The 57,671-nt window shown below is 38.3% G+C and carries 55 protein-coding genes and 4 tRNA genes (1 of these 59 running past the window's edge); 26 read left to right on the top strand and 33 right to left on the bottom strand.

The annotated features are described in order from the left end of the window. On the top strand, nucleotides 1–1,092 hold the 3' portion of the coding sequence (locus tag B9T27_RS13945; RefSeq protein WP_086207418.1) for an acetyl/propionyl/methylcrotonyl-CoA carboxylase subunit alpha. Its footprint begins 849 nt before the window's first position; only the last 1,092 of its 1,941 coding nucleotides appear in the window; its start codon lies off the left edge, out of view; its stop codon occupies nucleotides 1,090–1,092. Nucleotides 1,093–1,152: 60 nt separating this feature from the next. Here the strand turns inward: B9T27_RS13945 and B9T27_RS13940 are convergent, their stop codons facing one another. The 9 genes from B9T27_RS13940 to rplM all read right to left on the bottom strand — a co-directional run bounded on the left by B9T27_RS13940 (nucleotide 1,153) and on the right by rplM (nucleotide 6,774). Beyond that, complete coding sequence (locus tag B9T27_RS13940) at nucleotides 1,153–1,569, bottom strand: roadblock/LC7 domain-containing protein (RefSeq protein WP_416224410.1); 417 nt, start codon at nucleotides 1,567–1,569, stop codon at nucleotides 1,153–1,155. 15 nt (nucleotides 1,570–1,584) lie between these two features. Then, nucleotides 1,585–2,118: a GTP-binding protein gene (locus B9T27_RS13935; protein WP_086207416.1), complete on the bottom strand. Its 534-nt coding sequence runs from the start codon at nucleotides 2,116–2,118 to the stop codon at nucleotides 1,585–1,587. A 12-nt stretch (nucleotides 2,119–2,130) separates the two neighbouring features. Then, complete coding sequence (locus B9T27_RS13930; protein ID WP_086207415.1) at nucleotides 2,131–3,078, bottom strand: hypothetical protein; 948 nt, start codon at nucleotides 3,076–3,078, stop codon at nucleotides 2,131–2,133. 62 nt (nucleotides 3,079–3,140) lie between these two features. Next, on the bottom strand, nucleotides 3,141–3,500 hold the full coding sequence (locus B9T27_RS13925) for a hypothetical protein (RefSeq protein ID WP_086207414.1): 360 nt from the start codon (nucleotides 3,498–3,500) through the stop codon (nucleotides 3,141–3,143). 303 nt (nucleotides 3,501–3,803) lie between these two features. Beyond that, nucleotides 3,804–4,466 carry a hypothetical protein gene (locus B9T27_RS13920; RefSeq protein ID WP_086207413.1) on the bottom strand — a complete coding sequence of 221 codons (663 nt, stop codon included), beginning with the start codon at nucleotides 4,464–4,466 and terminating at the stop codon, nucleotides 3,804–3,806. A gap of 16 nt (nucleotides 4,467–4,482) precedes the next feature. Continuing rightward, entirely contained in the window at nucleotides 4,483–4,917 is a 435-nt protein-coding gene (locus tag B9T27_RS13915; protein WP_086207412.1) for a ClpXP protease specificity-enhancing factor, read from the bottom strand. A 26-nt stretch (nucleotides 4,918–4,943) separates the two neighbouring features. Continuing rightward, the gene (locus tag B9T27_RS13910; protein ID WP_086207411.1) at nucleotides 4,944–5,597 is read right to left on the bottom strand and encodes a glutathione S-transferase N-terminal domain-containing protein; all 654 of its coding nucleotides are present in this window, start codon (nucleotides 5,595–5,597) and stop codon (nucleotides 4,944–4,946) included. A gap of 348 nt (nucleotides 5,598–5,945) precedes the next feature. Further along, nucleotides 5,946–6,332, bottom strand: a complete 387-nt coding sequence (rpsI, locus tag B9T27_RS13905; protein ID WP_086207410.1) for a 30S ribosomal protein S9 — start codon at nucleotides 6,330–6,332, stop codon at nucleotides 5,946–5,948. A gap of 13 nt (nucleotides 6,333–6,345) precedes the next feature. Further along, nucleotides 6,346–6,774 carry a 50S ribosomal protein L13 gene (gene rplM / locus B9T27_RS13900; RefSeq protein WP_086207409.1) on the bottom strand — a complete coding sequence of 143 codons (429 nt, stop codon included), beginning with the start codon at nucleotides 6,772–6,774 and terminating at the stop codon, nucleotides 6,346–6,348. An 875-nt stretch (nucleotides 6,775–7,649) separates the two neighbouring features. On the opposite strand from rplM, the gene pdxA reads away from it, so the two are divergent. From pdxA to B9T27_RS13885, 3 genes are read left to right on the top strand one after another with little or no spacing between them, the layout of a single operon-like run. After that, nucleotides 7,650–8,618 carry a 4-hydroxythreonine-4-phosphate dehydrogenase PdxA gene (gene pdxA / locus B9T27_RS13895; protein WP_086207408.1) on the top strand — a complete coding sequence of 323 codons (969 nt, stop codon included), beginning with the start codon at nucleotides 7,650–7,652 and terminating at the stop codon, nucleotides 8,616–8,618. 19 nt (nucleotides 8,619–8,637) lie between these two features. Continuing rightward, nucleotides 8,638–9,450 (top strand): 16S rRNA (adenine(1518)-N(6)/adenine(1519)-N(6))-dimethyltransferase RsmA, encoded by an 813-nt coding sequence (gene rsmA, locus B9T27_RS13890; protein WP_086207407.1) that lies wholly within the window; start codon nucleotides 8,638–8,640, stop codon nucleotides 9,448–9,450. Next, nucleotides 9,451–10,299: a symmetrical bis(5'-nucleosyl)-tetraphosphatase gene (locus tag B9T27_RS13885; RefSeq protein WP_086207406.1), complete on the top strand. Its 849-nt coding sequence runs from the start codon at nucleotides 9,451–9,453 to the stop codon at nucleotides 10,297–10,299. Nucleotides 10,300–10,470: 171 nt separating this feature from the next. Here the strand turns inward: B9T27_RS13885 and B9T27_RS13880 are convergent, their stop codons facing one another. From B9T27_RS13880 to hflX, 6 genes are all read right to left on the bottom strand, one after another. Beyond that, complete coding sequence (locus B9T27_RS13880) at nucleotides 10,471–10,920, bottom strand: DUF2147 domain-containing protein (RefSeq protein ID WP_086207405.1); 450 nt, start codon at nucleotides 10,918–10,920, stop codon at nucleotides 10,471–10,473. 190 nt (nucleotides 10,921–11,110) lie between these two features. Next, on the bottom strand, nucleotides 11,111–11,560 hold the full coding sequence (locus B9T27_RS13875; RefSeq protein ID WP_086207404.1) for a DUF2147 domain-containing protein: 450 nt from the start codon (nucleotides 11,558–11,560) through the stop codon (nucleotides 11,111–11,113). Between the two features lie 341 nt (nucleotides 11,561–11,901). Then, nucleotides 11,902–12,345 (bottom strand): DUF2147 domain-containing protein, encoded by a 444-nt coding sequence (locus tag B9T27_RS13870; protein ID WP_086207403.1) that lies wholly within the window; start codon nucleotides 12,343–12,345, stop codon nucleotides 11,902–11,904. 96 nt (nucleotides 12,346–12,441) lie between these two features. Beyond that, nucleotides 12,442–13,110, bottom strand: a complete 669-nt coding sequence (locus B9T27_RS13865) for an LrgB family protein (protein ID WP_086207402.1) — start codon at nucleotides 13,108–13,110, stop codon at nucleotides 12,442–12,444. Nucleotides 13,111–13,119: 9 nt separating this feature from the next. Continuing rightward, entirely contained in the window at nucleotides 13,120–13,491 is a 372-nt protein-coding gene (locus B9T27_RS13860) for a hypothetical protein (protein ID WP_086207401.1), read from the bottom strand. Between the two features lie 37 nt (nucleotides 13,492–13,528). Then, nucleotides 13,529–14,869, bottom strand: coding sequence for a ribosome rescue GTPase HflX (hflX, locus tag B9T27_RS13855; protein WP_086207400.1), 1,341 nt, complete (start codon nucleotides 14,867–14,869; stop codon nucleotides 13,529–13,531). Between the two features lie 390 nt (nucleotides 14,870–15,259). Between hflX and B9T27_RS13850 the strand changes: the two genes are divergently transcribed. Continuing rightward, entirely contained in the window at nucleotides 15,260–16,078 is an 819-nt protein-coding gene (locus B9T27_RS13850) for a lysophospholipid acyltransferase family protein (protein WP_086207399.1), read from the top strand. Nucleotides 16,079–16,137: 59 nt separating this feature from the next. Here B9T27_RS13850 and B9T27_RS13845 read toward each other — a convergent pair whose 3' ends face one another. Further along, nucleotides 16,138–17,766, bottom strand: coding sequence for a phospholipase D family protein (locus B9T27_RS13845; RefSeq protein ID WP_086207398.1), 1,629 nt, complete (start codon nucleotides 17,764–17,766; stop codon nucleotides 16,138–16,140). 96 nt (nucleotides 17,767–17,862) lie between these two features. Here B9T27_RS13845 and B9T27_RS13840 point away from each other — a divergent pair, with 96 nt between their 5' ends. Continuing rightward, nucleotides 17,863–18,873 carry a metallophosphoesterase gene (locus B9T27_RS13840; RefSeq protein ID WP_086207397.1) on the top strand — a complete coding sequence of 337 codons (1,011 nt, stop codon included), beginning with the start codon at nucleotides 17,863–17,865 and terminating at the stop codon, nucleotides 18,871–18,873. A 252-nt stretch (nucleotides 18,874–19,125) separates the two neighbouring features. Continuing rightward, nucleotides 19,126–19,470 carry a hypothetical protein gene (locus B9T27_RS13835; protein WP_086207396.1) on the top strand — a complete coding sequence of 115 codons (345 nt, stop codon included), beginning with the start codon at nucleotides 19,126–19,128 and terminating at the stop codon, nucleotides 19,468–19,470. Between the two features lie 78 nt (nucleotides 19,471–19,548). On the opposite strand, the gene B9T27_RS13830 is transcribed toward B9T27_RS13835, so the two are convergent. Beyond that, complete coding sequence (locus B9T27_RS13830) at nucleotides 19,549–20,859, bottom strand: MFS transporter (protein ID WP_086207395.1); 1,311 nt, start codon at nucleotides 20,857–20,859, stop codon at nucleotides 19,549–19,551. 140 nt (nucleotides 20,860–20,999) lie between these two features. Further along, a complete protein-coding gene (gene trhA / locus B9T27_RS13825; protein WP_086207394.1) occupies nucleotides 21,000–21,644 on the bottom strand; it encodes a PAQR family membrane homeostasis protein TrhA in 645 nt (214 codons plus the stop codon). Nucleotides 21,645–21,743: 99 nt separating this feature from the next. Between trhA and B9T27_RS13820 the strand changes: the two genes are divergently transcribed. Then, nucleotides 21,744–22,967 (top strand): class I SAM-dependent methyltransferase, encoded by a 1,224-nt coding sequence (locus tag B9T27_RS13820; RefSeq protein ID WP_086207393.1) that lies wholly within the window; start codon nucleotides 21,744–21,746, stop codon nucleotides 22,965–22,967. Nucleotides 22,968–23,021: 54 nt separating this feature from the next. Continuing rightward, nucleotides 23,022–23,450: a GNAT family N-acetyltransferase gene (locus tag B9T27_RS13815; RefSeq protein WP_086207392.1), complete on the top strand. Its 429-nt coding sequence runs from the start codon at nucleotides 23,022–23,024 to the stop codon at nucleotides 23,448–23,450. A 161-nt stretch (nucleotides 23,451–23,611) separates the two neighbouring features. On the opposite strand, the gene B9T27_RS13810 is transcribed toward B9T27_RS13815, so the two are convergent. From B9T27_RS13810 to B9T27_RS13790, 5 genes are all read right to left on the bottom strand, one after another. Further along, nucleotides 23,612–24,472 carry a patatin-like phospholipase family protein gene (locus B9T27_RS13810; RefSeq protein ID WP_086207391.1) on the bottom strand — a complete coding sequence of 287 codons (861 nt, stop codon included), beginning with the start codon at nucleotides 24,470–24,472 and terminating at the stop codon, nucleotides 23,612–23,614. A gap of 18 nt (nucleotides 24,473–24,490) precedes the next feature. Then, nucleotides 24,491–24,745, bottom strand: a complete 255-nt coding sequence (locus B9T27_RS13805) for a hypothetical protein (RefSeq protein WP_086207390.1) — start codon at nucleotides 24,743–24,745, stop codon at nucleotides 24,491–24,493. Between the two features lie 195 nt (nucleotides 24,746–24,940). After that, nucleotides 24,941–27,073, bottom strand: coding sequence for a 3-hydroxyacyl-CoA dehydrogenase NAD-binding domain-containing protein (locus B9T27_RS13800; RefSeq protein WP_086207389.1), 2,133 nt, complete (start codon nucleotides 27,071–27,073; stop codon nucleotides 24,941–24,943). A gap of 11 nt (nucleotides 27,074–27,084) precedes the next feature. Continuing rightward, a complete protein-coding gene (locus B9T27_RS13795) occupies nucleotides 27,085–28,290 on the bottom strand; it encodes an acetyl-CoA C-acetyltransferase (RefSeq protein WP_086207388.1) in 1,206 nt (401 codons plus the stop codon). Nucleotides 28,291–28,549: 259 nt separating this feature from the next. Next, nucleotides 28,550–29,560, bottom strand: coding sequence for an AraC family transcriptional regulator (locus B9T27_RS13790; RefSeq protein WP_086207387.1), 1,011 nt, complete (start codon nucleotides 29,558–29,560; stop codon nucleotides 28,550–28,552). Between the two features lie 210 nt (nucleotides 29,561–29,770). On the opposite strand from B9T27_RS13790, the gene B9T27_RS13785 reads away from it, so the two are divergent. The 4 genes from B9T27_RS13785 (at nucleotide 29,771) to B9T27_RS13770 (ending at nucleotide 36,196) form a co-directional block, all read left to right on the top strand. Beyond that, on the top strand, nucleotides 29,771–30,889 hold the full coding sequence (locus B9T27_RS13785) for a CaiB/BaiF CoA transferase family protein (RefSeq protein WP_213033023.1): 1,119 nt from the start codon (nucleotides 29,771–29,773) through the stop codon (nucleotides 30,887–30,889). Between the two features lie 128 nt (nucleotides 30,890–31,017). Continuing rightward, nucleotides 31,018–32,283, top strand: coding sequence for a carbohydrate porin (locus B9T27_RS13780; RefSeq protein WP_086207385.1), 1,266 nt, complete (start codon nucleotides 31,018–31,020; stop codon nucleotides 32,281–32,283). 168 nt (nucleotides 32,284–32,451) lie between these two features. Next, nucleotides 32,452–34,848 carry a glucose/quinate/shikimate family membrane-bound PQQ-dependent dehydrogenase gene (locus B9T27_RS13775; protein WP_086207384.1) on the top strand — a complete coding sequence of 799 codons (2,397 nt, stop codon included), beginning with the start codon at nucleotides 32,452–32,454 and terminating at the stop codon, nucleotides 34,846–34,848. Between the two features lie 352 nt (nucleotides 34,849–35,200). Next, complete coding sequence (locus tag B9T27_RS13770; protein ID WP_086207383.1) at nucleotides 35,201–36,196, top strand: DUF2804 domain-containing protein; 996 nt, start codon at nucleotides 35,201–35,203, stop codon at nucleotides 36,194–36,196. Between the two features lie 22 nt (nucleotides 36,197–36,218). On the opposite strand, the gene B9T27_RS13765 is transcribed toward B9T27_RS13770, so the two are convergent. The 3 genes from B9T27_RS13765 to B9T27_RS13755 all read right to left on the bottom strand — a co-directional run bounded on the left by B9T27_RS13765 (nucleotide 36,219) and on the right by B9T27_RS13755 (nucleotide 39,128). Then, complete coding sequence (locus tag B9T27_RS13765) at nucleotides 36,219–37,094, bottom strand: metal-dependent hydrolase (RefSeq protein WP_086207382.1); 876 nt, start codon at nucleotides 37,092–37,094, stop codon at nucleotides 36,219–36,221. A gap of 168 nt (nucleotides 37,095–37,262) precedes the next feature. After that, the gene (locus tag B9T27_RS13760) at nucleotides 37,263–38,138 is read right to left on the bottom strand and encodes a metal-dependent hydrolase (RefSeq protein WP_086207381.1); all 876 of its coding nucleotides are present in this window, start codon (nucleotides 38,136–38,138) and stop codon (nucleotides 37,263–37,265) included. A 114-nt stretch (nucleotides 38,139–38,252) separates the two neighbouring features. Then, a complete protein-coding gene (locus B9T27_RS13755) occupies nucleotides 38,253–39,128 on the bottom strand; it encodes a metal-dependent hydrolase (protein WP_086207380.1) in 876 nt (291 codons plus the stop codon). 142 nt (nucleotides 39,129–39,270) lie between these two features. Between B9T27_RS13755 and B9T27_RS13750 the strand changes: the two genes are divergently transcribed. Continuing rightward, the gene (locus B9T27_RS13750) at nucleotides 39,271–40,299 is read left to right on the top strand and encodes an AraC family transcriptional regulator (RefSeq protein WP_086207379.1); all 1,029 of its coding nucleotides are present in this window, start codon (nucleotides 39,271–39,273) and stop codon (nucleotides 40,297–40,299) included. 72 nt (nucleotides 40,300–40,371) lie between these two features. Here B9T27_RS13750 and B9T27_RS13745 read toward each other — a convergent pair whose 3' ends face one another. Further along, nucleotides 40,372–41,706, bottom strand: coding sequence for a Na+/H+ antiporter NhaC family protein (locus tag B9T27_RS13745; protein ID WP_086207378.1), 1,335 nt, complete (start codon nucleotides 41,704–41,706; stop codon nucleotides 40,372–40,374). Between the two features lie 362 nt (nucleotides 41,707–42,068). On the opposite strand from B9T27_RS13745, the gene trpA reads away from it, so the two are divergent. From trpA to B9T27_RS13725, 4 genes are read left to right on the top strand one after another with little or no spacing between them, the layout of a single operon-like run. Further along, entirely contained in the window at nucleotides 42,069–42,872 is an 804-nt protein-coding gene (gene trpA, locus B9T27_RS13740; protein WP_086207377.1) for a tryptophan synthase subunit alpha, read from the top strand. Next, a complete protein-coding gene (accD, locus tag B9T27_RS13735) occupies nucleotides 42,869–43,765 on the top strand; it encodes an acetyl-CoA carboxylase, carboxyltransferase subunit beta (RefSeq protein ID WP_086207376.1) in 897 nt (298 codons plus the stop codon). Before trpA ends, accD begins: the two co-directional genes overlap by 4 nt. Beyond that, nucleotides 43,762–45,048: a bifunctional tetrahydrofolate synthase/dihydrofolate synthase gene (gene folC / locus B9T27_RS13730; RefSeq protein ID WP_086207375.1), complete on the top strand. Its 1,287-nt coding sequence runs from the start codon at nucleotides 43,762–43,764 to the stop codon at nucleotides 45,046–45,048. Before accD ends, folC begins: the two co-directional genes overlap by 4 nt. After that, nucleotides 45,039–46,085 (top strand): SPOR domain-containing protein, encoded by a 1,047-nt coding sequence (locus B9T27_RS13725; RefSeq protein WP_086207374.1) that lies wholly within the window; start codon nucleotides 45,039–45,041, stop codon nucleotides 46,083–46,085. The genes folC and B9T27_RS13725 overlap by 10 nt, the downstream gene beginning before the upstream one ends. 18 nt (nucleotides 46,086–46,103) lie before the next feature. Here B9T27_RS13725 and B9T27_RS13720 read toward each other — a convergent pair whose 3' ends face one another. The 3 genes from B9T27_RS13720 to B9T27_RS13710 form a co-directional block, all read right to left on the bottom strand. After that, complete coding sequence (locus B9T27_RS13720; protein ID WP_086207373.1) at nucleotides 46,104–46,685, bottom strand: dual specificity protein phosphatase family protein; 582 nt, start codon at nucleotides 46,683–46,685, stop codon at nucleotides 46,104–46,106. Next, nucleotides 46,682–47,494 (bottom strand): MBL fold metallo-hydrolase, encoded by an 813-nt coding sequence (locus B9T27_RS13715; protein WP_086207372.1) that lies wholly within the window; start codon nucleotides 47,492–47,494, stop codon nucleotides 46,682–46,684. The genes B9T27_RS13720 and B9T27_RS13715 overlap by 4 nt, the downstream gene beginning before the upstream one ends. Nucleotides 47,495–47,654: 160 nt before the next feature. After that, nucleotides 47,655–48,296 (bottom strand): peroxiredoxin, encoded by a 642-nt coding sequence (locus tag B9T27_RS13710; RefSeq protein ID WP_086207371.1) that lies wholly within the window; start codon nucleotides 48,294–48,296, stop codon nucleotides 47,655–47,657. A 348-nt stretch (nucleotides 48,297–48,644) separates the two neighbouring features. Between B9T27_RS13710 and secA the strand changes: the two genes are divergently transcribed. The 8 genes from secA (at nucleotide 48,645) to B9T27_RS13670 (ending at nucleotide 55,009) form a co-directional block, all read left to right on the top strand. Beyond that, a complete protein-coding gene (secA, locus tag B9T27_RS13705) occupies nucleotides 48,645–51,365 on the top strand; it encodes a preprotein translocase subunit SecA (protein ID WP_086207370.1) in 2,721 nt (906 codons plus the stop codon). A gap of 147 nt (nucleotides 51,366–51,512) precedes the next feature. Then, nucleotides 51,513–51,872: a hypothetical protein gene (locus tag B9T27_RS13700; protein ID WP_086207369.1), complete on the top strand. Its 360-nt coding sequence runs from the start codon at nucleotides 51,513–51,515 to the stop codon at nucleotides 51,870–51,872. Nucleotides 51,873–52,040: 168 nt separating this feature from the next. Next, nucleotides 52,041–53,261: a bifunctional glutamate N-acetyltransferase/amino-acid acetyltransferase ArgJ gene (argJ, locus tag B9T27_RS13695; RefSeq protein WP_086207368.1), complete on the top strand. Its 1,221-nt coding sequence runs from the start codon at nucleotides 52,041–52,043 to the stop codon at nucleotides 53,259–53,261. A gap of 130 nt (nucleotides 53,262–53,391) precedes the next feature. Next, nucleotides 53,392–54,459 (top strand): quinolinate synthase NadA, encoded by a 1,068-nt coding sequence (gene nadA, locus B9T27_RS13690; RefSeq protein ID WP_086207367.1) that lies wholly within the window; start codon nucleotides 53,392–53,394, stop codon nucleotides 54,457–54,459. A 150-nt stretch (nucleotides 54,460–54,609) separates the two neighbouring features. After that, a tRNA-Pro gene (locus B9T27_RS13685) sits at nucleotides 54,610–54,686 on the top strand. 43 nt (nucleotides 54,687–54,729) lie between these two features. Further along, a tRNA-Arg gene (locus B9T27_RS13680) sits at nucleotides 54,730–54,806 on the top strand. Nucleotides 54,807–54,843: 37 nt separating this feature from the next. Further along, nucleotides 54,844–54,919 (top strand) — tRNA-His (locus B9T27_RS13675). Between the two features lie 13 nt (nucleotides 54,920–54,932). Beyond that, nucleotides 54,933–55,009 (top strand) — tRNA-Pro (locus B9T27_RS13670). A 136-nt stretch (nucleotides 55,010–55,145) separates the two neighbouring features. Here the strand turns inward: B9T27_RS13670 and B9T27_RS13665 are convergent. Genes B9T27_RS13665 through B9T27_RS13655 form a run of 3 tightly spaced genes read right to left on the bottom strand, consistent with a single transcriptional unit; the run spans nucleotide 55,146 to nucleotide 57,370 of the window. Then, nucleotides 55,146–55,628, bottom strand: a complete 483-nt coding sequence (locus tag B9T27_RS13665; protein WP_086207366.1) for an OmpA family protein — start codon at nucleotides 55,626–55,628, stop codon at nucleotides 55,146–55,148. Between the two features lie 17 nt (nucleotides 55,629–55,645). Further along, on the bottom strand, nucleotides 55,646–56,863 hold the full coding sequence (locus B9T27_RS13660) for a diguanylate cyclase domain-containing protein (protein WP_086207365.1): 1,218 nt from the start codon (nucleotides 56,861–56,863) through the stop codon (nucleotides 55,646–55,648). A 3-nt stretch (nucleotides 56,864–56,866) separates the two neighbouring features. Then, on the bottom strand, nucleotides 56,867–57,370 hold the full coding sequence (locus tag B9T27_RS13655) for a YfiR family protein (protein WP_086207364.1): 504 nt from the start codon (nucleotides 57,368–57,370) through the stop codon (nucleotides 56,867–56,869). Nucleotides 57,371–57,671 lie beyond the last annotated feature (301 nt).

Here is a 57,671-nt window from a genome sequence, read left to right as displayed (position 1 = left end):
ACGTTCTATTTTCTTGAAATGAATACTCGTTTGCAGGTGGAACACCCTGTAACGGAAATGGTGACAGGATTAGACTTGGTAGAGTGGCAATTGCGGGTTGCGAATGGTGAAGTTTTACCACTCAAACAGTCTGAACTAACTTTGAGTGGGCATGCGATTGAAGTCCGTTTGTATGCAGAAGATCCCCGTCAAAATTTTCTACCACAAACAGGGCAAGTCTTACGCTGGCAACCAGCGGATTTGCCTAATGTCCGTATTGATCATGGCTTGATGCCTGAAGGGGATATTAGTCCTTTTTACGATCCAATGGTGGCAAAAGTCATTGCTTATGGTAAAACCCGTGAGGATGCAATACGCTTATTGGCACGTGCAGTTGATGATTGTGTACTTTTAGGGGTTGATAGCAATAAACAGTTTTTAGTGAATTTGCTCTGTCATCCCATTATTGTGGCGGGTGATACCAATACTGCATTTATTCAACAACATTTTCACTCAGATCCAAGTTTACATCAGCAAAGTCTGGATTTAGAACATCTAGCCATTGCAGCCGCAATTTTGACTCAGTCATCTCGACAAACAGGTTGGAATACAGGAATTGCACCACGCTTACCACTAAAACTTAAAATTGATGATCAAAAAGTTGAGGTTTTCGTAAGGCAGCAACAGCATAGTATTACCGTTGAAAGCTGTGGCCAGTCTCAAACCATTGAGTTAATTCAACAGGATTCGATGCAACTCATCTATTCGATGAATGGGGTGCGCCGTAAAGTTAATTATGCATTACAAGATAATCGATTATATTTGGATGTGGTCAATGGCAATGTTTGCATTGAAAATATTACGTATGCAGCACCTGAATTAATAGAGGCTGAAAGTGATGGCAAAATGCGTGCACCAATGGATGGGGCAGTTATCAATATTTTTGTTAACTCAGGTGATATGGTCGTAAAAGGTCAAACCTTACTGATTCTAGAAGCCATGAAAATTCAGCAACAAATTAAGTCTGACGTCGATGGTATCGTTGAAGAGGTCATTGGGCAGATTGGACAACAAGTGAAAAAACGTCAAGTGCTCATGCATATTCGTCTTTAAATGAAGAAAGCCATCTATAGAAATATAGATGGCTAACGAAAAAAAGAGGCTCTATTTAAATCATTTTTCAGAATGATGATGAGTGATAGCATGACTTGCACTTTTTAATGCATACAATAATTGTCCAAGTAGAACATCTTTCACAACCAGTGTCACAATCACCATAGGGTGCTTTTCCGCAGGAATCGCGGTTAGAACAGCCTTACCATTTTCCGCATCGAGGGTAATACTCTGACAGCCATTGAGCTGAATCTCACCTAGAAATGCACTGACCATTGCTAAAATTGAACTACTGACCGCCGCAAGCTTACTGGCATTGTAAATATCACGTTTATGCACACTACCGAGTTCAAAGCCATCAGTTGAACAGAGCATAATAAATTCGACACCTTTAACATTCAGCATAACGTCATGAATTTGGGCTTTAGCATATGTGATTAAATCTTCAGGTGCTGTTCTGGTTTCTGTCATATTCATCATGCTTAACTCCGATTATAAGTGTTTAATTTCAAATGAAGTAATTAATGTTTTTAATAATAATAGGATGTCTTCTTTTTTTCTGGCATCGACAAAATAGAGTGGGTGGTTTAAATTTCGTTCTAACAACCAATTTCGATATTGTTGAGTAGATTTATTCAAATCTTCATCAATATGCGTAATTGCAATGGTGATATTTTCACCATATTGTTTAAATGTATCAATATAATAACTCAATTCATCTAGTGGTTTAGCTAAGGTATGATCAATTAAAATAATAATACCAATCGCACCTTTACAGATCACACTCCACATAAAGCTAAAGCGCTCTTGTCCTGGGGTTCCATATAGTCCAATTTTATTACCATCATCTAAAGTCACTTCGCCATAATCAATTCCTACTGTTGTCTGTAGTTTTTTATGACTTTGTTCATCTGTATTGAGTGCTTCAGTGGCTAAAACTGGAATTTCAGACAGTGACTTAATTGCTTCTGTTTTACCAGACCCCATTGAACCAGCAAAAACTATTTTAAATTGTTGAATAATCATATTTTACTCTTATTAAAAACCAAATTTGCTTTTCAATTTGCCAAAAAAACTTTTCAGCACACTTTGTTCTTGATTTTCTAATATGTCTTGACCAAACTTACTATCTCTGGCCGAAATTTTTTCTACATTCTGAATAGCTAAATTAGCCATGATAAAGTGTTGTACTGTAGTGATTGGAAGATCCAATTTTTTAGCAACTGCTAATATTTCAGCACCTTGGGTAAAACAGGCTGAGAGTTGCAATATTGTTTTTTGATCAGAAGTTAAGGGTTGAGGCCAAAATTGAATACGGAAATAGCCATGTTCATTTGGATAAGGACAGAGTTGCGGCGAATTCCAAATTAGATTAAATAACCAATCTTCTAAGTTGTATTGGCGTTTACGTGATACTTTAATGAAATCGGCAGTTGATGCATCTTCAAAGCTAATACTTAAGTCTGTTTTAAAGTCTGCCCGAGTAGGTTCTAACCACGCGAAATGCATATTGTGATCAATAATGGCAATGGTACCGAATTGATCATAAAAATGAAGTTTCCTATTGTTTTGTTGATGGATGGTCTGAAAATATTCAATATTTTTCAGCAAGTATTGATTGAGTTCAGAATCATCCACAGTAGCTAGATCTAAATCTTCGAACTGCAAATTTATTTTAAGCCAATCCTGTAAAATTTGATCATCTAAAATAGGAAAATAAAGGGTATCTAGATGTAAATCCTCAGTATGAATATTTTTTTTAGAAATTTTCAAATAGGGAATTTTTTTAGTTTTAATTATATTCTGAACATTTTCATTGTCATAAAAAATTTCATTAATAAATAAACAATCTAGATTTTGGTCAGCGATACTTGTCCAATTAATTCCAATTTCATGGGGCAAAAGGTGGCGAAGTCGGATTTTAAGATCCTCTGTCGTTGTTGAACCAATTCCTGAGATTGCAATATTGATACAAGGATTATTCATAATATCACTTATTAAATATTTTAAATTCCTCACTATATCTATTGATATAATGAGGATGTCGATTAAGAAAAAGTCAAATCAATTTCAAAATTCTTTAAATCATGGCGAGCCATTGCAAGGTTTGATTTTGAGCGATCTAGTACCAAATATAAAAATACATTTGGATTTTTTTCAAGTGGGCGGATAATATGATATTGTTTACCTAAAGTGATTAAAATATCTTCAATCGTATCGTTAAGTTTTAAAGCATTTGCTACTTTCCGTTTAGCTCTTACAACTTCTGTATTACCCGCAGCCGCGAGTTCCAAATTAATTTCTTTACCACCTTCAGTCGCCAGTGCAAGACCACTTTCACTATCGACTAATGCTGCTGCACAGAAACCATCAATATTTGTTAATGAGTTGAGGGATACTTTAGCCATATTTTTTTTCTCTTCTGTTATTTTACAATTATTGAATAAATTACTCTAGGGTTTAATTATTCTATCCAGTGGAGTAATAAATATTATTATATGAGTGCATTGTATTAAAGCAATACGATTCATTCTTAATTTAAAAAAATAGATTAGACTGTTTAATATATCTAAAATTTAAATAGGTTATTATTTTAATTACATCACATTAAGTTAATACAATATGCTTTATACAGCATAATTACTTAATTTTTATAATTGTAACAAAAAATAATTAAATTTATCTAAAGGTTAAGTAAATTTAAGTTTATTTTACGCAAAAATAGATTTAAATGCATAATACAAAACGGTTAAAACCAAGAATGCGACTATAGGCTCTAGAATTTTAGCCCATGTCGGTTCTGTTACGCTTGGTGCATGCGTGGTGATCTGATCATCTAGCTTTTTATTCATAACTTGACTATTTACCATTTGATTAAACTCCTTCATTGTTTCATCTAATGATAGCTCTTCTTGAGAGATAGGTTGAGTACCAATCAGCTCAGTTAGATCATTGGTTAGCCAAACCCAATCCTTAGCTTGACCAGAAAGATGTTCAATCTGGCCAAGTAGTAATTCACGGATCCCATTTTTGCCATAATGGCCTGTTTCATCCAGTTGTTTCAATTCTGCAAATTGGAAGGTTAGAAAATCGGTACAGGCTTTTTCCAAATCGTTTTTGTTTAATTTAGATTGATTGTGTTCAGATGTAGTGAGATGTCGTGCAATTTCTTGAATATATAATGGATCTTGAGTCTGTATTTCCTGATAGGTTTTAATATCATCATTACGCCATAAACTGATGAGTTTTCCTAATGTAAGTGTATTAATTTCATTGATATATTCGTTTTTTTCTTGTGTTTCATAGTGGCTTAAGAGCTGAGGCTTTTGACTCTTTATCTGCTCTGCAAAATATTGTACTAAATCAAAAGCCATATAATTCTCCTTATTTTTACTCTAAAATTCTTAGACTTGGTTTCTTCTTAGTTACATCAGATTTTTGTGTTTCTGTAGTGTTTGATTTTAAAGCATCTTCATCTATTTTAACATGAGAATATTCCTCAGGATCAAAGAACATACCTTGACCATTTTCACGAGCATAAACGCCCAGTACAGCATCTATTGGGACATAAATATCTTTAGATACACCACCAAAACGTGCAGAGAAAGTAATGGCTTCATTACTAATATTCAGTCTATGTACCGCATGCGGAACAATATTTAAGACAATTTGACCTTCTTGTACAAATTGTGTCGGTACATCTGTATGTGGACGTGTAGCATCGACCAGTAAATGAGGTGTTAAGTGATTGTCGCAAATCCACTCATACATTGCACGAGCAAGATATGGACGAGTAGGGGTTAAATTCAATTCTTGTTCAGACATCAGAAATTACTCTATTCATTTGCAAATTATGGATGGGTTAAAAGTGCACTATATCGGCTTTTTTCTTGAAAAGTCATTGATTTCAAGAAGGCTGGACGATTAAAAACACGTTGGCAATAAAGCAAAATAGGGCGACATTGCTGTTTCGGGAGATTAATTCCCATCTGCTCTAACCGTATAAAAATAGGCGCTAACATACAATCTAAAATTGTAAAGCTTTCAGACATAAAATAGGGATAGTGCTGAAATAAAGGGGTTAAAGAAATCAAGGTATCTTTTAGTTGTTTCTGGGCTTTTTTCTTATCTTGCTCATTTAGCGTGTCAGGATGACATAACATAATATCTGCAAGTTTTAACCAGTCTTGTTCAAATCGCCAGATATATTGGCGTTGTTCAGCACGTGGGGCAGGCGCATCTGCATAGAGTTTATTTTGACGATAGCGATCATCAATATACTCAGAAATAATGGCAGTATTAAATAATTTTAATTCATTTTCGATGAGCATGGGCAATTGGTTGTAAGGATTTAAACTCGCTAAATCCTCGTCTTCATCTTCAACCATAATTAGATGATATTTGATTTGCTTTTCTGCGAGCAATAATCGAATCCAATGCGATCGAAAGTCATCGGTATGGCTATAAAGCGTAATTCCTTGAACTGGAGCATTTTCAATAGACATAGACCAAAAACTTAACAGAGTGAATAGAGTAGGATACTAAAAATTGCTCATAAAATCACGATGCCATTTTTCTTATAATAGTAGAACCTGTAAAAGCTGGAAAAATAATTGCTATTTTTTGAATTTTTTTGATGTAATTGCCTAGTGAGAAAAAAAATCATTAATAAAAGAATGGTTATTCGAATGATGAGTAACAGAACAGATTGTTGTAAAAATTTAAAACTAGAGAAAAAATCATCATATTTCTAAATGCAGTGAATATTTTTAGTTTGAGTACTGTTCATGTTTTTTCAGAGATAAAAAAACCTCGGCAAATGCCGAGGTTTTTTGTCCGATTCGGTAAACGAATTAACGTTTAGAGAACTGAGGACGTTTACGAGCTTTACGTAAGCCAAGTTTCTTACGTTCAACTTCACGAGCATCACGAGTAACGAAACCAGCTTGACGAAGAGCAGGTTTTAAAGTTTCGTCTAGAGCGATCAAAGCACGAGTAATACCGTGACGGATTGCGCCAGCTTGACCACCAATACCACCACCAGCAACAGTGATGAAAAGGTCAAACTTTTCAGTAACGTCAAGAAGTTCTAAAGGTTGACGAACAACCATACGAGCAGTTTCACGACCGAAATACTGTTCGATAGAACGGTTATTGATTACGAGTTTGCCTGTACCAGGTGACAAGAAAACACGTGCAGTTGCGGTCTTACGGCGACCTGTACCATAGTTAGTAGCCATGTGCTGTTATCCCTTAGATGTCCAAAACTTGTGGCTGTTGAGCTGTATGTGGATGCTCAGTACCAGCGTACACTTTCATTTTTTTGATCATTGCGTAACCAAGAGGACCTTTAGGTAACATACCTTTAACAGCTTTTTCTAAAACTGTTTCAGGTTTGTGAGCAATTAACTTCTCGAAGTTAGTCTCACGGATACCACCAGGGAAACCAGTATGGCGATAGTATTTCTTATCCTGAGCTTTTTTACCAGTCACAGTGATTTCTTCAGCATTGATTACAACGATATAATCGCCAGTATCAACGTGAGGAGTATAAGAAGTTTTGTGCTTACCGCGTAAACGACGAGCGATTTCAGTCGCAAGGCGACCTAAAGTTTTGCCAGAAGCATCAACAACATACCAGTCATGTTGAACTTCAGCAGGCTTAGCGCTGAGAGTTTTCATTAAACCACTACCTATTATAGTTGGTTTGGACGGTGGAATCTGTCCAAACAAAGGAGACCGAATTCTATATGAAAGCGGGAAAAACCACAATCGAAATATAGAATTTCAAGCGAGCTATTGTATATTAAACAGGCTGTTGTTGATAGTGTATTGGCATAATCATTTAAATAAAGATAAATCATGAGTTTATGGATAGATAATAAATAAGAGTAAGCATTGTCTTGTTGTTTAAGTTTTTGAATTTTAATAACAAAATAATATTTTTTATTGTTGTTTTATATTCGATGGGATTAAGAAGTTTTGTATTTTATATTTATAAGCTTATAGCTGATTGATTTATTTTTATTAATAATATTTTTGCTGATTTGTCCTATAAGCTACTTTATTTTTGTTTAAAAGTTTCTCTCGATGTTTTTTTATTTGTATATTGACCTTACTTTTATCTGCTGAATTTGGTTGTACTTTTTTTATTGCTTATTATCGAGCCTATTTTTATAAAGATTTTAATTTGTTATTTGTTATTTGTTATTTTCGATTCTTCGAATAATGATTTTAGTTTTTATGTCTCATCGTTCTTATTGATGTAGAAAGAATAGGGCTCGTGAATGAATTATATTTTTAGATGCGTAGGCACGTAGGATGTTAAAAGCTATTATTAGCCAAAATATAAATATATTTTAATTTTTTAAAAGGTTGACTAAAGGTTTTAATTTATTTTTAAGTCTCATAAAACTAATTTAAATCAATTATATAGTTCTTTTAATCGCTATGATTTATTTAAAAATTGAGTGTGTTTTTAGCCAGAAAATAACAATGTGACCTTTAGTGTAAGAAAAACTATAATAGCATCAGATTAAATTTTAAGTTGGATAGCCATGCTTCCTTTATATGTCACCAGTGGTGAGCCTGCAGGGATTGGTCCAGATATTTGTTTAAGTTTGGCAAATCGTGTGGATGAGCGTCCAATTGTGATTTTAGCTGATATCAATATGCTGAAACAGCGTGCTGAAATATTGAATAAAAATATAGAATTAATTGAATATCAAGGACAAATGGAGCCCTCGCCTCAAGGTCAGTTGTATGTGGAGCATGTACCATTAAATACAGAAGCCATTCTAGGTAAATTAGATTCTCAAAATTCAGCTTATGTATTAGAGCAATTACGTCGTTCAGCTGATTATGCTCTGTCTGGAAAAAGTGTTGGAGTAACCACGGCACCAGTACAAAAATCAATTATGAATGATGCAGCTATTCATTTTAGCGGGCACACTGAATACTACCAAGAGTTTGCTGGCGTAGAACGTGTAGTGATGATGCTTGCCACCAAAACTTTGCGTGTTGCCTTAGCAACAACACATTTGGCTTTACGCGATGTCCCTGATGCAATTACACCAGAGCGTTTACATCAAGTGATTGATATTCTGATTCACGATTTAAAAACTAAATTTAAAATAGAGCAGCCACATATTTTAGTTTGCGGTTTAAATCCACATGCCGGTGAAGATGGTTATTTAGGTCGTGAAGAAATTGAGGTGATTAATCCTGTGTTGGAAACGTATCGAACGCAAGGCATCAATATTAGTTTAAGTCTACCTGCCGACACTTTATTTACCCCTGAACATTTAAAAAATGCCGATGCTGTTTTAGCGATGTACCATGATCAGGGTTTACCTGTGTTAAAATCTCAAGGGTTTGGTGAAGCAATTAACATTACTCTAGGCTTACCGTTTATCCGTACTTCTGTCGATCATGGCACAGCACTCTCCCTTGCAGGCACAGGACTCGCAAAAAGTTCAAGTTTGCATGTTGCTGTTGATTTAGCGCTTGATCTGGCTCGTAACTAATTCACGTTGGAACTCATTTATGTATCAAATTAATGCCTTAAACCCAAAAGCTGAAGGGCATCAAACGCGGAAGCGTTTTGGACAAAACTTCTTACATGACCAACGTGTAATTGCCAAAATTGTACGTTCTGTTGCACCACGTAAAGGTGAAAATATTGTTGAAATTGGTCCTGGCTTAGCGGCATTAACATCGCCATTGATTGGTGAGTGTGATGCCTTAACAGTGATTGAGCTAGATCGTGATTTGGCCGCCGGGTTACCTGGTCGAGTACCACATCCTGAGCGCTTAACCATTATTGAAGCAGATGCTTTACGGTTTGATTACACCCAGTTGTTTGAAGAAGGCCGTCCTTTACGTGTGGTAGGCAACTTGCCATATAACATTTCTACCCCATTACTGTTTCATCTTTTACAGTTCGGTGGAAATGTGAAAGACATGCACTTCATGTTGCAAAAAGAAGTTGTGGATCGTATTACCGCATCACCAAATACCAAAGAATATGGTCGTTTGTCTGTGATGATTCAATATTTCTGTAAACCTACATTTTTATTTGAAGTACCACCAGGATCATTCAATCCAGCACCTAAAGTAACCAGTGCTGTATTCCGTTTGGTTCCTTATGCTGAAAAACCGATTGTTGCTAAATGTGAAAAAGCTCTGGCTCGATTAGTCGGACATGTATTCACACAACGCCGTAAAACTTTGCGTAATAGCTTAAAAGGCATGCTTGTTGAAAATGGTTTTGAGAATGCAGGAGTTGATCCGATGGCACGTCCTGAAACTTTAACTCTGGCTCAGTTTGTTGCGTTATCAGACCAAATGGTGGCCTAAATGGCGCGTCAAAACGTTCGATATAATTATGTCATTGGTGATGTGCAGGGCTGTTTTGAAGCACTAAAAGCCTTACTTAAACAGATTCAATTTGATCCGGATCAAGATTTTATTTGGTTTGCTGGCGATTTAGTAGCGCGTGGTGAAAACTCGATTGGTGCACTGCGTTTTATTAAAAAATTAGTAGATCGTGGTGTTGCGGCCACGGTACTTGGTAATCATGACTTAAATCTTTTAGCATGCGCTCGTGGTATTAAAAAAGTGAAAGATCGGGATCATACACAAGACGTGATTGATGCGATTGATAGCGATGATTTAATTGATTGGTTACGCAAGCAACCACTCTGCTTATTTCCGAATGAACGTACCATATTAACGCATGCTGGTATTCCATGTATTTGGACTGCGGAGCAAGCGGCACGTTTAGCAAAAGAAGTCGAAGCTGTTTTAGCCGCTGATGATTTTTCAGTTTTAGATGGTTTTTTAAAAGAAATGTACGGTACTGAACCTGACCTTTGGTCAGATGATTTGACTGGAAATTCACGTTTAAGAGCTATTACTAATTATTTAACCCGCATGCGTTTGACTGATCAATACGGACGCCTTGAGTTTAGCTTTAAAGACAGTTTAGATGATGCAATGCCTGAAGGTTTCCAACCGTGGTTTGAATATGCATCCAATGCAGCTCAAACGCATCAATTAATCTTTGGCCATTGGGCGGCATTACAAGGAAAAACCATTAATCCACAGATACAAAATGTCGATGGTGGTTGTGTTTGGGGTAACCAACTGATTGCCTATCGTTTGGAAGATCAGATTTTATTTCGGGTTGATAATCCAATAATGTGATGTAAACGTGAAGTTTTATTAATTAAAAAAGCCAGTCTACCACTGGCTTTTTTTATTTGAGCTTAAGTTTGTGAGCATCTTAGTTATGGCTGTTTTAATGAAATGTATTTGAGATTTTTCATTTAAGCAAAACGGATGAAGCTCATTACTTTAATGGCGTAAATTCCATTTTTACTCAATACGAATCCAAGTTTGGCTACGACCCAATGCAGATACACCCATATAGCCACGGAAAAATAGTTTTTTACCATTTGGACTTAAGCGGCCTTTTAAGCGATAAAATCTGCCACTGACAGGATCTAAAATACGACCATCTGTATAATTTGTTTGATCTTGTGTTTTTAGACCAGAGATGACTTGCATGCCTAAAATTTGCTTATTGGTAAAGGGGGCAGGGCAATTGGTACAAATTTCTTTCGGCGTATAGCCTTGTCGTGGCGTGATTTTATGAACTTTACCAATATAAGTTCCATCTGCGGCTTGTTCAATTCTGACTTGCCCCTTTGGCTCTCCAGTTTGGTCATCAATATAACGCCAAACACCAGTAATATCTTGAGCACATGCGACAGTGCTGATAAAAATAGAGATGATAATGCTCAGGGATTTGTACAAATTTCTCATGTTCTTTTAGATCTTCCTTGGTGGCAGTTGTTATGTAAAATACTTTTACATTCAACTGGATATAATTTTTGTTTAAATAAGTATGCATTTTAACTGATATTTTTTTCAAAATCATTCTTAAAATTTAACTAAAGGCAATTTTGATGATCCTTTTATTTGTATTATTAACGTGAGTGGTTGGAATACTAGATTATTCAATCCGAATCCATGTTTGACTACGCCCTAGAATAGAAACCCCAATATACCCTCTAAGTTGTAGTCGTTTGCCATTCGGATTTAATTTTGCTTTAAGACTATAAATTTTACCGCTATTGGGATCTAAGATTTTTCCGTCCGAATAATCATTACCTTCTATATGTCTTAATCCTGTAATGGCATTGATGCCAATAATTTTTTTATTGGTATATGGTGCTGGACAATTAACGCATAGTTCTTTGGGGGTGTAACCCACTCGTGGTGTAACTTTAATGATGGTACCAGTGTATGTGCCGTTTGAGTCCTTTTTTAATTCAACGATCCCTTTTGGTGCCCCAGTTTTATCATCAATACTTTGCCATAAACCTGAAATATCTTGAGCAAAGATAAGATTACTCATACTCAATAATAAACAAGTGCTGAATAATTTTATATTAATTTTCATAAAAGTATCTCCTTGAGAATAATTTAATCAAAGCTTAATAGAGACATATCATTTTGAGTATTTATTGATTAATTTTTAGCATGTTATTGGCTTTAAAAATACTTATTCTTTATTGGGATATACGATAGATATTAGATTTTAATTCAGATGAGTGATATTTTTTTTTCAAAAAATGGTGTTGAAGATAGGATCTAAACAAGTGCATGCTCAGGTATTTTGTTTTAAGTACCATGATAACCACAAAAGACATTTAACCGTAATAAGACCTGATTAAATGTCTTTGAGCATAAGCTTAGGAAATGAGGACAATAAAATATTATTTTATTGGATTTAAATAGAGATTAGTCACGAATCCAAGTTTGACTACGTCCAAGTGCAGAAACACCGACATAACCGCGTAACTGTAGTCGTTTACCATTTGTACTGAGTTTAGCTTTCATAGAGTAAATTTTACCAGTCAAAGGATCAAGAATACGTCCACCATTGTATTCATCTTCTTTAACAAACTGTAAACCTTTAAGGACATCTAAACCCAAGATTGGTTTATTAGTATAGGGGGCAGGGCAATCTACACAGATATCTTTCGGTGTATAGCCAGGTCGAGGTGTAATTTTAATAATTTTCCCAGTATAACTACCGTTCGACTCTTTGCGAATCTCGAGAATCGCTTTAGAAGAGCCAGTTTTGTCATCAATATTTTTCCAAATCCCTGTGATATCTTGCGCAATTGCCCCACAACTTAATGTAGAAAATAGGCATGCTAAGATAAATTTATTTAGTCCCATTCTTTAAACGTCCGCCATCAACTAAGTAAAGTAATTAACTATATTAAGATGAAAAAATATTTGATGCAATCAAATGCAGTGTGAGCTTAATCACATTTATTGGATAATTAGTACAAACATCGGTAGCCAAATCGCCGTGAATACGGCATTTACTGCCATTCCAAATGCAGCATAACGACCAGCAACTGTACCACGCTGCCATGCTTGAGCAGTACCAATAGCATGAGCTGCAAGCCCTAAAGCTAAACCAGATGCACGTTCATCATGAATATTTCGTAAAATAATCGATGAAAATGCTGCACCAATCACCCCTGATAAAATCACAATTAAAATCACAAGTGTGACTGGTGAGTGTAATAAAGTGGCAATATTAATCGCAATTGGTGTGGTCACAGCACGTGTAGCAAATGCCATGATGGTTGGTTCAGACATATGTAGTAAATACGCTAAGCTCATGGGTAAAGCGACAGCACTAATACTGGCAAAAACTAAAATTCCAATCATAGATTTAAGGGGTAAATCATCAAAACGCATTGCAGCCAGTGGAATAGCCAGTGCTACAGTGACATAGCCCAGTAAATGACTAAAAATACCATTCATTTGAAGATTATATTGTTCATACGGAATTTTAAGTAACAATAAAAGTCCAATGACAAAAAACATGGCAATGACCAATAATGGTATTTGTGGAAATCTTTTATTTACTGGTTTTGCTGCTAAGTAAGCAATTAGGGTAATCAGGAAACCAACGAGAATACTAAACATGATGAGCTCCTATAACCACTTCTTCGCCATTTTGGCATAAACCCATAGTGGGATAAGTGTACTGACGCACATCACCAATAAAAATAATGGAATTTCTTTCCCCATACTCACTAACATGAGCAACGAACCAGCACAAATTGGTAAGAAGGCAAAGCCACTTTCTTTCATCAGTTTATTGTTGGTATCGACCAGACGTGATGGAATTTTTTTAAATTTTCGCAGCAGTACTAGAACGAATAATAAACTTAATAAACCGATGAGATTACCCAATTCAGGGTGGTTGAATTGAGACATCATCAGAACTGATCCTTCACGGAAGAAGATAATCAGTCCGAGTGTAAAAATCCAAGCTGGCCAATCAATATTTTTGAAATAATGCATGTCTGCTGATTTATAAATAAACTATACCTTTCACCTTTTAACCGATATTCGGTTTAATTTCAAACTCTTCTAAAGGTCTTTTGAATTGTTCAGCCTTGATTCCGAGTATCTCATCAATCGGTAAATGCGCTTGTTTAATGAGTTGCTCCAGTTTATGTGGTGCGATCATCACGCTTAAATGTAAATTTCCTGCATCATCAAAACTTTCATCTTGAATCACATTTAATGCATAGAGTTGGGTGCGTAATTTGCCATACGCAGGCTTAAGCACAACATCAAAATTTTGAATTTGTCCCATTAAGCATTCTTGTACTGCTTGGCGTAATAAATCTAAACCCTGTCCTGAGTGCGCTGATACGTATACGGATTCAGGCATATGCGGTTGAGCATAAATAATTTTCGCCTCTTCGCCAGATTGGTCAATTTTATTGTAGACACGTAATATTGGAACATCGGTGCCAATTTCTTTGAGTACTTTTTCGACGGCCTCAATTTGTTCTAACATTTCTGGGCTGCTTGAATCAATTACATGCAATAGTAAAGTGGCTTCCAGTGTTTCTTCCAGTGTGGCTTTAAATGACTCAACCAGTGCATGGGCAAGATTCCGTACGAAGCCTACAGTGTCTGCCAAGACTAAAGCTCCAATACCATCCCAATTTAAACGTCGTAGCGTTGGATCTAAGGTTGCAAACAATTGATCGGCTGCATAGACGTCGGAGTTGGCTAAGATATTAAACAGTGTCGATTTCCCCGCATTGGTATATCCAACCAATGAGACTGTTGGAATGGCTGCTTTTTGACGTGCAGCACGACCTTGGATACGTGTTTGACGGACTTTTTCTAATTTATCTTGCAGTTGCCCAATGCGTAAACGAAGTAAACGACGGTCGGTTTCCAGTTGAGTTTCACCTGGCCCACGCAATCCAATACCGCCTTTTTGGCTGTCTAAATTAATTCGACCACCAACAAGACGAGACGATAAGTGGTTTAATTGCGCCAGTTCAACCTGTAGCTTTCCTTCATGTGTTCGTGCGCGTTGTGCAAAAATATCAAGAATGAGTCGTGTACGATCAATGACACGACATTGAATCACTTTTTCTAAATTTCGTTCTTGAGATGGGCTGAGTGCATGATCAAAAATCACCAAGTCAGCTTCTAAGGCTTTAACTTGCTCAGCAATTTCTTCGGCTTTACCTGAGCCAATAAAGTATTTTGGATCGGGTTTTATACGTTGAGCGTGAATATGTTCTAAAATTTCTGCACCCGCAGATTTGGCCAATAGGCGAAACTCTTCTTCATCAAGGTCTTCTAGCATTTGTACAGAGACACTGACTAAAACAGCTCGTTCACTACCTTGATGTTGCTCAGAATATTCCACAGATATTTAGACTCTATTAATTGGCTTTATCTCTTCATTCTAAAGTAAACGGAGAGCTTAGTGCGAAAGGGAATTAAAGAATTGCAATAAATATTTTAGACAGTAAAACTAAACTGCCACAATACAAAATAATGTAGCCCAGTAAGGTACTGAGCCTTAGCCTTCGATTTATTTTGTAGACACTTTTAAATATTTTGAGCGTTTGCATAATTAACAGAACCCGAACATATATTACTGGCTAAGATCTAGATTAGAGAATGAGATGCCAAAATAAAATGCTCAATGTTTAGCTGATTTGTTCTGTTTTTATGATCAATGCAACTTTTTGTGTAAATGTATACAATGTTGAAAATGACATTTAAATAAGTATTCTCTATTTAGTGAGCATCTATGACTCAAGAACAATATGCAAAAAAGTCGAAAGCCCCATCTAAGTTAAGTGCGGTATCTAAACTTTTTTTATATAGTAAAAAGTTGGTTACGGGCACGACCGTGATTGCTGAAGGTTTTTATTTGGTTTTCCGTCACCAACTCTATAAAGATCCGAATAATCCGCTTAATACGCGTTATGTACAGTATTTTTGTCGTCGGTTATGTGATGTATTTAATATTGATTTACGTGTGCATGGTGATATTCCAAGACAGCCCGCACTTTGGGTGAGTAATCACATTTCGTGGTTAGATGTAGCTGTACTGGGTTCAGGTGCTCGGGTTTTTTTCCTCGCTAAAGCTGAAATAGAAAAGTGGCCAATTTTTGGTAAGCTCGCCAAGGGAGGGGGAACGCTCTTTATTAAGCGTGGCTCGGGTGATTCAGCCCGTATTCGTGAACAGATCACCACATTTTTAATGAAAGATATCCCCGTACTATTTTTTCCTGAAGCGACTACGACAGATGGTACGCGGGTTAAAAAAGTACATGGTCGTATTTTAGGTGCGGCAATTGAAGCGCAAAAACCTGTACAAATTTGTTTGATTTGTTATGTCAATAAAAAGGGTGAGTTAGATACAGTCGCTCCATTTATTGGTGATATAAATTTTATGGAGCATGTGCAAGCAGTGTTAGAAATGCCGAAGGTGATGGCACATTTAAAAACCTTGCCTGCAATTTCTGTAGAAGGGCATACCATTGAAACGCTGACTCAGCATGTGCAAGAAATGATGCAACAAGGTCTTGCAGATTTGCAACGTGAAGTACTTATTCATTCATAAATAAGTTGAACAAGGTAGGGTTTCTTAATAACCCTACTTTGAATTAAGCTTATTAACGCTTACATAAAGCCTTCAATTGGTAACCAAGAAATAAATTTAACGCCAGCTTTTTGCCACCATTTCATTTTGGGTTCTTTGGTTAAAGTGACAATGCCATTCGGTGTTTGATGTTGCCAAGTGATTTTTTGATCAGGGTTGAGGACTAATTTATAGGCATACTTTTTTAAATTAGCATCTAGCGTTTTATGTACATAATTAGCCAGTGGTGGACTATTAATAATCACACCAATTTCAGTATTTAAATTGGCTGAACGTGGGTCAAAGTTAAATGAACCAATAAAAACTTGTTTTTCATCAATCGCCATCAATTTAGCATGTAAACTGGAACGACTGAGACCTTTTAAACTGACTTTGGCTTTTTTAGACAGCTCTCGATTGCTTTCGTTATCGACATCTGGAAGTGCTGGTAAGAACTCATAAAGTTCGACTCCATTTTTGAGTAAGTCGACTCGATATTTTGCATAAAAAGCATGTACAAGAGAGACATCATTGGCTTTAAATGAGTTGGTTAAGACGCGAACTTGTACACCATCTTTCGCAAGTTCACTGAGCTTTTCTTCTCCTTTTTTTTGTGGCACAAAGTACGCAGAAATTATATCGACGCTGTGGTCTGGAATCTCTAAATGTTTTACCATTTGGAAGTTAAGATGTTCTTCTTTTTTAGCTTTGGCTTTGACTTTGTCGGGGGCATCTTTAATCACTTCTGCTTTGACCCAATCGAGTTGGATATGTTGGTTTAACCAATTGTCAAAGTCATTGGAACGATTACTTAAATCTAAATAGTTTTGAACGGTAATTTCTTCATAATGCTGGGTAAGTTGTTCTTTTAGACTTTCATAGCGCAAGTTGTATTGTTGCGCATTAACAATCTTTCTCACAGAGTAGGCATAGCTATGATTCCAATACTCATCAAATGAATGGGTAATATCATCAACCGCTTGTCCAACCAGCATTACATCGACATCAGAAAATTGATAATTGTCGCTGAGGTTATAATATTGATTGCTCATATTCCGGCCGCCAATCAATGCAACTTGATTGTCAGCAGTAAACGTTTTGTTGTGCATTCGGCGATTAATACGTTTTAAATCAAGCACCATATCAATAGGCCGAATTCGTCTAAAACGATAAGGGTTAAACAGTTTAACTTCAATATTAGGATGTTGATCTAATGCTAAATAAACGGCTTCCATGGATTTGGCATTATTATCATCAATCAGTAGGCGAACTTTGACGCCACGATCAGCCGCTTGAATGATTTTATAGAGCGCTAATGCTCCAATTTTATCGTTATCCCAAATGTAATATTGTAAGTCTAGGGTCTTTTCTGCGGTATCAATTAAGTGAATACGTGCAGCAATTGCTTCTAGGGGATCATATAAAATGTGGTAACCGGTTAAATCTGGATTTTGTTTTTTTAAGGGAGCAATGATTTGGGCTAAATGTGTATCGTCTGTATCAATATCATAAGCAAATTGTGGTTTAATGATATCTTGTTTGGGTAATGTACTACATGCAGACAAGCCGAAAACTAAACATGTGCTTAGCAGAATAGCTGTTTTAGCAGATAACATAGGGCTGTTATCCATTTGATGTAATTGAATCGTTGTTTCGATCGTTTGCGCCATAATACTTTCAGAGAATCCACTGAGCTAGAGTATAGTTGTCATTACTTAAAAGATAAATAAAGAGACGATGGGTGTTTTAAGCCCGAGAGATTCAATATGTGGACGACTGCTTCAATCACCTTCTATTTTTATATTAGCTTTACCATCCTATTGGTATGGGGGATTGCGCAAGCTTGGCTAAGTCAGTCCAGAACGGAAACCATTCATCCTTTTAAATCTTTTGTTCATCTGCTTGCATTCTACTTGTCTTATTTATTATTTCCGTTGTTATTTTATAGTGTATATGCAGGTTGGCTGAATATCTTTTCGATACAGCAAAGTATTTTTATATTTTTACTCAGTAGTTTATTGATTTATGCGCGTTTTATTGAACCACATATGGTTCATGTCCGTACTCTTCAGTATAAATTGAGCCCAGAGCAAGCATTTAAAACTCCTGTTCGGATCGCATTGATTGCAGATTTACATATTGGTTTATTTTCAGGACATGAGCGTCAGCTTAAAAGCATTGTGAAGAAAATAAATCAACAAAATCCAGATTGTGTGGTTGTTGCAGGGGATTGGACTTATGAGCCAGAAAATAAGTTAGTCGAAGAATTGGCAATATTAAAACAGATTAAAGTACCCATCTATTCGGTGAATGGTAATCATGATGAACAGTATCCTGGTCCACCCATTCAAGCCTTATTACGCCAAGCACTTGAACAAAATAATGTGATGGATATTGAAGGAAAAATCGTTGAGTTTGATGAGTTTCGCTTGCTTGGCGTAGGGGATTTATGGGCAGGTAAAACTGATATGCGTTATATGCCTGATTTACCGCAGGATAAACCTTGGCTCATTTTATCGCATAATCCGGATACCGTAGATATGGTACCGAACTTACCAACTAGACCTTTAATGCTTTCAGGACATACGCATGGTGGGCAGGTTCAATTACCTTGGATAACCAGCTATGTGATGAAAAAAGTATCGATCCTTGGGCATAAGCGCGGATTATATCAACATGAAAATGCGGATGTTTTTGTGAGTGTGGGTACTGGTATGGTCGGCGTACCATTCCGATTTTGTGTACCACCAACCATTGATATTATTGAACTGCGTTAAAGTCTCTCTCTACATATATGAAACTGAGTTCAGGTAGATAAAGTTGTCAGGTAGACGTGATTAGAGTAATTATTAAATATGGCTAAATTCAGTGTAAATATTTAATAGTTAATGAAAATTATTTTTTGTGAATGGGTTCTCTATCTGTTTTTTTCCGTGTATATTCTATAAAAAATAGAATGTGAAATGCTTCACAAATATGTATTTAAGTGTATTAAAGCAGGCAAATAAAAAACAATAGAGGGCGATAATATGACATTTTATAAAGAAGTTGGAATACTTTTTGGTCTGTCAGAAGCACAATCAGAACAATTAGAAAAAGGCTTAAAGTCACTTGAGAATGAGTTCGATGTAGCTGATGATGTTAATGCAGAGAGTTTTGCCAAAAAATTCTATCAACAATTTGAAAACTTAATTAAAACTTGTGGAATTGAGGATTGTGATTTAGAAGCACTTGTAAATCATTTGTATTTCACCCAAGAAACTCAAGAAATTGTAACTTTTATTATTCCGAGTTTTTACACCGCAGGTGGTGATCGGGAAATTTTTAATGAAACTTATGAATTGATGATGGCGGAATTACAGCTGGAACAATAAGTGATTGTTTGGTTTCGCTATATTTTTTCAATTAAAAAGCCAGCAGAATCTGCTGGCTTTTTAATAAATAAAAGCATGTTAGATTTGGTTGTTTACATCATCATTTTTGGTTTCACGGATGGCTAAGAATGCTAAAAGTGAAAGAATTGATGCCGCAGATAAGTAATAACCTACTGCATATAAACCATAAGTCGTTGCAAGTTTTGTAGCAATTAATGGTGCAAATGAAGCGCCAAAAATACCTGCAAGGTTAAAGGTTAACGCAGAACCTGTATAACGTACAGAGATTGGAAAAATTTCTGACAATACCGTTCCAATAGGGCCATAAGTCATCCCCATCAAGCCTAAACCAGTACACAGAAATAGAAACACGATCAAAGTACTGCCAGATTCGAGCATATTGGCAAACACTAAACCAAAAAGTGCACAACCAATACATACGCCAATTGAGGTTGCTTTACGGCCAAATTTCTCTGCAAAAATAGCAGATAGTGGAATGAATGCCGCGAAGCATAAGGTTGCAACTAATTGCATTTGTAGGAATTCAGCGCGTGTATAACCAAGTTGGGTGGTTCCCCAATTCAGTGCAAATACTGTGGTGAGGTAGAACACCACAAAGGTACAGATTGCAGCAATTGTACCAAGCACGAGCATTGGAAAGTGTTCAGTTATTACTACTTTAAATGGAATGTTCACTTCTTTTTGTTTATCTAACACTTTTTGGAATGCAGGTGTTTCATGCAATTGTAAGCGAATCCATAAACCGACAATCACCAGTACAGCACTTGCAATAAATGGAATACGCCAGCCCCATTGCATAAAGTCTGCTTCAGACATAAATGCACCAAGGGTTAAGAACGAGCCCGTAGCGAGAATAAAGCCAATTGGTGCACCCAGTTGAGGAAACATTCCATACCAAGCACGTTTCCCTTCAGGGGCATTTTCTGTGGCCAGTAATACGGCACCACTCCATTCGCCACCTAGACCTAGACCTTGCCCTAAGCGGCAAAGCGCAAGTAACAGCGGTGCAGCCAGTCCAATTTGATGATAGGTTGGTAGTAAGCCGATACAGACAGTCGAAACTCCCATGGTCAGTAAGGCAGCAACTAAAGTGGCTTTACGACCAATACGGTCACCTAAATGTCCAAATAGTGCTGCACCAATTGGACGGGCAATAAAGGCAATTGCAAATGTTGCTAAAGATTGAATAACTGCGGTGGTCGGGTCTGTACTTGCAGGAAAGAACAAATGCGGAAAAATAAGCACTGCAGCAGTGGCATAAATATAAAAATCAAAAAATTCGATGGTTGTACCGACAAGACTCGCAAATAAAACACGAGCTTTAGAGTTTGTAGCAACTTCAGGTGTAGCAATATTGGATGACGCCATGATGGACCTTACACTTTTAAAAGTAAAAAACTAGTTTCTCAAGCGTAATCTTTTTAAAAAAAGGCGTAATTTTTTAAAAAAACAACGGGATTAATTCCAATTTACTCGTTCAGGGTCACTGGATTTTGAGCTTATTTGGATTAAATGACATAAAGATAGATTGCAAAGAATTGTGATCCTGCACCGATCAATACAAAAATATGCCATATAGCATGCGTGTATCTTACTCTTTTTAAGGCATAAAACAATGCACCAATGGTGTAAGCAAGCCCACCAATAATTAAAAGTTTTAAGCATTCTGGTTTTAAAAATCGTTGCATATCATCGATGACCAACACTGCGAGCCATCCCATTACCAGATAGGCAATAAGTGAAATTTTTTGAAAGCGATGAATGAAAACTAACTTGAATAATGTACCAATTGCAGCAATCGACCAGAGTGCAATCAGCAAGTGATGCGCTTTTGTTGTTGGAATCGCAATGGCTAGAAAAGGGGTATAGGTACCCGCAATTAAATAGTAAATAGCGGTATGATCGAGTTTTTTATACCACTGGCGTTTTTTTTCATCTACGGAAAAATGATAGACTGCGGAGCTGGTAAAAAGCATTACCATACTCAGCCCATAAACACACAATCCGAAAAACTGCCAAAAAGGGAGATCGCTTCCTTTTATCAGCATAAAGATTGTGGCAATGGCAGCCAATATCGCGCCAAGCGCATGACTAAATGCATTAATGCGCTCTTCTTGTGGTGCGTAAATATGAATCAGATTGTTCGATGGCATAGCGGTTTATATTCTTAAAATACACTTGTATCGTAATGGAGTTTTACCTTTTAGGTAAGACGTTTTAGAATCAATCCTTAAATTATTCGAGTTTTAACTATGTCTCAAGTGGCTTCTCCTTCTATTCAGGAACAACAATTTCTAGATGCTTTTCAGCAAGCCATTGAAATGAAAAGTTTTGATCGAATGATTTTAAGTCAATATAAGGGTGAGCTAGAAGCCTTAGAAAAAATAACCTTTAGAGTCATTTTGTTGCAAGAGCAAGCTGTTCTAAATTGTCTGTATAAATATAAAACGCAGGATGTTACTAAGAACTTACATTTAGATGAAGCATTCGCACACATCCAAAATTTATTAAAAGATTGTAAGCAAGCTAATTTATTGACAGCAGCAGAAGAAATCCAGTTGAAGAAAAATAAAAAGAAAGTCATGCTCACGCGTAGTAAGGTGATATCTGAACATAAAGGTGATAGTGCTGCTCAAGCACATGACCGTGAAAAACATCGCTATGTTGATCAAGACAGCTATTTTTTACAACCACTTGGAATTACTGATGCCAAAGCTCAAATTATTCCAAGCATGGCGCGAAAGTGGAAACAAATTAATAAATTTGTGGAGATCTTCTCTGGTGCATTGGCACAAATTCAAGTGAAAAATCATAGCCTAAGAGTGGTTGATTTTGGTTCGGGTAAAGGGTATCTAACGTTTGCTTTATATGATTATTTGGCAAAACAACAACCACAGCTTCCTTTTGTCACTGGGGTTGAGCTGAATGATAAAATGGTTAAGTTCTGTCAAGAGGTAGCACAAAAGTCACAATTTACTCAATTGGATTTTTTTCAAGGCGATGTTCGTACCTATCAACCTGAACATTTGGATGTAATGATCGCACTGCATGCTTGTGATGTTGCCACGGATTTTGCCATTCATACGGGTATTCGTTTAAATGCTTCCATGATTATGTGTGCGCCGTGTTGTCATAAAGAATTACGCCCACAAATGCATAGCCCTGATATTTTCAAACCAATGTTGCAATTTGGCATTCATGCAGGGCAACAAGCGGAAATGCTAACCGATACGATTCGTGCCTTATTGCTCAAAGCGTATGGGTATGAAACTAAAGTATTTGAATTTGTGGCATTAGAGCATACCAGTAAAAATAAAATGATTTTGGCAACGAAAAAGCAAGACATTCAACAGCCTGATGCTGAAATTTTGGCACAAGTGAAAGCTTTAAAAGATATGTATGGTATTCAACAGCATTCACTAGAATTATTGTTGAGTGATCAGTGGGATCAGCAAGGTATTGGCTGTAAATGTTAATTTAAGATTTGAAGCAGTCGGAAGGCTGCTTTATAACTTGGTGGAAGAATTTTAATGACTCAATATACAATTCGTTCAGGTTCTTGGGGTGAGTTACAAGCGCATGCAAAACTGATTCGTGAGCATGTATTTATACAAGAACAGCAAATTGCTGTGCAAGATGAATGGGATGAGCAAGATGCTGTGGCATTACATTTTATGGTCTATGCTCAAGATCAGCCAATTGCAACTGCACGATTATTACAAAACAATAGTATAGGGCGTGTCGCAGTACTGAAAGCTTATCGTGGTAAGGGTATTGGTAAGTTGTTGATGGAAGATATTATTCAACATGCGCAAAAAGAAAAGAGAGCATTTTTAAAATTGTCGGCACAAGTATATGCCATTCCATTCTATGCAGGCTTAGGTTTTAACGTGCGGGGTGATGAATATTTAGATTGTGGTATTCCGCATGTAGATATGTGGATGCAGCATAATAAATAGTTTTTAATTTGAGTTGATGACATTTTAGGTAACAAGCGGGGCATATATCTGGATCTATAACTAAGTTGTGATATGGAGAAACTTATATCGGGCTTATTTCTAGTCTTATTGAAGTTAAAGCGAGCGACTTAACCTTAACGTCATATGGAATACTTGATATTTTAAGCGATTATATTGTTCCAATCTTCAATCGCTTTGGCACCAGTTTCTAATCCCACGTCATACGTATATTGCAGCTGTCGTTTATTCTTACATAAACGACCTGCTAAGTTTTTATCAGTGGGTGGGCAAACTTCTAAAATACGGTGTTGTTGACTCTGTCTTAAAAAAGCCACGGCTTGATTATAACGGGCACAACGATTTTTAAGACTCGATGCAAAACCATGATTGTTCTTGATTACATATTTTGCTAAAAACTCATCACCTTTACTACTGGCTTTGAAGTAGTGATTGGGTCGTGTTCGGATTACCAATAAATTTTGAACATTATATTGTTGTGCCGCCCATTGCACTGGTAGAGCATCGGCAACACCACCATCAAAATAGGGCTCGCCCATAATTTCAACTGCTTGACGGGTTAATACGGGTATCGAGCTGGAGGCGCGTAAGCCATCAATAATGGTGTCTTTACCTGCGCGTAAATATTCTGCATAACCACTGCGAGCATGGGTAAGCACCATATAAAAGTCAGGATTTTGTGCAAATAATGCGTGTTGATCAAGTGGATTTTCACGCTCAACCACCTCCCACATCCATTTCATATCCAATAAATCACCACCTGCAAGGAAGCGACCATAACGAATAAACTCAGGACGTAGAGAATGATCGAGATAAAGTCCAATATTACGACCTTTTTGACCTGCTAAATAATTAGCAATATTGGTTGATCCTGAAGAGACCCCCACATATAAGTCAAAAGGATTAAAATTTTGTTGCAGGAAAGCATCGAGCACGCCGCAGGTAAAAGCTCCACGCATACCACCGCCTTCAACTACCAATGCATTACGAGGTATTGAGATCATTTAAAATAAATGTAGATTTTAATGTGCAGATTGAGTGCTAGATGTATGGTTTTGCATATGCTGCATTTCTTCATCTGACATTTGCATCGTGTCATGCGTATTTGCTGTGACTTTATTTTTTTCAGCTTCAGCCCGTTTTTGGCTTGGCATATAATCTGGTTCATTGGTTACGGCAAGATAGAAAAAACCAAGAAAGATACAGCTCAGAATCACTGAGATAATAACAGCTTTCCAGCCCCAAGGAGATTTTTCAGGAGAAGTCATATTGCTCATGAGCGGATTCCAACGTGAGAGAATCAAAGGTTAGATTATGTTATAGCATAAATGCTGCTAAAAGCAGACTAAAAAGCGCATTAAATCCATATGAAATTTAAGGTTATGACTTAGGTAAAGCTTTTCAATAATAATAAAGGGGCAGTCAATGCCCCTTCAATTTGCTGGTTAATAGAGAAGAGTCACTAACTTTTATTAGATTTTTTCACCGGATGCCGCTTTTTCTGTGAGCATCTGGGGCGCTTTAAAACGCTCACCATATTTTGCTTCAAGTTCATTTGCTCGTGCAAGTGCTTTGTCTAAGCCGTATTGATTTAAGAACTGTAGTGCCCCCCCAGTCCATGGTGCAAAACCAATCCCAAAGATTGAGCCAATATTGGCATCAATAACAGATTCCAAAACATTTTCTTCGTAGCAACGTAAAGTATCAAGTGACTGCACAAACAAGAAGCGGTCAATCATTTCTTGTTCAGTAATGTCGTTGTCTTTATGCCAATGCTTTAAGCCATCCCAGAGGAATTTTTTACCATTCTCCGGATATTCATAGAAACCAGCACCTGCTGCTTTACCTTTACGGTCAAATTGATGGATCATCGTTTCAGTGACATCATCTGCACTTGAGCGAGGTAGATCTTTACCCTCAGCTTGTAGTGCCTTACGGGTTTCACTGGCGACGTGTTCAGTTAAAGTTAAAGAGACTTCATCTTGAATTGCAAGCGGACCAACTGGCATTCCCGCTTTTAATGCAGCCATTTCAATTTTTGCAGGATGCACGCCCTCTGCCAATAAGCGTAAGCCTTCTTGAACAAAAGTACCAAAGACACGACTGGTAAAGAAACCACGACTATCATTGACGACGATTGGCGTTTTACCAATTTGTTGAACATAGTCATAAGCTTTGGCTAAGGTTTCTGCTGAGGTATTTTGTCCCTTAATAATTTCTACTAAAGGCATTTTATCGACTGGACTAAAGAAGTGTAGGCCGATGAAGTTTTTATCATTCTGACTTGCTTTAGCTAAGCCTGTGATAGGCAGGGTTGAGGTATTTGAAGCAAAAATACCATTATCAGCTAAGAAAGTTTCGGCTTCTTGTGTCACTTTGGCTTTTAGTTCTGGGTTTTCAAAGACGGCTTCAATAATCAGGTCACAGCCTTGTAAATCTTTCGCATTGGCAGTGGCTGTAATTAAACTTAAAATTTGTTCGCGTTTTTCAGCACTGATTCGCCCTTGAGAGACTTTTTTATCCAGCAGCTTTTGGCTATAAGCTTTACCCTTTTCTGCATTTTCTAGTGAGACATCTTTTAGTACCACAGCAATACCTTTGGCCGCTGTAGAGTAGGCAATACCTGCACCCATCATACCTGCACCTAAAATACCGACTTTAGTGGCTTGCCACTTAGCAACGTTTTGTGGGCGGCTCGCGCCCGATTTAATTGCGTTTAGACCGTGCCAGAATGTACCAATCATGTTCTTTGCCACTTGGCCTGTTGCAAGTTTGGTGAAGTAGCGTGATTCGATACGTAGCGCAGTATCGACATCGACCTGAGCACCTTCAACTGCCGCAGCCATGATCGCTTCTGGCGCTGGATAACATCCCTTGGTTTTATCACGGAGCATTGCAGGTGCAATAGCCAAAACTTGAGCAACTGCGGGTGTTCTTGGGTCACCGCCTGGAATTTTATAGCCCTTTACATCAAAGGGTTGTTGGGATTTAGGGTTGGCTTTGACCCAAGCAATCGCTTTATCCATTAACTCTTGTTCAGAGTCAGCTGTATCATGAATCAGACCTAAAGATTTGGCTTTATCAATACCAAATTGTTTACCTTCCATTAAAAATGGAAATGCATTTTGTAGCCCCAGTAAGCGAACCATGCGTACAATTCCACCACCACCAGGCAGTAGACCTAACGTCACTTCAGGTAAACCAAATTTAGTTTTAGGGTCATTCAACGCAATTCGATAATGGCAGCCTAATGCAATTTCCCAGCCACCACCGAGCGCAGTACCGTTTAAAGCCGCAACGACAGGTACACCTAAAGTTTCAATATAACGAAACTCGGCTTTCATTTTTTCAATCATTTGGAAAAATGGGGTCGCATCTTCACGACGTGCTTGGATCAACTCATCTAAATCGCCGCCGGCAAAAAAGGTTTTTTTTGCCGAACGTAAAATAATACCTGTGATCGTTGTTTCAGATTTCAACTTAGATACAATATTTTCTAGAGCAACACGAAAATCAGCATTCATAGTATTGGCAGATTGGTTTGGAGAATCTAAGGTGAGAATGATGATGTTATCAGTATTTTTCTCGTATTGAATTGCACTCATTATTCTTCTCCTTATACCAACTCAATAATGGTCGCAATACCCATGCCACCACCGACACATAATGTCGCTAAACCACGTTTTTTACCTTGACGCTCTAGCTCATCTAGCAATGTACCCAAAATCATGGCACCTGTCGCACCAAGTGGGTGCCCCATGGCAATTGCACCACCATTGACATTGACTTTCTCCGCTGGCACATTCAGCTCTTTCATAAAACGCATCACCACAGACGCAAATGCTTCATTGACTTCAAATAAATCAATATCATCCACAGTTAAACCCGCTTTTGCTAAGGCTTTACGTGCTGCAGGGGCTGGGCCTGTAAGCATAATCGTGGGGTCGGTACCAACCAATGCGGTCGCTAAAACTTTGGCACGTGGTTTTAAACCTTGTTCTTTAACTGCTTTTTCAGATGCAAGTAAAACCACTGCAGCACCATCGACAATACCAGATGAATTGCCAGCATGATGAACGTGATTGATTTTTTGAGCTTCAGGATATTTTTGTAATGCAATGGCATCAAAGCCCATAGCACCCATCATTTCAAAACTAGCGTTTAATTTTGCTAAACCTTCAGCAGTTGTGGTGGGTTTAATAAACTCATCTTTTGCTAAAATGGTAACGCCAGCAGCATCTTTAATGGCCACGATTGATTTATCAAAATAACCATTGGCTTGTGCAGCAGCGGCTTTCTTTTGAGAGTTGGCTGCAAATGCATCAACATCAGCACGGCTATAACCATCTAATGTTGCAATTAAATCTGCACCAATACCTTGTGGAACAAAATGTGATTTTAAATTAGTTTCTGGATCGAGTGCCCAAGGGCCGCCATCGGAACCCATAGCAATACGAGACATTGACTCCACACCACCCGCAACAACTAAATCTTCCCAGCCTGAGCGAACTTTTTGAGCTGCCATATTGACAGCTTCAAGACCAGATGCACAAAAACGATTGATTTGCACACCAGCAACATCATCATTCCAACCTGCAGCAATAGCTGCTGTTTTGGCAATATCACCGCCTTGGTCAGCAATTGGAGTCACACAACCTAAAACAATATCATCAACCTTTGATGTATCTAAATGATGACGTTGTTGTAATTCATTCAGCAAAGTTGTGAGTAGCGTGATGGGTTTGACTTCATAGAGTGAACCATCTTTTTTTCCTTTTCCGCGGGGTGTGCGAATGGCGTCAATGATATATGCCTCGCTCATAGCTATTCCTTTTTTATGACTTTAAAATTTGTTATGCATTCGAGTGTAATGAATAAATGCGAGAGTGCAATGACGAGAACGAATGAGATTGTTGGTGTTTTTAGCCAATGCGGTGGCAGGAGCTTTGATTGGATTTATAGTGATTATTAAAATAATTCAATAGTTTAAATTTTTGATAAAAGAAAGCCCAAGTGGCACTTGGGCAGTAAAGCATTCTTGGAGTTAAATCATTTTAGTCAATGATTCCGTTCCTTGGGGTTTAATGATAGCCATGTAATTGGCGATAGAGTCCTGGCGTGACGCCCGTCCACTTTTTAAAGGCACGATGGAATGTACTGGTTTCACTAAAGCCGACTTGCTGTGCAACGTCTTCAAGGGTGAGATTTGGATTGAGTAATAAATGAATGGCGGCATCACGACGTAAAGCATCTTTGACACCTTGGTAACTCTTACCTTCAGCGGCTAAGCGACGACGCAAGGTTTGAGGTGATAAATACAACATGGACGCAACATCATTCAATGTTGGCATTTCCTCACCAATTTGGCTCTTGAGTACTTCGCGGATACGAGAGGTCAGCGAGTTGGTATTTTTAAACTTAACCAGTAATTGTGCAGGTGCTGCTTTTAAGAATTCTTCCAAAGATGCTGCATCTTGGCGAATTGGTAAATCTAGATAATCTGCAGCAAAGGTAATTTCTGTGCGTGGCATATCAAATTGCATCACGGGTGCAAAAAACAATGCATCATATTCATCGGCATGACTTGGACGAGGATAGCCAAAATTGACTCGTTCTAAAGGAATACGACGTTCAATTAACCATGAAGCTAGACCATGCCAAATCATCAGCATGCTTTCGGTAATAAAATGATCCGGATCCATAGTTTTTGGAATTAAGGGCACCAAACGCGCTTCATGTTTGTCTCTTTCTACAGAAACAGACCATTCATCACCAAATAATTTGTAAAACTGCGATGATAATTCTAAAGCTTCACCTAATGTTTTGGCATGAATAATCAATTGACACATGATGGCGAAAGAGCCTAAACGACGCGGTTGAATATCAAAACCAACGTGTTCATCCTGTGTGACCATCCATAACATTCTAACAAAGCGTGTGTATTGTTCAGGTGAAATACGTGCTTTCGGCTGACGCAGTAACTCCGCTTCGATTCCGACATGCGAAAGTAAGGTGTCGACATCCATGCCGAGGCGTTTAACCCCAGTGAGTGCCGCATTCACGAAGTGGATACTAATCGTATCGCGACTCATGTTAAATCCTTCAGTTTCTTTGATGTTCACTGTACTTGACCTAAATGACGCTAAAAAATATTGGTTTGGCGATTTACAATAATGGAAATTACCTTTTTACATGGTAGATTGCCGAAATGATCAAGGTAAATGGCCGAACATGACATTGTTATAACTGTTTTATATTTCTATTATGGGTCAAAAATCAACATAAAAATGGTAAAAATCATCATGACAGCTGCTTTGAAGGGATTGAAAGTACTCGACTTTTCGACATTATTGCCTGGCCCATTTGCGACTTTGTACCTAGCAGATTTAGGTGCAGAAGTGATCCATGTGGAATCGCCAACACGTCCAGATCTGGTTCGTTTGCTGCCGCCGTATGCAAATGGGCAAGCAACTGCCCACAGTTATTTGAACCGTAATAAGCAATCGGTCGCGTTGGATTTAAAAGATCCAGAAAATATTGAGTTGATCAAACAGAAGATTTCTGAGTATGACATTGTTGTGGAACAATTTCGTCCCGGTGTTATGCAGCGCTTAGGTTTGGATTATCACACTTTGGCTAAAATTAATCCAAAATTGATTTATTGTTCCATTACAGGCTATGGTCAAACAGGGAGTTATAAAGATAAAGCTGGGCATGATATTAACTATATGGCTTTATCTGGTGTTGCTGGGCATAGCGGTCGTCAAGACAGTGGGCCACCGCCAATGGGAATTCAGGTTGCAGATGTTGCAGGAGGTTCTTTACATGCGGTGATTGGAATTTTGACGGCGGTGATTGAACGTGCAAGTAGTGGCCTCGGACAATATATTGATATTTCGATGATAGATTGTGTGGTGGCTTTAAATAATATGGCGGCTTCAGCAAGTCTTGCTGGTGGGCAAAAGCAGAATGTAGAAAGTGAACATTTAAATGGAGGCACTTTTTATGATTATTACCAAACTCAAGATGGCCGATATTTGTCGATTGGTAGTTTAGAGCCTCAATTTATGTCTGGTCTGGCGACTGTTTTAGAATTACCTATTCTGATGGAAAAAGGTGCTTCTTTTGATCCAGTAGACCGTCAACAGGTTAAGCAGGCTTTAGCTGCAAAAATAAAAACTCAAAGTTTTATAACGTGGCGAAAAGTATTTGCAGCTTTAGATGTTTGTGTGGAACCAGTCTTGGCACTCGATGAAGCTTTAGATTCTGCATTGGCTGAACAAAGACAATGGGTGGTCGAGGTTCCTTTAAACTTAGAAACAGATCAGACTGAATCACAATTGGCTTGTCCAATTAAATTTTCACGCTCTGTGGCGAAATATCAATTTATTGGCCAGCACTTGGGGGCAGGAATTTGGTAATTAAAATTTGCTTAAATTAAGTCTTAAAGTTACAAAAGTGCCAACAAAATAACAATTTTTATGATTTGTTACACAAATATTCAGCGTAACCTTTATGTACTAACAAAAAGACATAAAGGTTACCAATAATGAAGAAATTAAGTAGAACATTTCATTTTGGTCTGAGCCTTTTATCCTTGAGCTGTGGCATACAAAGTATTTATGCGGCAGGGGCATTTGATCCTCAAAGTTCTTGGATGCTTGGTGACTGGAATGGGCAAAGAATAGCATTACAACAAAAAGGTTATGATTTTAATTTTGGATATACAGGTGAACTTGCTAACTTGTGGGATTCAAAAAATCACTCGAGTCACGGTACTGAATATGCCGATCAATTTGCATTGGGTGCACATCTCGATTTAAATAAAATTATGGGTTGGCAAGATACCGAAGCGCAAATCACAATCACTGAGCGGAATGGCCGCTCACTCTCACAAACCTCAGATGCACTTAATGGTCATTTAAGTTCGACCCAAGAAGTTTGGGGGCGTGGACAAACTTGGCGTTTAACTGATTTCTGGATTAAAAAGCAATTTTTAGAGCAAAAACTAGACGTTAAAATCGGCCGTTTTGGTGAAGGAGAAGACTTCAACACCTTTGATTGTGATTTCCAAAATTTAGCTTTATGTGGTTCACAAGTAGGGAATTGGGTCGGTGATCAATGGTACAACTGGCCAGTCAGCCAATGGGCTGCACGGGTGAAATACAATATTCAGCCCGAACTTTATACTCAGATCGGAGTTTATGAATATAACCCTGAAAACTTAAAGCGTAGTAAAGGATTTAATTTAAGTACTGATGGATCACATGGTGCGATTGTCCCTATCGAAGCGGTTTGGCAACCGAAAGTTGGTGCTGAAAAATTAACTGGAGAATACCGTTTAGGATATTACTACAGTACGGCAGATGTTGCAGAAATTCGAGATCCAACGCAAACATCACATAAACAAGGCATGTGGGTGATTGCTAAACAGCAACTGACCAGCCATCACGGAGATACAAGCCGAGGTTTGGCCGGATTTGTAAACTTAACGGTTCATGATTCTGATACCAATACCGTCGGTAATATGCAAAACATTGGTTTGGTTTACACGGGTTTATTGGATACTCGACCTAAAGATCAGTTAGCTATTGGTTTAGCTCGAATTAGTATTGGTGATGATGTTCGAGATCAACAAATTTCATTGCGAGAAGATCAACAAAGTGCAGAGTATGATGCTGAAATATATTATGGCATCCATGCGACAAATTGGTTAACTGTGCGTCCAAACATTCAATATATCCGCCATGTTGGTGCGTATAAAAATGGTGAAAGTGCGTGGGTTGGTGGCATTAAATTGCAAACAGCATTCTAGGTTTAGATGTAATGACTAAAGTCAGTTTCTAAAATTAGAGATGGCAATGTAATGTATTCATCCTGATCGTATTGCTTTAGTCTTTCAATCTAAAAATAAATTAAAAGTAATCATTCATCTTGATAAAAATAGGTGAAATGATCAAATGTATAAATATAGGTGGCTTTTATGAATTCTCCATCGTCGACTTCAGGATTTCGAACTTTTACTGTCGTTATTGCAGTGATTTTCGGTTTAATTCTGTTGATTGGAGGGATATGGCTTGCGGTACTAGGTGGGTCTTGGTACTACATCATTGCAGGTCTTTTCTTCATCGCAACAGCATATTTACTCAATAAATTAAAAAGTTCTGCCTTGATTGTTTATGCAATTCTTGTGTTGGGTACCGTCGTCTGGGGCTTATGGGAAGTTGGTTCAGACTTCTTTGCCTTAGCACCACGTCTCGATATATTAGGACTCTTTGGTCTGTGGTTACTCATTCCAGCGGTAACTCGCGGAATTATGCAGTCGAAGAGTGCTAAGGTCGCACTTTCTGGTACATTGGCAATTACTATTGCGGTGATGGTTTATGCTATTTTTAATGATCCGCAGGAAATTCGTGGCACTTTAACTACGCAGCAACCAGCAACTACGGAAGCTATAGCGGGGGTAGCCGATGCAGATTGGCCTGATTATGGTCGTACTCAATCCGGAGTACGATATTCGCCATTGACCCAAATTAATGATAAAAATGTTAAAAATTTAAAAGTGGCTTGGATATACCATACCAAAGACTTCAAAACTGAGAATGATTCGGGTGAAACCACCAATCAGGTTACGCCGATTAAAATCGGTAATAACATGTATATCTGTACTACTCATCAAAAACTCGTTGCTCTTAACCCAGCTACAGGTCAAGAAAAATGGAAGTTTGATCCCAAAGTAAAATCGGATAAAACCTTTCAGCATTTGACTTGTCGTGGTGTATCTTATTTTGATGCTAATAATACGGTGGGTTTCGAAACAAGTTTAAAAGACAAAAAATCAACATCTGAGCAATGTCCTCGTAAAGTGATTTTACCTGTCAATGACGGACGACTTGTAGCGATTAACGCAGACAATGGGCAGAGATGTACTGATTTTGGTAAAAATGGTGAAGTTGATTTACAGAAAGATATGCCATATCCATATCCGGGGGGCTATAACCCAACATCTCCTCCAGTCGTGACAGGAACGACGATTATTATTGCGGGTTCAACCACAGATAACTATTCAACTAAAGAGCCATCAGGCGTTATTCGTGGCTATGATGTAAATACTGGGGCTTTACTGTGGGTATTTGATACCGGTGCAGAAGATCCTAATGCTATTCCAGCTCCAGGACAGACCTTTGTAAATAACTCTCCAAATGCATGGGCACCATTGGCTTATGATGCAAAATTGGATGTTGTCTATGTACCGACTGGGGTGGGTACACCTGATATTTGGGGCGGAGATCGCACTGAGTTGAAGGAGCGCTATGCTAATTCAATGCTCGCCCTTAATGCCTCTACAGGTAAATTACTGTGGAATTTCCAAACCACACATCATGATTTGTGGGATATGGATGTACCGTCACAACCGACTTTAGCAGATATACAAGTTAAATCAGGGCAAACGGTTCCTGCGATCTATGTGCTGACTAAAACGGGGAATGTGTTTGTATTGGATCGTCGTGATGGTAAAGCCATTGTTCCGATTACAGAAAAACCTGTACCACAAACGGTTAAACGAGGGCCTCAAACTGAAGGTGAGTTTTATTCACCGACCCAACCTTTTTCCGATTTTGATTTAGCGCCAAAGCAAAAATTAACAGATAAAGACATGTGGGGAGCCACAATGTTTGATCAATTGATTTGTCGCGTATCATTTCATCGCTTGAATTATGATGGCATTTATACACCACCCTCTGAAAATGGTACTTTGGTTTTTCCAGGTAACTTAGGAGTATTTGAGTGGGGCGGTATGTCAGTCAATTCAGATCGCCAAATTGCATTAATGAATCCTATTGGCTTACCTTTTGTTTCTAAGCTTATTCCAGAAGATCCAAACCGTAAGGAAACGGCGAAAGGTGCAGGTACCGAGCAAGGGATACAACCAATGTATGGTGTGCCTTATGGGGTTGAAATTAGTCCATTCTTGTCACCTTTTGGGTTGCCATGTAAACAGCCAGCTTGGGGCTATGTTGCTGGTGTTGATTTAAAAACACATGACATTGCATGGAAACGCCGTATTGGCACGATTCGTGACAGTCTGCCAGGAATCCCTTTACCACCTTTTAAAATGGGGGTGCCTATGCTAGGTGGGCCAATTTCTACAGCAGGGAATCTGATGTTCTTGGGTGCAACACAGGATGATTATATCCGCGCAATTAATGTGACTAATGGTGATGAACTTTGGAAAGGCCGTTTACCAGCGGGAGGTCAAGCCACACCGATGACTTATGAGATTAATGGTAAGCAGTATGTGGTCATTATGGCTGGAGGGCATGGTTCTTTTGGTACTAAAATGGGTGACTCTTTAGTGGCATACGCGTTACCTGATTAATAATTATTCTTGTATTTTAAAAAACCAGCAATACGAATTGCTGGTTTTTTAATTTAAGCTCATCAGTGGATTAGATGTCTTCCTTTGTAAGAACCACACTGCTTTTATAATAAAATTTAGGGTTCACAGTTGGATCTTTCTCTCTCTGTTTTGAGATCGCGTAGTCAATATTTAAAGTACCATTCGATACTAAAATGGACATGACAGCAGACTGAAAATTAGATTTATATAGTCTTGAAAAAACAATCTCTTTCTCTGTTGTTAAATTGTTGGCTTAATACAAAAAATAAGCAATAATCAAGCACCGACTAAAGTCAAACTTTAGAATAATAGATGGGATTGAATTGTCGAAATGGATTTAATACAAAAAAATGGACAGCCTCGCTATGGGCGGTTTAAAGAATTACCAACCTCAATCAATATAGATCAATACATTTATAAAACACCTTATGGAAAAACACTGCAAGGTTGGCGTAAGCAATTAAAATATAAAAAATTTAAATTTTGCTGTATTCAGCATGAAGATTATACGATTGGTTTGGCCATTGCTGATATTTCATGGGCAGGGCATGGTTTTGTGTATATCTATAACCATCAAAGCAATGAGGTTTTTGAATGGAATGCCAATACTATATTCGGTCGTGGGACGGATGTTGATGAGCAGCCGTTATATAGCCAAAGTCGTTTTTTAAAAGCACCGTTTGAGTTTGAAATGCAGCATGCCAATGGCGTGCGCTATATCCGTGTGACCAAGCATGGTGAAGAACAATTAAAAGCGAGAATTTTTTGTGCAGGCACTCAACCATTAAGTTTATGTAGTCCAAATGGCATTAATGGGTGGACTTATACACAGAAAAAAACCACATTGGCTGTTGAAGGTTTTTTCATTAATAAGCAAAAACAAAAAATAGATTTTAATGATCGGACATTGGCATCCTTGGATGATACTTGTGGTTTTTTACGTCCTGAAACTGCATGGTTTTGGTTGTCCAGTAATTTTTGGGATCAACAAGGCAATCGAATTGGGTTAAATTTAGCTTCAGGTGTCAATGAAAGTTTTGGTAATGAAAATTGTCTATGGGTGAATGGTGTGCTTTATCCAGTTGCAGATGTGCTGTTTGAAAAGCAAGATAATGATCTTTGGCGAATACACTCTCTAGATGAGCGCTTGAATCTTACCATAACAACTGGTTGGCGTAGATATGAAAATTTAAATCTACGCTTGGTTGGGAGCCAATTTAGTCAGTGGCAATCTCAAATCAGTGGCACCATTCAAACCGAACAAGGTGAAATGATTACACTGTCGCAGGAATATGGTTTGCTCGAACAACATTACGCAAAGTGGTAATGTAATGGCCTGATTATCAGTTTTATAAAGTAGCGTTCCAAAAGGCATCACCAGCCTTAATCGGATCATGTGTTTCGGCTAAGGTATCTACCCACGTTTGATATTGATGAATAATGGTATGTTGGCTTGGGTGAAATTCTGGTTTGTACCAATCAAGATATTTTGGCTTCATCCGAGTTAAAATTCCCGTGCGACCAATAAACCATGGTAAGCCTTTACGCATGAGTTGTAGCCGTTCTATACGGCTAAAGCCATCTTGTTTTAATAAACCCTGAGTACGTTGCATAGTGAAATAAAACATTAACAGGGAAACCAATACGAGAGCTACATAACGGACGGTATTGGGTGTGTGTCCAACTTGAGTCATTACATCATAGGCGACATCGCGGTGTTCCATTTCTTCAATTGAGTGCCATGCAAATAAAGCGCGAATAAAGGGGTGGGCTTCAGCTAAGGTCACTTTTTGACTGAAAAATGTTTCAGCCATGAGAGCTGTTAAGTGTTCGCAAGCCGCTGTGATAGCAATATTATATTGTTTTGGATAGTGTTTTAGCGCATGTCCGAAGCGTTGATTGACATGACTAATAAATTTTTTGACTGGCATGCCTTGATCAATCAAAATTTGATTCATTTTGTCATGTGCAATGCCATGTTGCGCTTCTTGTTGAATAAAGTCAGTTACGCGTTGTTGGAGCTCAGGATCAGTAATTTGATCCCGAAATAAACGTACGCATTGAATAAAGTAACGTTCCCCATCGGGGAAAGTAAGGCTGAGTGCATCGAATACACGAGTACGAAAAGGATCACCAGCAAACCAAAAACGTGGAACTTGCTTCAGTTTAAAATCTAGGTGACGGCGAACCACAGGATCAACTTGATATTGGATGTGTGCATTCATTTTATTTTAATCATCACAAAGCTGTTGGTTTGAATTATGCCAAATTTAGGTATTTTCTCGGTATCTTGATGTACCAATTTTAAGTATCAGTCTGGTATTTTTAAACAATGTGAGGGAAAACAACTTGAGTTAATGTGCTTGGAAAGTGCTTATCTAGATAAAAGAAACTTAAAGTGCAGCGTGCCAAAAAGCTTCACCAGCTGCGATAGGATCACCTGTCTGTTCGAGGGTATCGACCCAAGTTTGATATTGGCGAATAATCGGATGCTGATTAGGATGAAACCCCTTATTAAACCAATTCATGTATGGCGTGTGCATTGCAGAAAGTGAACCTTGTTTTCCAAAAAACCAAGGTAAACCTTTTATAGCCATTTTTATGCGCTGAAAGGTACTAAAACCATCGTATTTGAGCATGATGTTGGCACGATAAAAAGTAAATCCAAATATTAAAATTGAGGTATATGCTAATGCGAATTTACGTAGAGATTCGGATACCTCACCTGCTTGTTGCATCACATCAAATGCGACATCACGATGTTCCATTTCTTCAATTGCATGCCATGCGAATAACGCACGAATATAAGGATGGACGTCAGTTAATGTACTTTTTTTACCGTAAAAAGTATCTGCCATTAATGCCGTTAAGTGTTCTGTCGCCGCAGTCATGGCAATGTTGTATTGCGTCGTACGATTTTTCAAAATGTAATTAAAATGTGCAGCTATGGATGTGAGAAAATGATCGACAGGTATACCTTGTTGTTTGATGATTCTATTCATAGTGTCATGTGCTAGGCCATGTTGAGCTTCTTGTTGAATAAAATCAATGATGCGGTTTTGTAAGTTAGGATCAGTTACTTTATGACGCAAGGCACGAACACTTTCAACGAAGTAGCGTTCACCCATAGGGAAAGTTAAACTCAGTGCATCAAACATACGAGTACGAAAGGGGTCTCCACCAAACCAAAAACGTGGCATTTGATCTAATTTAAAGTTTGGTGTTTTACGGACGACAGGATCGACCTGATATTTGAGGACAGTAGTCATATCCTTCCACCTCACATACTTTTGTTTTAATCATTTGAACAGAGCCGTGTTATTGCAAAGTTCAAGTTTTTATTATTGGCCCAATGATGACATTGAGCTAGTTTATTCTAACAGCTAATACCCAGCTTGCCAAAAAGCTTCACCTGCTGCAATAGGATCATTGGTTGCGGCTAATGTATCAATCCAAGTTTGATATTGATGAATCACTGCATGTTGACTTGGGTGAAAATCAGGCTGAAACCAATCTAAATATTGTTTACGCATGCTAGAAAAAATGCCTTGTTTGCCAATAAACCAAGGCATTCCTTTATACGTCAGCTTGATTCGTTCTAAACGACTGAAACCATCATATTTTAACATTACATTGGCACGATAAATGGTGAAATTAAACATCATCAATGTGGTAAAAGCCAACGCAAATTTACGGGTTAATTCAGGTACATCTGCCACTTGTCGCATTACATCAAAAGCCACATCCCGATGCTCCATTTCCTCAATCGAATGCCATGCGAATAATGCACGGACATAAGGATGAGCATCTTGTAAGGTCTCTTTTTTACTGTAAAAAGTTTCTGCCATGAGTGCAGTTAAATGTTCAGCAGCAGCAGTCATGGCAATATTGTATTGTGGTGAACGATTTTTGAGCTCAAATTTAAAAATTTTAGTGAGGGTGGCAATAAATCGATCGACGGGCATCCCTTGATTTTTCATTACTTGATTCATTTGGTCATGTGCAATGCCATGTTGAGCTTCTTGTCGAATGAAATCTGCGACTCGTTTTTTGAGATCAGGATTAGTAATTTGATCACGAAACAAACGTACACTTTCAATAAAATAACGTTCACCATCTGGAAAGGTCAGACTTAAAGCATCAAACATACGGGTTCGAAATGGATCATTGGCAAACCAAAAACGAGGTACTTGATCTAATTTAAAATCTAACTTTGTTCTGACCACAGGATCAACCTGATATTTGACGAGCGCATTCATCTTATTTTACTTGTAAAGCCTTGGATGATTACAGTATGTCGGTCTTTTACAACTTTGTTTTGACAGTTGTTGCCATTTTTTATACATTTTATGACAGATGACAATGCACCATTTCAATATTGATTGAGACATAGGCAAGGCCATGCAAAATGAAATAAAAATATCAAATGGTTATTTCCAGCTTTGGAAAGCTTTTTTAAAAAAAAATCAATTAGATTGGAAAGTACTGGATCTTACTTTAGAGCAACAGGTTCTGCTGGATGAAGTATTAAGTCAACCAATTGACCAACAGTCATCTTATGCGTTTTTCATGGAGCTGATCTGTGCGACACGTCAGTATCTGGATTGCCCTAATTTCGCTTTTGCGATGGCAAAGTGTATTAGTCCTGCACATTTTGGTTTGTTGGGCTATATGGCATCGCGCAGTGAGAATTTGGCTCAAGCTTTAGAATATGTGATTCGATTTAGTCGTTTAGTGATAGATGGCGCGCATGTGACGCAAATGCAGTATGTGCGTGAAGGGCAGACGATTCGTATGTTTTGCCCTTTAAGTGATGCAAAATATATTTTTCTGCATGAAGTCACGTTGGCTGCAATGTTATATTTAGCCAAACAATTTGTGCCTTTAGATCAGTTTCCTTTGCTGCAAATGAGTTTCGTCAATGTGCCACAAATTCCGTTGAAATATTATCAAGAATTTTATCAATGTAAACTTAAGTTTGAGCAACCACTCTATGAGGTGATTTTTTCAACCGAGGTGCTGTCGTTAAAGCCCGAACAAGCAGATCCTAATTTAATTCAACTCTTGGTGAAACAGGCAGAAGCAACATTATTACAACGTGCCCAGCTGACGACGGTTGCGCAACATTTACAGTTTATTATTGCGGAGTATATTAAGCTGGAACAACAAGCACCTAAAATTGAAGATATTGCGCAAGAATTACATATGTCAGTGAGAACTCTACAACGAAAACTTAGCCAATTGGAGACTTCGTTTAAAGTAATTTTGGAAGAGGAGCGAATGAAGCGTTGTGAATATTTACTTATGCAAAAATTAACGCTAACCAATATTGCACTGGACTTGGGCTATTCGGATCAATCAGCTTTGGCGAGAGCCTATAAAGCTTATAGTGGGCAGACTTTGTTGCAGAAAAAACAACAACTCAAATAAACCAGCTTAATATAAAAAAAGCGAGTCTGATACTCGCCATATTTTTATTTGAATCATTACTATAGGTTGGTTTTAAACAGAACTTTTTAGCCGTGGGTAACGGAAGATAATCGCGAGTATTGCAAAAACTGCCAAAATCCAACAATAATAAATCGTACCAATCAATTCAATTGGAGATATTTTTGCAATTGAGCAGGCTAAAAGTAATTGTGCGCCATACGGAATTAAACCTTGTACTACACAAGAAAAAATATCCATAAATGCTGCGGCACGTTTAGGGTCGACATCATATTCTTTCGCAACTTCGCGTGCCATATCACCAGCTAAAATAATTGCAACGGTATTATTTGCCACGAACAAATTTGAAAAAATGACTAAAAAGCTAATTCCAATTTCACCAGCACGTTGTGTGCCAACTCTTAAGCGTCGCGTAATGCTATAAATTCGTTGAATTAGCCATTCTAAACCGCCTTCTTTTTGTAGGATGGCAGATAAACCACCTAGAAACATCGACAGTAAGGCAACTTCAAACATGCTGACAAAACCATTGTAAATTGAATTATTGAAGACTAATAAGTCAAAATCTGGTTTTTCAAATAAGCCCATTAAGCCAGATAAAATAATTCCAAAAGTTAAAACTGCCAAGACATGCAAGCGAGTAAATGCTAAAAAGAATACAGCAAGATAAGGCAGAATGAGCCAAGCATCATAGTTTTTATAGGCAAGAGCTTGTGAGTTTTCTGTCATAAAGACATAGATTAATAAGGTAATTATTGCAGCAGGCACTGCAATCCAGACATTGACTCTAAATTTATCTCGTAGTTCGACATTTAAGCTTCGTGTTGCAGCAATAGTCGTATCTGAAATCATGGATAAATTGTCACCAAACATTGCACCACCTACAACTGCACCAATTGCGTAGACAGTCGCAATATCGGTGGCTGTAGCGAAGCCAAAGGCAATCGGGGCGCAAGCGGCAATCGTACCCATCGAAGTTCCCATTGCAGTCGCAATGAACGCTGAAATGATAAATAGCATGGGCAAAACTAATGCGGGTGGAATAATAGAAAGTCCAAATTGAACCGTTGCATCGACACTACCAATACTACTCGATACACTAGCAAAAGCACCTGCAAGCATAAATACCATGAACATTAAGATGAGATTTGGGTGGCTCGCACCTTTCAAAAACTCATCAATGGCAGTATTCAGCTTGCCGCGATACATCAGTACCGCCAAAATGATGGCAGGAATTGCAGCCACAGGTGCTTTGATTTGATAAAATGCAAATTCAGTACCGATCATTGAATGGTAAATACCACTGCCTAAAAAGAGGGCTAAAAAAACAATAAGCGGTACCAGCGCAAGCGCTCGGGCTTGCACCTTGCTGTGGGTGTGGGAGGTCATAAAAATAAGGAATAAACGAAAAAACCCGCCTAGTATAGAACAGCTTTTGCAATTTAAGGAAAGTTAAACGTAATTGCCTAAATTGTTTTTTTAAAAAGCTTTTTGCAATTTAATTTAAGTTTTTATAAATACTTGTAATATTTTAAAAAGCTAAAAATAGGAAGCTTTGATCATTGTTCAAAAAAATAAAATATAGCTAAATGGAGTCATTGGGTTGTTTTATCAATTGTGTATCAATATGAGATCACATTGTGCGACTGAGATGCCCTATTCAATGGGTAAAAAATAGCGTTACAATGCAGGACTTGTATTTATACAGAACCAACTCCTCAAGTTTTAACAATCCAAGGAATGTACCCCCTATGTCACGTTTAGTCACTCGATTTGCACAGCTTAAATCTCAACAGCGTAAGGCTTTGGTTTCTTATGTTATGGCGGGTGATCCTCAACCACAGGTTACTGTACCTTTGTTGCATCAAATGGTTGAAGCGGGTGTAGATGTACTGGAACTTGGGTTGCCATTTTCTGACCCAATGGCTGATGGTCCCGTGATTGCACTTGCTGCAGAGCGTGCTTTAGCTGCAGGAACCAATACGCTTGATGCATTGAATATGGTGAAAGAATTTCGTCAAAAAGATACAACGACACCTGTCGTTCTTATGGGCTATTTAAACCCAGTAGAAGTGATTGGTTATGAAAAGTTTGTATCAGTGGCTAAAGAGTGTGGTGTAGATGGCTTGTTGTTGGTGGATTTACCTCCAGAAGAAGCTAAAGATTTAGATGTTGTATTAAAAAAATATGATATGGATCAAATCTTTTTACTTGCACCAACTTCAACCGACCATCGTATTCAGCACGTTGTGAAGCAAGCCAGTGGCTTTATTTATTACGTGTCGCTTAAGGGGGTAACGGGAGCTGCAACTTTAGATACGGATGAAGTCGCAGCACGTATTGAAAAAATCAAATCGTATACTGATATCCCTGTGGGTGTTGGTTTCGGGATTAGTGATGCAGCCTCTGCGAAAGCAGTCGGTCGTGTTGCCGATGCAGTCATTGTCGGAAGTGCGTTTGTTAAGCCATTTGCAAACTTAGCACCAGAACAGGCCGTGGAATCTGCGGTAAATAAAGTCAAGGAGCTTCGAGCAGCGCTCGATGAGTTAGTATGAATCAAGAAGTGAAATCAGGGAAAGTTCTGAGTCCTATCACACCGTGGACGGATCGTTCGATTCCAGGCATTCATATGCCAGATCAACAACAGACACTCAAGGCAACATTTACCGAGCCAACCATTGAGTGCCCTGAATGTCATGCTTTAGTGACTCGTACCGCAATGTCTTTCAATGCTTATGTTTGTCCACAATGTGACGAACATTTGCGTATGAAAGCCCGTGATCGTTTGAATTGGTTTTTAGATCAAGTACAACACGAACTCGGTCAAGAATTTGTGGTTAAAGATCCACTACATTTTGTCGATAGTCGACCATATCCTGAGCGTATCAAAGAAGCACAGGAAAAAACGGGTGAGACTGAAGCATTAGTAGTGATGCAAGGTGTACTGAAAGGAATTCCCTTAGTCGCTTGTGCTTTTGAATTTGATTTCATGGCTGGATCGATGGGTACAGTGGTGGGTGATCGTTTTATACAAGCTGCTGAAAAAGCGATTGCTACCAAACAGCCATTGATTTGTTTTGCTGCTTCCGGTGGTGCACGTATGCAAGAAGGCATGTTGTCTTTAATGCAAATGGCACGTACATCTGCGGTGATTCAAAGAATGAAAGATGCTCACCTGCCTTATATTGTTGTTCTCACTCATCCTGTTTATGGTGGTGTAACGGCATCATTGGCAATGTTAGGTGATGTTCATATTGCAGAACCGAAAGCGATGATTGGATTTGCTGGTAAACGTGTAATTGAGCAAACTGTGCGTGAAAAATTGGAAGAACCATTCCAACGCGCTGAGTATTTGCTTGATCATGGTGTAATCGACCAAATTGTCCATCGTCATGCATTACGTGATACTGTATATCGTATTGTAGCTAAGTTGATGAATTTGCCTTGAACCACACTGCACCACTAGACACTGATGATTTACAAACATGGCTCGATTATTGGAGCCATGTTCACGTTACAGGGATTGATCTTGGTTTAGAACGAGTCATTCCTGTGGCTGAAAAATTGGGTGTTACACAACCTAATGCCAAAGTTTTAACGGTTGCAGGAACCAATGGTAAGGGTTCAACAACAACCACACTTGCTGCTATTTTAAATGCACAGGGCTATAAAGTGGGTTTATACCAATCGCCCCATATCTATAAATTCAACGAACGGATCAAACTTTCAGGCATAGAAGTTGATGATCAAATTTTAGTAAATGCTTTTGTTCAAGTTGATCAAGCACGCCGTGCTTGTGATTTATCTCTTTCATTTTTTGAAGCGACAACACTTGCAGCTTTGGTGATTTTTAAACAACAACAATGTGATGTTTGGGTACTTGAAGTTGGCTTAGGTGGCCGTTTAGATGTGGTCAATGTGGTGAATCCAGATGTTGCTGTGATTACTAATATTGGTTTAGATCATACTGATTGGTTAGGCGATAGCATCGAAAAAATTGCTTTTGAAAAAGCTGGAATTATTCGTCAAAATATTCCTGTTGTTTTTGCGGGGGTACAGGATTTACCACAGGCCATTCAAGTCAAAGTAGAACAATGTAATGCTAAGTTATATGTGGTTAATCGTGATTATTTTTATGAATATGCCCAAGATGGGCTGACTTGGAATTTTGCGACTTCGGGTACTACCTTAAAATTACCGCTGGGTACTTTAGCGATAGAGAATATTTCGACTGCGGTTGCGGCCATTTTGGTCAGCGGCTTAACTGTTTCACAAGCGGCTATTGCCCAAGGTGTTCAAGCTGCAAAATTAGCAGGGCGCTTTGAAATTCGGCAAATAGTGGATAGAACCGTGATTTTTGATGCGGGACATAATCCACATGGTGTTGATTTTTTGTTAAAGCAATTGCGAAACTTCTTAAAATACAATAAACAGTACACAGAAGTGGTTACCGTATTTTCCATGTTGGTCGATAAAGACATCGATGCTGTGGTTAAATTATTGAAAAATACAGTGTCACTCTGGAAAGTTGCACCATTAACCGTGCCTCGAGCAGCCCCAATGCAACAATTACAAGTGGCGTTGCAGGATCAATCAGTTCAACAATTTCAAAATGTACAAGTTGCATTCCAATCAGCGCTGCAAGAAACAAAAAATAATCAGCTGATTTTGGTGTGTGGTTCGTTTCATACTTTAGAAGCGGTCTGGGAGTATTTAGAAGAATGTCAATGAATAACAAACAACGTTGGATGGGCGGAGTTGTTTTATTAGGTGGTGGTGTTTTATTGGCGGCTTTACTTCTAAAAGGCAAAGAAGAAATACATCAAAAGCAAACCCAGATAACACCTACGGAACAGGTACAGCAACAAAATAAAGCTTCATTTATTGGTGAGGCTGTGCAGTTGCAACCTTTAACTGTCGATGTTGCTACTGAAAAACGTTTGCTTGAAGAACAAAAACGTTCACGTGAAAAAGCGGTTGCCGAACAAGAGGCGAAAGCGGCAGATTTTTTACGCATGCAACAACAAGCAGAAGCCGATGCTGCACGTAAGGCTGCAGAGGAATATGCAGCAATGAATGCACGACGAGGTGCTACGGCTCAAGAGGGGACAGATATTCCACCTGAGTTGGTGCAAGATGAAAAAACCAAAGCGAAACTAAATGCTGCAGATCAGAAGAAGCTTGAACAGCAACAGACCCAACAGAAGCAAAAGGCTGAAATTGAAAAAAAGTTAATTGAGCAGAAGCAAAAGCTGGAAGTTGAAAAAAAGTTAGCTGAGCAGAAGCGAAAAGATGCTGAAATAGAGAAAAAAGCAGAGGCTGATAAAAAAGCGGCTGAAGAGAAGAAACTAAAAGCTCAAGAAGAGGCAAAAAAGAAAGCTGAAGTGGCACAGGCTGAAGTCGAGAGGAAAAAAGCAGAGGCGGATAAAAAGGCTGCTGAGGACAAAAAGCATAAAGTTCAAGAAGAAGCTAAGAAAAAGGCTGAGGCTGAAAAAGCACGTACTTTACTTGAAAATGGTGATAAGCAATGGATGGTTCAGGTTGCACTGGCTGCAAATGAAGCAAATGCAGATGCACTGGCTTCAAAATTACGCGCTAAAGGCTATAAAGTTACTAGAAGTCAGACTTCAAAAGGGATCCGTATTATGGTTGGTCCGTCAAAAGATCGCGATAGTGCAGATGCTGCACGTAAAAAAATCACCACAGATGTCAGCCTTGGATTGAAATCTGCTTGGGTGATGGATTGGGTACCTTTAGATCAGCGTTAATGGGTCTAACATGGTTTTTTAAGATGGATTCGTGAGTTGCTCACGAATCCATCTTATATTTTCAGGGCTAAATAAATTTTCAATATTGCCCCAAATTGAATGAAAGCCGTAACCACCATGTTTCATTTCATTCAACGCATCTGCTGTGCTCCAGTTTTCAAAAATAATGCGGTACATAGCAATACTTGCTCCTGTTCGGTCTGAACCATGGTAGCAATGGACTAAAACTCTATGCTGGTTTTTTTGGGCTGCTTGAATCGTTTGCATGACTTTAAGCAGATCTTGTCGATTGATCGCCCACGTATTGATGGGAATATGAACCAGTTGAATTGGCTGGTTGGAAAAGATGGTTTGATCTTTATCCCGATGGCGTAAATTAATTACAATATCAATATTCTGCTGTTGCAGTTGAGAAAACATAGCAGCATCAGGTTGTTCACTACGAAAAACGGTATTGCTAATTTTATAGAAGTTATGGGGTTGATCAATGAGCTGTCCCCAGTTGTGTGGGCGCTGTTCAGGTGGTAGTGCAGCTGTGGTCATACATCCTGTGAAGAGGATACTCGTTATGATCATTACTACAAGTAGATTGTTTTTCATATTTGATATCGTTTTAATTCAATAGGGTCATGTGCACAGATGATTTCAATTTGAGGTTCAGTCTGAGCAAGTTGTTGAATATCATTGAGGCTTTGAATACGTTTAAGGTTATCAAAAGCCAAAAGTCGTTCCGTGATTTCTAAACTGGGTAATTTGTTCTGGGGATTAAGTTCAAGATGGGAATAATAAGCATCTCCACAAAATAACAGCCAATTATTTTGCTGTTTAATCGCTATTCCACAATGCCCTGCGGTATGTCCGAACAGAGGAATCATCAGGATTTCATCATTAAACAGTTTAAATGCTTGTACTCTGGAAAAATTAAACCAGGTTTCACCTTGTTGTGGTTCAATAAAATTCCAGTAGCGATGATTCTTAAATTGTTGTGTCCGATAGCGAAGTTTACTCTGAAACGACAACGATTGAGCGGCATTAAATTCTGTCGATAAAATATGAATCGTGGCATTCGGGAAGTCTGAAATTCCACCTGCATGATCAAAGTCTAAATGGCTGATTAGAATATGTTTGACATCGGACGGTTTAAAGCCCAATTGTTGAATTTGAGCAATAGCAGTTAAATTTAGATCAGATACGATTGCACCAATATTCGCAATCATTGAACCTAAGCGCTGTTTAGGGCGTAAATAATCTTGAATGCCTAAGCCAGTATCAACCAAAACTAAGCCTTGGTCTGTTTCAATGAGGAGGCAATGGCAAATAATTTCTGCTTTAAAACCCTTTTGCCCAAAGAGCGGTGCACAGATTGGACACATGGTGCCACAGTGCAAATGATGAACTTTATAGATCATGTTTGTGTTTATTTTTAGTTTAAAAGTAATCGTTGGATTTATAACCTAAATGGAATGAAAGACCAATCTTGTTTTTATAATGTTATGTAAATGGTTTAAATAAAAAGCCCATCCAAAGGTGGGCAGTTGTGAGTATAATTTTAATACGAGTTTCTTTATTTTAATGATGATTCGGTTGAGGTGTTAACCGTAGATAAGGCTTGATCACTGTATATCCTTTCGGGAAGCGCTCCTTTAATTCAGCTTCATCTTGAAGAGATGGCACAATAATGACATCTTGACCTTGCTGCCAGTTGGCAGGCGTTGCAACTTTATATTGGTCAGTGAGTTGCAGGGAATCAATCACTCGCAAAATTTCATTAAAATTACGTCCAGTTGATGCTGGATAAGTAATAATTAGGCGTATTTTTTTATCTGGATCAATAATGACTAAAGAGCGTACCGTCGCTGTTGCGCTAGCGTTGGGATGAATGAAATCATACAGTGTTGAAACTTTACGATCTTGGTCTGCAAGGATTGGAAAGTTGACCTGAGTCCCTTGCGTTTCATCTATATCATTAATCCAGCCTAGATGAGAGTTGACATCATCTACAGAGAGCGCAATGACCTTTACGCCCCGTTGTTTAAATTCATCGTTGAGCTTGGCTGTGTAGCCCAATTCAGTGGTACAGACTGGGGTGTAGTCCGCAGGGTGGGAAAATAGAATGCCCCAACTATCACCTAAAAAATTATAAAAATTAATGATCCCAGTACTTGATTCTTGATCAAAATTAGGTGCGGTGTCGCCTAGATGGAGTGTCATGATATGTAGTCCTCAAAGTTTTGATGTGTAATTTTTAATATTTAGTATGTTGAAATGACTATCACTTATTTTTTTTAGATTTAAAAACAGTATTTTTCTATTTGTTTATACAAAATTTCGATATAAGAGAAAGGTTAGATTGAAAAATATTTTTAGCAATCTGATGAATCTTCTATGTATAGATAGATCAAATTTGCTACATTAATGCGCCTTAGACTCTAAGTGCTAGATCTCACAGTCAGAATTTTTTACTTGGTTTTGTTGAAAACCCTTGTACTTCAAATTTCTAGCACCATAATAACGTCTGAGAAAAAATTTATTTTGATAAGTAAGATTTAGAGAGTTTATATGTTGGCAAGCCTGATCGGAGGAATCTTCGGTACTAAAAACGATCGCGAACTTAAGCGAATGCGTAAAATTGTCGAGAAGATCAATGCGCTCGAGCCGACAATATCTGCCTTAAGCGATGAAGAGTTATCTGCGAAGACCGAAGAATTCAAACAACGATATAAAAAAGGCGAAAGTCTTGATCAATTGATGCCTGAAGCATTTGCGGTGTGCCGTGAAGCAGGTAAGCGCATTATGGGGATGCGCCATTATGACGTTCAGTTGATTGGTGGTATTACCTTACATGAAGGTAAGATCGCTGAAATGCGTACTGGTGAAGGTAAAACCCTAATGGGTACTTTAGCCGTCTATCTTAATGCGATCAGTGAACAAGGCGTACACGTAATTACCGTGAACGATTATTTGGCACAACGTGATGCTGAGTTAAATCGTCCATTGTATGAGTTTTTAGGCTTGAGTGTTGGCGTGATTTATTCAATGCAATCACCTCACGAGAAAGCTGAAGCTTATCGTTCAGATATTACGTACGGAACCAATAATGAATTTGGTTTTGATTATTTGCGCGACAACATGGTTTTTTCCATGGCAGAGAAGAAACAACGTGGTTTAAGCTATGCCATTATTGATGAGGTCGATTCGATCTTAATTGATGAAGCACGTACCCCGTTGATTATTTCAGGTCAAAGTGAAGATTCATCACAGTTATATACTGCTATTAACAGTATTCCCCCTAAACTTCATGCACAGAAAGAAGAAAAAGTTGCTGATGGTGGACATTTCTGGATCGATGAAAAACAACGTTCCGTTGAAATGACTGAAGTTGGTTTTGAAACTGTAGAAGATGAATTGATTCAGATGGGTCTGTTGGCTGAGGGTGAAAGTCTTTATTCCGCTGCTAACTTAAATCTGGTTCATCATGTCACAGCAGCCATTCGCGCTCATTATTTATATCAACGTAATGTTCAGTACATCATTGCTGATGGTGAAGTCATTATTGTTGATGAAAATACAGGTCGTACGATGCCAGGTCGTCGTTGGTCTGAAGGTTTGCATCAAGCTGTGGAAGCAAAAGAAGGTTTAGAAATTCAACCTGAAAATCAAACGCTTGCAACTACAACTTTCCAGAACTATTTCCGTCTATATAAAAAGCTTTCAGGTATGACTGGTACTGCTGATACTGAAGCTGCGGAAATGAAAGAGATTTATGGTTTAGATGTGGTACTTATTCCGACACATCGTCCAATGATTCGTAATGACCAAAATGATTTAATTTATTTAAATCGTAATGGTAAATACAATGCCATTATTCAAGAAATTCAAAAAATTCATGAAGCGGGTGTTGCGCCAATTTTAATTGGTACGGCTACGATTGAAGCCAGTGAAATTTTGTCGGATAAACTTCGTGATGCGGGTATTACCCATGAAGTTCTCAATGCTAAGCAACATGAGCGTGAAGCCGATATTATTGCACAAGCGGGTTCGCCAAATGCTGTCACTATTGCTACGAATATGGCTGGTCGTGGTACCGATATTTTGCTGGGTGGTAACTGGAAAGCAAAATTGGCCAAAATTGAAAACCATACTGCTGACGATGAAGCGCGTTTAAAAGCAGAATGGGAAAAGCAGAATGAAATGGTGCTCAGTTCTGGTGGTTTACATATCATCGGTTCTGAACGTCATGAATCGCGACGTATTGATAACCAGCTACGTGGCCGTTCTGGTCGTCAAGGTGATCCAGGTGTATCCCGTTTCTTCTTGTCACTTGAAGATGATTTAATGCGTATTTTCGCAGGTGATCGTGTGGTCGCAATGATGCGTGCTATGGGGTTGCAAGAAGATGAAGCTATTGAACACAAAATGGTATCTCGTTCGATCGAAAATGCACAACGTAAAGTTGAAGCGCGTAACTTTGATATTCGTAAAAACTTATTGAAATACGATGATGTCAATAATGAACAGCGTAAGATTATTTACTCGCAACGTGATGAAGTTTTAGAAGAAAGCTCACTTCAAGATTATATTGAAGAAATGCATCGTGAAGTGATGAAAGGCTTGATCGAAAATTATATTCCACCTGAGTCGATTCATGATCAATGGGATATTGACGGTCTAGAAAATGCTTTGCGTATTGATTTAGGTGTAGATCTTCCTGTTAATCAATGGTTAGAAGAAGACCGTCGCTTAGATGAAGAAGCTTTGGTTGAACGTATTAGTGATGAAATTATCACACGTTATCGTAGTCGTCGTGAGCAAATGGGGCCTGAGTCTGCTGCGACTTTAGAACGTCACTTCATGTTAGGTGCTTTAGATCGTCATTGGAAAGACCATTTGGCTGCCATGGATTATTTACGTCAAGGTATTCATTTACGTGGTTATGCACAAAAGAATCCTGAGCAAGAATATAAGAAGGAAGCATTTAACTTATTTGTTAGTATGTTGGGTGTGATTAAGTCAGATGTTGTAACTGATCTTTCTCGCGTGCATGTGCCAACTGCTGAAGAATTAGCGGAAATGGAAGCACAGCAACAGGCGCAAGCAGAATCAATGCATTTGTCTTTTGCACATGATGAAGTGGACGGCTTGACGGGTGCAATCTTGGCCAATCAGGTCAATGTTGAGCCAGACCTTTCAAAGGCAGTATTTTCCCCGCCAGAAAGTCGAAACGCAGCTTGTCCATGTGGTTCGGGTTTAAAATATAAGCAGTGCCACGGTAAGATTTAAAATTTACTAATTTAAAAAGCAGAACGTGAGTTCTGCTTTTTTTTGTAAAGAATATTTAATGAGGGGGGCTGCACTATGAATAGGCATTGCAGAAATGATCGGTAAATGGTATTTACTTGCACAAGAGTACTGTTTTTGGAAAAGACAATGAAAAAATTATTAAAAGCTTTATGTGTGGCAACGGTAACTTTACCCGTATTGGCCTTTGCAGATACCGCTCCTCAAGCGACCACAGTTGCAAATGTTCAGGCTGCAACTGGTGTAACAACGGCTCAAGCTGAAGTTAAAAATGATTCAACTACCGTAATTAGTCCACGTACAGGCATTCGTTATACTCTAGGCAATACTGGTGGTCGTGCAATTATTCTAAAAACAGCTGCGATTGCTGCGGTTACACCATCTACAGTGAATCGAGTGGTTGCTACAAACCCTGCATTATCTGCTGCGAGTCAAGAAAAAGTTAAATTGGCATTGTTAGAAAATACAACTGCCGCAGCGGCTCCATAAAGCTCACCAGTCAATATAAGCTCAACCAGTTATTCAGATAACTGGTTTTTTTATTTATAAAACGCTAAAAATAATTGTAAAAATAGATGAGTCCTTTATTACGCTCGATTTTTGTGAGTATTTCTAATAAGCTGTGTTTTTATTTTTAATCATTTTGGACATTTTAAAATGACTGTTGGTGACGTGACTATGCCACATATGCATGTGGTACAAGGGGTAAAAATTGGCTCAGCAGAGGCGTATGTTCGTTACCCAAATCGACGTGATTTAGTAGTTTTTGAGTTTGTTCAGGGTACTCAGGTTGCAGGTGTGTTTACTCAAAATGCATTCTGTGCTGCGCCAGTGCATATTTCTAAACAGCATCTTGAAATAGGGAATCCTCGCTATTTAGTGATTAATACGGGGAATGCCAATGCTGGAACAGGCAAGTTGGGTATGGAAAATGCTCAACAAACGTGTTTAAAAATGGCTGACATTGCTCAAGTTAAACCTTTTGAAGTTTTACCTTTTTCAACAGGTGTGATTGGTGAGCAATTACCGATGCCGCGATTACTCAGTGGACTACAGCCAGCTTTAAATAGCTTGCAAGAGAGTGCCTGGGTAGATGCGGCAACAGGTATTATGACCACAGATACGACACCGAAAGGTGCTTCTGAGCAGTTTCAGCTAGATGGCATCACCTATAGCATGACGGGTATTTCTAAAGGTGCTGGCATGATTCGTCCGAATATGGCGACTATGCTTAGCTTTGTTGCTACAGATGTACCGATGAGCCGTGTTGTGGTACAACAATTATTAAAAACTACGGTAGAACAATCTTTTAACCGTATTACGATTGATGGCGATACATCGACCAATGATTCCTGTATTTTTGCAGCAACTGGTTTAGCGGGTGGTGTTGAAATTAGTTCAACTGACGATGCTCGCTATAGCGTTGTTTTAGAAGTTTTAACGCGTGTAATGATGCGATTGGCGCAACTGATAGTACGTGATGGTGAGGGAGCGACTAAATTTATTACGGTTGCAGTAGAGGGCGGTAATGATACGCAGGAATGTTGTGACATTGCCTATAGTATTGCTCATTCACCCTTAGTTAAAACGGCATTTTTTGCATCTGATCCAAATTGGGGTCGGATTTTAGCTGCGATTGGTTATGCCGGTGTCAAAAAATTAGATGTTGAAAAAATTCAAGTTTGGTTAGATGATGTGCAGATCTGTAAAGATGGTGGAGCTGCCGCAGATTATACGGAAGAGGCGGGTGCTCGTATCATGTCTCAGCCTGAAATCACCATTCGTGTTGATTTAGGTCGAGGGCAGGCCAAAGATACAGTCTATACCTGTGACCTTTCATATGATTATGTCAAGATTAATGCAGACTATCGGTCGTAATTAAGATTCAAAAAAGCCTCCGTTGAGAGGCTTTTTTGTCATGGAAACTTTAGCGGTGAATCTAGGAATAGCTTCACAACGTAAAAAAAGCAAGCTAGATAGCAAGCGATATGGATAGAGAAGAGCTTTTATGAATGATGCGACCAATTTAATTGCCAATGAAGCAAAATCGATTGTCACAGCACATTTAGATCGTTTAGGTGAGCCTAAGGATACTAGTTTGAGTCCTGAAGCAAAAAAACAGAAATTTGCTCAAATTAAAGCGGAATTGCAGCAACGAAACGCTGTCCTAGTGGCACATTATTATTGTGATCCTGATGTACAAGAACTTGCAGAAGCAACAGGTGGCTGTGTTTCTGACTCTTTAGAAATGGCACGTTTTGGGCGTGATCATGCAGCATCGACATTGGTGGTTGCTGGAGTTAAGTTTATGGGGGAAACCGCAAAAATATTGTCCCCTGAAAAGACTATTTTGATGCCGACTTTAGAAGCAACTTGTTCTTTAGATTTGGGTTGCCCTGTAGATGAGTTCGCTGCATTTTGTGATGCGCATCCTGACCATACCGTTGTGGTCTATGCCAATACCTCAGCAGCAGTCAAAGCACGTGCGGATTGGGTGGTGACTTCAAGCTGTGCCGTTGAAATTATCGAGCATTTGGATAGTTTAGGTGAAAAAATTATTTGGGCACCAGATCAGCATTTAGGTCGCTATATTCAAAAGAAAACAGGTGCTGAAATGTTGTTATGGGATGGTGCCTGTATTGTGCATGAAGAATTCCGTGCGCGTGGCATTACTAATATGAAGGCGTTGTATCCAAATGCAGCAGTATTGGTACATCCTGAATCACCTGAAGCAGTAATCGATGTTGCAGATGCGGTGGGAAGTACCTCACAACTGATTAAAGCCGCACAGACTTTGCCACATGACACACTCATTGTTGCGACCGATCGGGGGATTTTCTATAAAATGCAACAAGCGGTACCGCATAAGAAGTTAATTGAAGCACCCACTGCAGGTGAAGGGGCAACATGTCGTTCATGTGCGCATTGCCCGTGGATGGCGATGAATGAATTAGATGGTATTTTAGATGTGTTGCAAAAATCTGATCAAGAAATATTCGTTGATTCGGCACTGGCTGAACGAGCTAAATTACCTTTGGATCGTATGTTGAACTTTAGTGCGAGCTTAAAACGCTAATTTTGTATAAAAAATGTCTGAAATGCTTGATAAGTATACATTCAATTTGTTTTTTTAACTTTTTTTCAAGATAGGTGTTGACGTCTTCGGGCGTCGCGCCTAGAATGCACACCGTACCACACGATGTGTGATACGAAAGCTGAGATGAATCGGAGCATGGCGCAGTTTGGTAGCGCACCTGGTTTGGGACCAGGGGGTCGTAGGTTCGAATCCTACTGCTCCGACCAATTCTTCAAGGCGAGGTATCGTGATATTAGTATCATCGGTTATGCGCCTGTAGCTCAGTTGGATAGAGCATCCGCCTTCTAAGCGGATGGTCACAGGTTCGAGTCCTGTCAGGCGCACCAATTGGTTGCTTGATATTGTAGAGCCAAATATGTGATGGTGGTTGTAGCTCAGTTGGTAGAGCCCCGGATTGTGATTCCGGTTGTCGAGGGTTCGAGCCCCTTCATCCACCCCAATTCACAGAAGATCGGAGCATGGCGCAGTTTGGTAGCGCACCTGGTTTGGGACCAGGGGGTCGTAGGTTCGAATCCTACTGCTCCGACCAATTTAAGTATTTACTTAAATATAAACAATCCGCTTAGATGCGGTTTTTTTATGTCTACAATTTGATAATAAAATGGATTGATAATAAAAAGACCTCTATTAAGAGATCTTTTTAAGTTAATAAATGCTAAAAATATTTAAGGAATAATAATAACAGCGACCCGTCTATTGGCAGCACGATGTTCTTCGCTATCATTTATTTCGACAGGTTGGGTTGAGCCTTTACCGGAAGCGAATACATTTTGATGAGCAAAGCCATGTTTTAAGAAAATTACTGCGACGGTTTGTGCGCGTTGTTCTGAAAGTTTTAAATTATATTCTGGATTGCCCACATTATCGGTATGGCCTACAATTTTAACTTTATTTAAGTTGTATTTTTTGAGCTGCTCTGCAAGCCGCACCAGCTCAGATTCGTGTGATGGTTTAATTTCCGCTGCATTGAAGTCAAACAGTAATCGTTCGGGTAAACCTAAGCTCCAGCCTTCATCTGTGAGTACGAAACCTTCTTTTTTTAGTATGCGAACTTGTTTGTGGCTTAAGGAGCCAAAGCTTAAGCATCCGGATAGGGCAAAACAAAATATTGCGAGAATGGATACTTTAAGTCTTTTACTCAGGTTCATAATGAATTCCTAAGGGGTTAAGAGTGAAATATAAACCAATGCTGTTTTAATGATTTAGCTTTATACATTGCTTGGTCTGCTTGGGAAATAAAATCTTCAGGATTTGATGCTTTAGAAGATAGCGCAATTCCCAAGCTAAAGCTAAAGTGAATGTCTTGAGCTTTGTAAATTAATGGTGTTTCACAGCATTTTAATAAATTTTGAGCAATGGCGATGACATTTTCAATTGTGCTCACTGAATTAAGGATAATGGCAAATTCATCACCACCTAAACGCGCTACAAAGTCTTCTTGGCGGATATTATTTTTGAGGCGAATGGCCATTTCTTTTAAAACTTCATCACCGACTAGATGGCCGTATTGATCGTTAATGGCTTTAAAATTATTATTATCTATAAATAGTAGTGCCGATTGATGCCGTTGCTTTGAATCGTCAAAGAGTTGGCATATGATTTGATAAAAATAATTACGATTGGCTAAGCCAGTTAAGTGGTCGTGTTGAACTTGATAGGATAATTGGTTGTTTTCGTTTTGCAGGTGCGTATGCCATGACTGGATTTCATCGAGTAGTTGATTAAATACGGTGTTGAGGTGATTAAATTCTTTAATATCATTGTTGGGGAAGCGTAAATTGTAGGCTTTTTGGCTACTCAGTAATTGTGCAATTTGAACAATTGGTGAAATGGATTGCATGATGTGGCGATAGGTGGAATTAACTGACCACCAGAGCGCCAAAATCATAAACAGCATTCCGATGATTAATCCAGCAAAAATTTTGATGATAAACATCATAATATCAGTAGAACTACCATATAGCACCACTTCACCAACAACACGACCATTGTGTTGAACGGGAAGTCGGATAGCTTGCTTTAAAAAAATATGGTCAAAAATATTTTGCAGAGCAGAATATTGTTCAATATTTTTAATACTTTCGGAAATCAATTGGCCTTGATCATCATAGACTTCAATGAGTCGAATTGAGTGTTGATGGGTGTATTCATTAATAATCTGTGATAGAGCGATTTGATCTTTAAAAACTAAGGCGGGTTGAATTCGTTCGGATACAGTTCGACTAATTAAAAGTAAGTTTTGTTTTGCATAAGATTCTACGGTGAAAACAGAAATGGTTGCAAAAGTGAATGTGCAGATTAGAAAAGTAATGGCAAATATCGTAAATTGAGATTTACGAAACAGGACTTGGAGTGAGGTTGACTTATATAGAGTGTTAATCATGCCTTACTCCGAGCTTTTTGCTAAAAGTAAAACACGAGGATCAATATGAATTTTGGAGTGGGCTAAGCTGTCCAAGTTGACTCTAAATAGCGTATTACCATTTTTAGAGGTGAATAAACAAAAAGAACTTCCAATCTCACATTCATTATTATTGGTGCTGAATGATAAAATGGATTTATTTAAAGATTTATTTAACAGCTGTTGCTGAGTGTTGGGAGGGGTGCTGGTAAAAAAAACAACATCACAATATGTAGATCGAAGTTCATCGGCATTAATTGAGTGAGTAATTAGGTTGTAATTATTTTGTTGTGCAAAAAATGTAAACTGATTGGCAATATTTGGATTGTCGATAACACAGAAAGATGGATTGGGATTTGAAAATTTTGCATAACTTAATATTGAAAGTGTAGTCACATAAAAATTGTGCGAAGAGTTGGCAAGAGATAGATTGCTTATACAAAGTAAAATTCCCAAACAGAAAATCTTTCTATTTATTCGATATGCCATTTCAATGTTTATTATGTTGAGAAAATGAATAAAAGTATTCTAATGAATAAAAACAAATATAAATAGATTAAATTTTATATAAATGTGATGGTTTTTATGTTTTATCGACCAATAAACCACCATTTGAATAAATTAATTAAAGAAAGGGGTTGCGTAGGAAATTTTTTCCCCTATAATGCGTATCCATCGGCGGTGATGTTAAACAAAACCTCTGATAAATCAATAAGTTGATTGAGTTGTTAAGATTTCTGAATGAGATTTTAAAGTTTGATTAAAAAATGATTTATTAGAAAATAAGTTA

The sequence above is a fragment of the Acinetobacter sp. ANC 4648 genome, from assembly GCF_002135345.1.
In the GTDB taxonomy this organism is placed as follows: domain Bacteria; phylum Pseudomonadota; class Gammaproteobacteria; order Pseudomonadales; family Moraxellaceae; genus Acinetobacter.
The sequence above is the reverse complement of the archived record's forward strand: the minus strand, read 5'-3'. Positions and strand labels throughout refer to the sequence as shown.

Excerpts from the sequence above, each read along its gene's own strand:
- B9T27_RS13940 (WP_416224410.1), bottom strand. The coding sequence starts at position 1,569 with ATGAATATGACAGAAACCAGAACAGCACCTGAAGATTTAATCACATAT.
- B9T27_RS13935 (WP_086207416.1), bottom strand. The coding sequence starts at position 2,118 with ATGATTATTCAACAATTTAAAATAGTTTTTGCTGGTTCAATGGGGTCT.
- B9T27_RS13930 (WP_086207415.1), bottom strand. The coding sequence starts at position 3,078 with ATGAATAATCCTTGTATCAATATTGCAATCTCAGGAATTGGTTCAACA.
- B9T27_RS13925 (WP_086207414.1), bottom strand. The coding sequence starts at position 3,500 with ATGGCTAAAGTATCCCTCAACTCATTAACAAATATTGATGGTTTCTGT.
- B9T27_RS13920 (WP_086207413.1), bottom strand. The coding sequence starts at position 4,466 with ATGGCTTTTGATTTAGTACAATATTTTGCAGAGCAGATAAAGAGTCAA.
- B9T27_RS13915 (WP_086207412.1), bottom strand. The coding sequence starts at position 4,917 with ATGTCTGAACAAGAATTGAATTTAACCCCTACTCGTCCATATCTTGCT.
- B9T27_RS13910 (WP_086207411.1), bottom strand. The coding sequence starts at position 5,597 with ATGTCTATTGAAAATGCTCCAGTTCAAGGAATTACGCTTTATAGCCAT.
- rpsI (WP_086207410.1), bottom strand. The coding sequence starts at position 6,332 with ATGGCTACTAACTATGGTACAGGTCGCCGTAAGACCGCAACTGCACGT.
- rplM (WP_086207409.1), bottom strand. The coding sequence starts at position 6,774 with ATGAAAACTCTCAGCGCTAAGCCTGCTGAAGTTCAACATGACTGGTAT.
- pdxA (WP_086207408.1), top strand. The coding sequence starts at position 7,650 with ATGCTTCCTTTATATGTCACCAGTGGTGAGCCTGCAGGGATTGGTCCA.
- rsmA (WP_086207407.1), top strand. The coding sequence starts at position 8,638 with ATGTATCAAATTAATGCCTTAAACCCAAAAGCTGAAGGGCATCAAACG.
- B9T27_RS13885 (WP_086207406.1), top strand. The coding sequence starts at position 9,451 with ATGGCGCGTCAAAACGTTCGATATAATTATGTCATTGGTGATGTGCAG.
- B9T27_RS13880 (WP_086207405.1), bottom strand. The coding sequence starts at position 10,920 with ATGAGAAATTTGTACAAATCCCTGAGCATTATCATCTCTATTTTTATC.
- B9T27_RS13875 (WP_086207404.1), bottom strand. The coding sequence starts at position 11,560 with ATGAAAATTAATATAAAATTATTCAGCACTTGTTTATTATTGAGTATG.
- B9T27_RS13870 (WP_086207403.1), bottom strand. The coding sequence starts at position 12,345 with ATGGGACTAAATAAATTTATCTTAGCATGCCTATTTTCTACATTAAGT.
- B9T27_RS13865 (WP_086207402.1), bottom strand. The coding sequence starts at position 13,110 with ATGTTTAGTATTCTCGTTGGTTTCCTGATTACCCTAATTGCTTACTTA.
- B9T27_RS13860 (WP_086207401.1), bottom strand. The coding sequence starts at position 13,491 with ATGCATTATTTCAAAAATATTGATTGGCCAGCTTGGATTTTTACACTC.
- B9T27_RS13850 (WP_086207399.1), top strand. The coding sequence starts at position 15,260 with ATGACTCAAGAACAATATGCAAAAAAGTCGAAAGCCCCATCTAAGTTA.
- B9T27_RS13845 (WP_086207398.1), bottom strand. The coding sequence starts at position 17,766 with ATGGCGCAAACGATCGAAACAACGATTCAATTACATCAAATGGATAAC.
- B9T27_RS13840 (WP_086207397.1), top strand. The coding sequence starts at position 17,863 with ATGTGGACGACTGCTTCAATCACCTTCTATTTTTATATTAGCTTTACC.
- B9T27_RS13835 (WP_086207396.1), top strand. The coding sequence starts at position 19,126 with ATGACATTTTATAAAGAAGTTGGAATACTTTTTGGTCTGTCAGAAGCA.
- B9T27_RS13830 (WP_086207395.1), bottom strand. The coding sequence starts at position 20,859 with ATGGCGTCATCCAATATTGCTACACCTGAAGTTGCTACAAACTCTAAA.
- trhA (WP_086207394.1), bottom strand. The coding sequence starts at position 21,644 with ATGCCATCGAACAATCTGATTCATATTTACGCACCACAAGAAGAGCGC.
- B9T27_RS13820 (WP_086207393.1), top strand. The coding sequence starts at position 21,744 with ATGTCTCAAGTGGCTTCTCCTTCTATTCAGGAACAACAATTTCTAGAT.
- B9T27_RS13815 (WP_086207392.1), top strand. The coding sequence starts at position 23,022 with ATGACTCAATATACAATTCGTTCAGGTTCTTGGGGTGAGTTACAAGCG.
- B9T27_RS13810 (WP_086207391.1), bottom strand. The coding sequence starts at position 24,472 with ATGATCTCAATACCTCGTAATGCATTGGTAGTTGAAGGCGGTGGTATG.
- B9T27_RS13805 (WP_086207390.1), bottom strand. The coding sequence starts at position 24,745 with ATGAGCAATATGACTTCTCCTGAAAAATCTCCTTGGGGCTGGAAAGCT.
- B9T27_RS13800 (WP_086207389.1), bottom strand. The coding sequence starts at position 27,073 with ATGAGTGCAATTCAATACGAGAAAAATACTGATAACATCATCATTCTC.
- B9T27_RS13795 (WP_086207388.1), bottom strand. The coding sequence starts at position 28,290 with ATGAGCGAGGCATATATCATTGACGCCATTCGCACACCCCGCGGAAAA.
- B9T27_RS13790 (WP_086207387.1), bottom strand. The coding sequence starts at position 29,560 with ATGAGTCGCGATACGATTAGTATCCACTTCGTGAATGCGGCACTCACT.
- B9T27_RS13785 (WP_213033023.1), top strand. The coding sequence starts at position 29,771 with ATGACAGCTGCTTTGAAGGGATTGAAAGTACTCGACTTTTCGACATTA.
- B9T27_RS13780 (WP_086207385.1), top strand. The coding sequence starts at position 31,018 with ATGAAGAAATTAAGTAGAACATTTCATTTTGGTCTGAGCCTTTTATCC.
- B9T27_RS13775 (WP_086207384.1), top strand. The coding sequence starts at position 32,452 with ATGAATTCTCCATCGTCGACTTCAGGATTTCGAACTTTTACTGTCGTT.
- B9T27_RS13770 (WP_086207383.1), top strand. The coding sequence starts at position 35,201 with ATGGATTTAATACAAAAAAATGGACAGCCTCGCTATGGGCGGTTTAAA.
- B9T27_RS13765 (WP_086207382.1), bottom strand. The coding sequence starts at position 37,094 with ATGAATGCACACATCCAATATCAAGTTGATCCTGTGGTTCGCCGTCAC.
- B9T27_RS13760 (WP_086207381.1), bottom strand. The coding sequence starts at position 38,138 with ATGACTACTGTCCTCAAATATCAGGTCGATCCTGTCGTCCGTAAAACA.
- B9T27_RS13755 (WP_086207380.1), bottom strand. The coding sequence starts at position 39,128 with ATGAATGCGCTCGTCAAATATCAGGTTGATCCTGTGGTCAGAACAAAG.
- B9T27_RS13750 (WP_086207379.1), top strand. The coding sequence starts at position 39,271 with ATGCAAAATGAAATAAAAATATCAAATGGTTATTTCCAGCTTTGGAAA.
- B9T27_RS13745 (WP_086207378.1), bottom strand. The coding sequence starts at position 41,706 with ATGACCTCCCACACCCACAGCAAGGTGCAAGCCCGAGCGCTTGCGCTG.
- trpA (WP_086207377.1), top strand. The coding sequence starts at position 42,069 with ATGTCACGTTTAGTCACTCGATTTGCACAGCTTAAATCTCAACAGCGT.
- accD (WP_086207376.1), top strand. The coding sequence starts at position 42,869 with ATGAATCAAGAAGTGAAATCAGGGAAAGTTCTGAGTCCTATCACACCG.
- B9T27_RS13725 (WP_086207374.1), top strand. The coding sequence starts at position 45,039 with ATGTCAATGAATAACAAACAACGTTGGATGGGCGGAGTTGTTTTATTA.
- B9T27_RS13720 (WP_086207373.1), bottom strand. The coding sequence starts at position 46,685 with ATGAAAAACAATCTACTTGTAGTAATGATCATAACGAGTATCCTCTTC.
- B9T27_RS13715 (WP_086207372.1), bottom strand. The coding sequence starts at position 47,494 with ATGATCTATAAAGTTCATCATTTGCACTGTGGCACCATGTGTCCAATC.
- B9T27_RS13710 (WP_086207371.1), bottom strand. The coding sequence starts at position 48,296 with ATGACACTCCATCTAGGCGACACCGCACCTAATTTTGATCAAGAATCA.
- secA (WP_086207370.1), top strand. The coding sequence starts at position 48,645 with ATGTTGGCAAGCCTGATCGGAGGAATCTTCGGTACTAAAAACGATCGC.
- B9T27_RS13700 (WP_086207369.1), top strand. The coding sequence starts at position 51,513 with ATGAAAAAATTATTAAAAGCTTTATGTGTGGCAACGGTAACTTTACCC.
- argJ (WP_086207368.1), top strand. The coding sequence starts at position 52,041 with ATGACTGTTGGTGACGTGACTATGCCACATATGCATGTGGTACAAGGG.
- nadA (WP_086207367.1), top strand. The coding sequence starts at position 53,392 with ATGAATGATGCGACCAATTTAATTGCCAATGAAGCAAAATCGATTGTC.
- B9T27_RS13665 (WP_086207366.1), bottom strand. The coding sequence starts at position 55,628 with ATGAACCTGAGTAAAAGACTTAAAGTATCCATTCTCGCAATATTTTGT.
- B9T27_RS13660 (WP_086207365.1), bottom strand. The coding sequence starts at position 56,863 with ATGATTAACACTCTATATAAGTCAACCTCACTCCAAGTCCTGTTTCGT.
- B9T27_RS13655 (WP_086207364.1), bottom strand. The coding sequence starts at position 57,370 with ATGGCATATCGAATAAATAGAAAGATTTTCTGTTTGGGAATTTTACTT.